At 72.0% G+C, this 55,951-nt stretch carries 50 protein-coding genes and 2 pseudogenes (2 of these 52 cut by a window edge); 20 read left to right on the top strand and 32 right to left on the bottom strand.

What is annotated here, in order from left to right; genetic code table 11:
- The 3 genes from ACQEVZ_RS03340 to ACQEVZ_RS03330 all read left to right on the top strand — a co-directional run.
- Positions 1-455, top strand: the 3' portion of a protein-coding gene (locus ACQEVZ_RS03340; protein ID WP_433376599.1) for an IS4 family transposase. 796 nt of this gene lie to the left of the window's left edge; 455 of the gene's 1,251 nt are visible here — the last part of the coding sequence; its start codon lies off the left edge, out of view; it ends in the stop codon at positions 453-455.
- Between the two features lie 281 nt (positions 456-736).
- Positions 737-1,291 carry a DUF6230 family protein gene (locus ACQEVZ_RS03335; RefSeq protein ID WP_433361111.1) on the top strand — a complete coding sequence of 185 codons (555 nt, stop codon included), beginning with the start codon at positions 737-739 and terminating at the stop codon, positions 1,289-1,291.
- Position 1,292: 1 nt separating this feature from the next.
- The gene (locus ACQEVZ_RS03330) at positions 1,293-1,718 is read left to right on the top strand and encodes a DUF6114 domain-containing protein (protein WP_433361108.1); all 426 of its coding nucleotides are present in this window, start codon (positions 1,293-1,295) and stop codon (positions 1,716-1,718) included.
- Between the two features lie 27 nt (positions 1,719-1,745).
- On the opposite strand, the gene ACQEVZ_RS03325 is transcribed toward ACQEVZ_RS03330, so the two are convergent.
- Both ACQEVZ_RS03325 and ACQEVZ_RS03320 read right to left on the bottom strand, forming a co-directional pair.
- Positions 1,746-2,060, bottom strand: a complete 315-nt coding sequence (locus ACQEVZ_RS03325) for a hypothetical protein (RefSeq protein WP_433361105.1) — start codon at positions 2,058-2,060, stop codon at positions 1,746-1,748.
- Positions 2,061-2,536: 476 nt separating this feature from the next.
- Positions 2,537-3,775 carry an amidohydrolase family protein gene (locus tag ACQEVZ_RS03320; protein ID WP_433361100.1) on the bottom strand — a complete coding sequence of 413 codons (1,239 nt, stop codon included), beginning with the start codon at positions 3,773-3,775 and terminating at the stop codon, positions 2,537-2,539.
- Positions 3,776-3,987: 212 nt separating this feature from the next.
- Here ACQEVZ_RS03320 and ACQEVZ_RS03315 point away from each other — a divergent pair, with 212 nt between their 5' ends.
- Together ACQEVZ_RS03315 and ACQEVZ_RS03310 are read left to right on the top strand one after the other, a co-directional pair.
- Entirely contained in the window at positions 3,988-5,271 is a 1,284-nt protein-coding gene (locus ACQEVZ_RS03315; RefSeq protein ID WP_433361097.1) for a threonine/serine ThrE exporter family protein, read from the top strand.
- 180 nt (positions 5,272-5,451) lie between these two features.
- Positions 5,452-5,799: a hypothetical protein gene (locus ACQEVZ_RS03310; protein WP_433361094.1), complete on the top strand. Its 348-nt coding sequence runs from the start codon at positions 5,452-5,454 to the stop codon at positions 5,797-5,799.
- 60 nt (positions 5,800-5,859) lie between these two features.
- On the opposite strand, the gene ACQEVZ_RS03305 is transcribed toward ACQEVZ_RS03310, so the two are convergent.
- Genes ACQEVZ_RS03305 through ACQEVZ_RS03290 form a run of 4 tightly spaced genes read right to left on the bottom strand, consistent with a single transcriptional unit; the run spans position 5,860 to position 8,396 of the window.
- Entirely contained in the window at positions 5,860-6,270 is a 411-nt protein-coding gene (locus ACQEVZ_RS03305) for an arsenate reductase ArsC (RefSeq protein WP_433361091.1), read from the bottom strand.
- Between the two features lie 20 nt (positions 6,271-6,290).
- Positions 6,291-7,025 carry an MIP/aquaporin family protein gene (locus ACQEVZ_RS03300; protein WP_433361088.1) on the bottom strand — a complete coding sequence of 245 codons (735 nt, stop codon included), beginning with the start codon at positions 7,023-7,025 and terminating at the stop codon, positions 6,291-6,293.
- 20 nt (positions 7,026-7,045) lie between these two features.
- Positions 7,046-7,702, bottom strand: coding sequence for an arsenate reductase ArsC (locus ACQEVZ_RS03295; RefSeq protein ID WP_433361085.1), 657 nt, complete (start codon positions 7,700-7,702; stop codon positions 7,046-7,048).
- Entirely contained in the window at positions 7,695-8,396 is a 702-nt protein-coding gene (locus ACQEVZ_RS03290) for a helix-turn-helix domain-containing protein (RefSeq protein WP_433361080.1), read from the bottom strand. Before ACQEVZ_RS03290 ends, ACQEVZ_RS03295 begins: the two co-directional genes overlap by 8 nt.
- Before the next feature lie 467 nt (positions 8,397-8,863).
- Between ACQEVZ_RS03290 and ACQEVZ_RS03285 the strand changes: the two genes are divergently transcribed.
- Positions 8,864-9,151, top strand: a complete 288-nt coding sequence (locus ACQEVZ_RS03285) for a hypothetical protein (protein ID WP_433361077.1) — start codon at positions 8,864-8,866, stop codon at positions 9,149-9,151.
- A gap of 469 nt (positions 9,152-9,620) precedes the next feature.
- Here the strand turns inward: ACQEVZ_RS03285 and ACQEVZ_RS03280 are convergent, their stop codons facing one another.
- The 8 genes from ACQEVZ_RS03280 to ACQEVZ_RS03245 all read right to left on the bottom strand — a co-directional run bounded on the left by ACQEVZ_RS03280 (position 9,621) and on the right by ACQEVZ_RS03245 (position 15,488).
- Positions 9,621-9,926 (bottom strand): hypothetical protein, encoded by a 306-nt coding sequence (locus ACQEVZ_RS03280; protein ID WP_433361074.1) that lies wholly within the window; start codon positions 9,924-9,926, stop codon positions 9,621-9,623.
- 149 nt (positions 9,927-10,075) lie between these two features.
- A complete protein-coding gene (locus tag ACQEVZ_RS03275) occupies positions 10,076-11,434 on the bottom strand; it encodes an MFS transporter (protein WP_433361071.1) in 1,359 nt (452 codons plus the stop codon).
- Positions 11,434-12,840, bottom strand: coding sequence for an NAD(P)-binding domain-containing protein (locus ACQEVZ_RS03270; RefSeq protein ID WP_433361068.1), 1,407 nt, complete (start codon positions 12,838-12,840; stop codon positions 11,434-11,436). The genes ACQEVZ_RS03275 and ACQEVZ_RS03270 overlap by 1 nt, the downstream gene beginning before the upstream one ends.
- Before the next feature lie 72 nt (positions 12,841-12,912).
- On the bottom strand, positions 12,913-13,437 hold the full coding sequence (locus tag ACQEVZ_RS03265; RefSeq protein ID WP_433361065.1) for an N-acetyltransferase family protein: 525 nt from the start codon (positions 13,435-13,437) through the stop codon (positions 12,913-12,915).
- Positions 13,434-13,766 (bottom strand): ArsR/SmtB family transcription factor, encoded by a 333-nt coding sequence (locus ACQEVZ_RS03260; RefSeq protein WP_433361062.1) that lies wholly within the window; start codon positions 13,764-13,766, stop codon positions 13,434-13,436. The genes ACQEVZ_RS03265 and ACQEVZ_RS03260 overlap by 4 nt, the downstream gene beginning before the upstream one ends.
- 27 nt (positions 13,767-13,793) lie before the next feature.
- The gene (locus ACQEVZ_RS03255; protein ID WP_433361059.1) at positions 13,794-15,026 is read right to left on the bottom strand and encodes a M28 family metallopeptidase; all 1,233 of its coding nucleotides are present in this window, start codon (positions 15,024-15,026) and stop codon (positions 13,794-13,796) included.
- A complete protein-coding gene (locus ACQEVZ_RS03250; RefSeq protein WP_433361056.1) occupies positions 15,023-15,280 on the bottom strand; it encodes a hypothetical protein in 258 nt (85 codons plus the stop codon). Before ACQEVZ_RS03250 ends, ACQEVZ_RS03255 begins: the two co-directional genes overlap by 4 nt.
- Positions 15,281-15,341: 61 nt before the next feature.
- Positions 15,342-15,488 carry a hypothetical protein gene (locus tag ACQEVZ_RS03245; protein WP_433361053.1) on the bottom strand — a complete coding sequence of 49 codons (147 nt, stop codon included), beginning with the start codon at positions 15,486-15,488 and terminating at the stop codon, positions 15,342-15,344.
- A 91-nt stretch (positions 15,489-15,579) separates the two neighbouring features.
- Here ACQEVZ_RS03245 and ACQEVZ_RS03240 point away from each other — a divergent pair, with 91 nt between their 5' ends.
- Positions 15,580-15,957, top strand: a complete 378-nt coding sequence (locus ACQEVZ_RS03240) for an ArsR/SmtB family transcription factor (protein WP_433361050.1) — start codon at positions 15,580-15,582, stop codon at positions 15,955-15,957.
- Here ACQEVZ_RS03240 and ACQEVZ_RS03235 read toward each other — a convergent pair.
- Positions 15,954-16,757: a class I SAM-dependent methyltransferase gene (locus ACQEVZ_RS03235; RefSeq protein WP_433361047.1), complete on the bottom strand. Its 804-nt coding sequence runs from the start codon at positions 16,755-16,757 to the stop codon at positions 15,954-15,956. The two genes, ACQEVZ_RS03240 and ACQEVZ_RS03235, sit on opposite strands and share 4 nt — an antisense overlap.
- Positions 16,758-16,977: 220 nt before the next feature.
- On the opposite strand from ACQEVZ_RS03235, the gene ACQEVZ_RS03230 reads away from it, so the two are divergent.
- The 4 genes from ACQEVZ_RS03230 (at position 16,978) to ACQEVZ_RS03215 (ending at position 23,928) form a co-directional block, all read left to right on the top strand.
- Complete coding sequence (locus ACQEVZ_RS03230; RefSeq protein WP_433361044.1) at positions 16,978-21,462, top strand: polymorphic toxin-type HINT domain-containing protein; 4,485 nt, start codon at positions 16,978-16,980, stop codon at positions 21,460-21,462.
- A gap of 11 nt (positions 21,463-21,473) precedes the next feature.
- The gene (locus ACQEVZ_RS03225) at positions 21,474-22,154 is read left to right on the top strand and encodes an Imm52 family immunity protein (RefSeq protein WP_433361041.1); all 681 of its coding nucleotides are present in this window, start codon (positions 21,474-21,476) and stop codon (positions 22,152-22,154) included.
- Positions 22,155-22,537: 383 nt separating this feature from the next.
- The gene (gene cas5e / locus ACQEVZ_RS03220) at positions 22,538-23,314 is read left to right on the top strand and encodes a type I-E CRISPR-associated protein Cas5/CasD (protein WP_433361038.1); all 777 of its coding nucleotides are present in this window, start codon (positions 22,538-22,540) and stop codon (positions 23,312-23,314) included.
- On the top strand, positions 23,311-23,928 hold the full coding sequence (locus ACQEVZ_RS03215) for a type I-E CRISPR-associated protein Cas6/Cse3/CasE (RefSeq protein ID WP_433361035.1): 618 nt from the start codon (positions 23,311-23,313) through the stop codon (positions 23,926-23,928). The genes cas5e and ACQEVZ_RS03215 overlap by 4 nt, the downstream gene beginning before the upstream one ends.
- 173 nt (positions 23,929-24,101) lie before the next feature.
- Here ACQEVZ_RS03215 and ACQEVZ_RS03210 read toward each other — a convergent pair whose 3' ends face one another.
- The 3 genes from ACQEVZ_RS03210 to ACQEVZ_RS03200 form a co-directional block, all read right to left on the bottom strand.
- Entirely contained in the window at positions 24,102-25,517 is a 1,416-nt protein-coding gene (locus ACQEVZ_RS03210) for a tyrosine-type recombinase/integrase (RefSeq protein WP_433361032.1), read from the bottom strand.
- A 283-nt stretch (positions 25,518-25,800) separates the two neighbouring features.
- Positions 25,801-26,451: a response regulator transcription factor gene (locus ACQEVZ_RS03205; RefSeq protein ID WP_344505476.1), complete on the bottom strand. Its 651-nt coding sequence runs from the start codon at positions 26,449-26,451 to the stop codon at positions 25,801-25,803.
- Positions 26,448-27,725 carry a sensor histidine kinase gene (locus ACQEVZ_RS03200; protein WP_433361029.1) on the bottom strand — a complete coding sequence of 426 codons (1,278 nt, stop codon included), beginning with the start codon at positions 27,723-27,725 and terminating at the stop codon, positions 26,448-26,450. The genes ACQEVZ_RS03205 and ACQEVZ_RS03200 overlap by 4 nt, the downstream gene beginning before the upstream one ends.
- A 110-nt stretch (positions 27,726-27,835) precedes the next feature.
- Here ACQEVZ_RS03200 and ACQEVZ_RS03195 point away from each other — a divergent pair, with 110 nt between their 5' ends.
- On the top strand, positions 27,836-28,354 hold the full coding sequence (locus ACQEVZ_RS03195) for a hypothetical protein (RefSeq protein WP_433361026.1): 519 nt from the start codon (positions 27,836-27,838) through the stop codon (positions 28,352-28,354).
- Positions 28,351-29,439, top strand: a complete 1,089-nt coding sequence (locus ACQEVZ_RS03190; RefSeq protein ID WP_433361023.1) for a peptidoglycan-binding protein — start codon at positions 28,351-28,353, stop codon at positions 29,437-29,439. Before ACQEVZ_RS03195 ends, ACQEVZ_RS03190 begins: the two co-directional genes overlap by 4 nt.
- Before the next feature lie 149 nt (positions 29,440-29,588).
- Here the strand turns inward: ACQEVZ_RS03190 and ACQEVZ_RS03185 are convergent.
- Positions 29,589-30,782: pseudogene (locus ACQEVZ_RS03185) on the bottom strand (RNA-guided endonuclease InsQ/TnpB family protein); the annotation flags it as partial.
- A 32-nt stretch (positions 30,783-30,814) separates the two neighbouring features.
- On the opposite strand from ACQEVZ_RS03185, the gene ACQEVZ_RS03180 reads away from it, so the two are divergent.
- On the top strand, positions 30,815-31,510 hold the full coding sequence (locus tag ACQEVZ_RS03180) for an ABC transporter ATP-binding protein (protein ID WP_433361020.1): 696 nt from the start codon (positions 30,815-30,817) through the stop codon (positions 31,508-31,510).
- The gene (locus ACQEVZ_RS03175) at positions 31,507-32,694 is read left to right on the top strand and encodes an ABC transporter permease (protein WP_433361017.1); all 1,188 of its coding nucleotides are present in this window, start codon (positions 31,507-31,509) and stop codon (positions 32,692-32,694) included. Before ACQEVZ_RS03180 ends, ACQEVZ_RS03175 begins: the two co-directional genes overlap by 4 nt.
- Before the next feature lie 96 nt (positions 32,695-32,790).
- Here the strand turns inward: ACQEVZ_RS03175 and ACQEVZ_RS03170 are convergent.
- The 4 genes and pseudogenes from ACQEVZ_RS03170 to ACQEVZ_RS03155 form a co-directional block, all read right to left on the bottom strand.
- Positions 32,791-33,111, bottom strand: a pseudogene (locus ACQEVZ_RS03170) (DUF664 domain-containing protein); the annotation flags it as partial.
- 302 nt (positions 33,112-33,413) lie between these two features.
- Entirely contained in the window at positions 33,414-35,900 is a 2,487-nt protein-coding gene (locus ACQEVZ_RS03165; protein ID WP_433361014.1) for an FtsX-like permease family protein, read from the bottom strand.
- Positions 35,897-36,622: an ABC transporter ATP-binding protein gene (locus ACQEVZ_RS03160; RefSeq protein WP_433361011.1), complete on the bottom strand. Its 726-nt coding sequence runs from the start codon at positions 36,620-36,622 to the stop codon at positions 35,897-35,899. The genes ACQEVZ_RS03165 and ACQEVZ_RS03160 overlap by 4 nt, the downstream gene beginning before the upstream one ends.
- Positions 36,619-37,197, bottom strand: a complete 579-nt coding sequence (locus tag ACQEVZ_RS03155) for a PadR family transcriptional regulator (protein WP_433361008.1) — start codon at positions 37,195-37,197, stop codon at positions 36,619-36,621. Before ACQEVZ_RS03155 ends, ACQEVZ_RS03160 begins: the two co-directional genes overlap by 4 nt.
- A 109-nt stretch (positions 37,198-37,306) precedes the next feature.
- On the opposite strand from ACQEVZ_RS03155, the gene ACQEVZ_RS03150 reads away from it, so the two are divergent.
- Positions 37,307-37,630: a hypothetical protein gene (locus ACQEVZ_RS03150; protein ID WP_344505465.1), complete on the top strand. Its 324-nt coding sequence runs from the start codon at positions 37,307-37,309 to the stop codon at positions 37,628-37,630.
- Between the two features lie 38 nt (positions 37,631-37,668).
- Positions 37,669-39,051, top strand: coding sequence for an AAA family ATPase (locus ACQEVZ_RS03145; RefSeq protein ID WP_433361004.1), 1,383 nt, complete (start codon positions 37,669-37,671; stop codon positions 39,049-39,051).
- A 67-nt stretch (positions 39,052-39,118) separates the two neighbouring features.
- On the opposite strand, the gene ACQEVZ_RS03140 is transcribed toward ACQEVZ_RS03145, so the two are convergent.
- Positions 39,119-40,945, bottom strand: coding sequence for an AMP-dependent synthetase/ligase (locus ACQEVZ_RS03140; RefSeq protein WP_433361001.1), 1,827 nt, complete (start codon positions 40,943-40,945; stop codon positions 39,119-39,121).
- A 99-nt stretch (positions 40,946-41,044) separates the two neighbouring features.
- Positions 41,045-42,217, bottom strand: a complete 1,173-nt coding sequence (locus ACQEVZ_RS03135) for a TetR/AcrR family transcriptional regulator (protein ID WP_433360998.1) — start codon at positions 42,215-42,217, stop codon at positions 41,045-41,047.
- 104 nt (positions 42,218-42,321) lie between these two features.
- Between ACQEVZ_RS03135 and ACQEVZ_RS03130 the strand changes: the two genes are divergently transcribed.
- The 3 genes from ACQEVZ_RS03130 (at position 42,322) to ACQEVZ_RS03120 (ending at position 48,171) form a co-directional block, all read left to right on the top strand.
- Entirely contained in the window at positions 42,322-43,533 is a 1,212-nt protein-coding gene (locus tag ACQEVZ_RS03130; protein ID WP_433360995.1) for an acetyl-CoA C-acetyltransferase, read from the top strand.
- Between the two features lie 12 nt (positions 43,534-43,545).
- The gene (locus tag ACQEVZ_RS03125; RefSeq protein WP_433360992.1) at positions 43,546-45,660 is read left to right on the top strand and encodes a 3-hydroxyacyl-CoA dehydrogenase NAD-binding domain-containing protein; all 2,115 of its coding nucleotides are present in this window, start codon (positions 43,546-43,548) and stop codon (positions 45,658-45,660) included.
- A gap of 147 nt (positions 45,661-45,807) precedes the next feature.
- Positions 45,808-48,171: a caspase, EACC1-associated type gene (locus ACQEVZ_RS03120; RefSeq protein ID WP_433360989.1), complete on the top strand. Its 2,364-nt coding sequence runs from the start codon at positions 45,808-45,810 to the stop codon at positions 48,169-48,171.
- A gap of 23 nt (positions 48,172-48,194) precedes the next feature.
- On the opposite strand, the gene ACQEVZ_RS03115 is transcribed toward ACQEVZ_RS03120, so the two are convergent.
- The 7 genes from ACQEVZ_RS03115 to ACQEVZ_RS03085 all read right to left on the bottom strand — a co-directional run.
- Positions 48,195-48,836, bottom strand: coding sequence for a hypothetical protein (locus ACQEVZ_RS03115; protein WP_433360986.1), 642 nt, complete (start codon positions 48,834-48,836; stop codon positions 48,195-48,197).
- 10 nt (positions 48,837-48,846) lie between these two features.
- Positions 48,847-50,799: a GMC family oxidoreductase gene (locus ACQEVZ_RS03110; RefSeq protein ID WP_433360983.1), complete on the bottom strand. Its 1,953-nt coding sequence runs from the start codon at positions 50,797-50,799 to the stop codon at positions 48,847-48,849.
- The gene (locus ACQEVZ_RS03105; protein WP_433360980.1) at positions 50,799-51,512 is read right to left on the bottom strand and encodes an ABC transporter ATP-binding protein; all 714 of its coding nucleotides are present in this window, start codon (positions 51,510-51,512) and stop codon (positions 50,799-50,801) included. The genes ACQEVZ_RS03110 and ACQEVZ_RS03105 overlap by 1 nt, the downstream gene beginning before the upstream one ends.
- A complete protein-coding gene (locus tag ACQEVZ_RS03100; RefSeq protein ID WP_433360977.1) occupies positions 51,509-52,300 on the bottom strand; it encodes an ABC transporter ATP-binding protein in 792 nt (263 codons plus the stop codon). The genes ACQEVZ_RS03105 and ACQEVZ_RS03100 overlap by 4 nt, the downstream gene beginning before the upstream one ends.
- Entirely contained in the window at positions 52,297-54,216 is a 1,920-nt protein-coding gene (locus tag ACQEVZ_RS03095) for an ABC transporter permease (protein WP_433360974.1), read from the bottom strand. Before ACQEVZ_RS03095 ends, ACQEVZ_RS03100 begins: the two co-directional genes overlap by 4 nt.
- Positions 54,217-54,223: 7 nt before the next feature.
- A complete protein-coding gene (locus tag ACQEVZ_RS03090; RefSeq protein ID WP_433360970.1) occupies positions 54,224-55,453 on the bottom strand; it encodes an ABC transporter substrate-binding protein in 1,230 nt (409 codons plus the stop codon).
- Between the two features lie 178 nt (positions 55,454-55,631).
- A protein-coding gene (locus tag ACQEVZ_RS03085; RefSeq protein WP_433360967.1) for an acyl-CoA dehydrogenase family protein crosses the window boundary here: on the bottom strand, positions 55,632-55,951 show its end. 856 nt of this gene lie beyond the right edge of the window; 320 of the gene's 1,176 nt are visible here — the last part of the coding sequence; its start codon lies off the right edge, out of view; the stop codon is at positions 55,632-55,634.

Below are 55,951 nucleotides of genomic sequence, written 5' to 3'. Positions count from 1 at the left end.
GCCTGACCGCGGCCCGCCGGGCCCGGCTCGCCGAAGACGCCACCGCCGGCCGGGACATCCCACCCGCACTGGCACGACACGTCCGGGTGGTCGAGTACACGGTCCCGGACCGCAATCCCGACGGCGACCTGATTGTCGTGATCACCACCGTCACCGACCCCCACGACATCCCCGCCGTCGAACTGGCCGAGGCGTATCACCAGCGCTGGGAGGAGGAATCCGCCCTCGACGAGATCAAAACCGACCTGCGAGGGCCCGGCGGAATCCTCCGGTCGAAGACCCCGGACCTGGTCGAACAACAACTCTGGGGCCTCCTGCTGGCCCACTACGCCATCCGCGCGCTGCTGCTGGAGGCCGCCGACCCCGCCGGCTACGACCCCGACCGGATGTCATTCGTCAAAGGCCTCCGAGTCGTGCGCCGCCAGGTCACCGACCAGGCGGCTATCACCCCCTGAACACCTTTCCGCAGCCCTCGGCGACGCGCTCGACGAAATCCGGGCCCAACCCAACCCACCACGCCGCGAACGGACCTGCCCCCGCGTCATCAAACGCGCCCGGCACAACTCCTACCGCGTCAAACGACCAACCGACCGGACCACCCGCCACCCCGGACCACCAACACCACTACTGGCCTGCCCCGACGGCCTTATCTGAACGGCATTGCGCCATGACCCAGGCCGAAGATCAGGAAGAACAGCCGCAGGGAAAGACCCGCTGGCGCCGATTCGCATTGACGATGGGCATTTCGACGGCGGTTACCGCCGGGCTCGTGGTGCTCACCGGTCAAGGCGTCATCGCCGCGTCCTTCTCGGTGTCCGGGCTGCCGTTCGTGGTGACCGCGGACGAGCTGCAGGGCACGGGCTTCGAGCAGTACGCGGTGCTCGACACGATGGAGCCCGGCAGCCCCAACGAGGGCGACACCGGGGGTCAGCTGATCCTCATCGTCTCGGCGGTCGACAACGCCAAGCTGACCAACCTGTGCCAGAGCATCAACCTGGGCGGCACGAATCTGAAGCTGACCGCCGGCGACGCCCAGCACCCCGTGACCGCCACCAAGCTCATCGTCGACTCCGACCTCATCTCCGGCGACGCCAGCTTCACCTCGATCGACATCGGCCAGGACGCCAGCACGCTGACCCGCGTGCCCGGCGCCACCGGCGGGATCGGCATCTTCGGCCAGCAGGCCGAGACCGTGCGCATCCAGCACCTGCGGCAGAACAACTACGCCACCACGGCCGCCACCTTCATCCTGCCCAACCTGCACATGAGCTTCAGCGACGAGGGCTGCTGAGTTGCGCCGCTCCTTCCGCCGCTGGCGACGCAGCCGCCCCTTCTGGGGCGGCCTGTTCATCGTCGTCGCCGCCGTCGAGATCTTCCTGACGGTCAAGGCCCCGCTGCCGGTGGTGGTGCACATCGGCATGCAGGGCCTGGCCGGCTACCTCGTGCCCATCATCATGCTGCTGTGCGGGGTCCTGCTCTGGTTCAGCCCGGAGAACCGCACCTTCTACTCGATCCTGGCCCTGCTCATGGCCCTCGCCTCCTGGGTCACGTCCAACCTCGGCGGCTTCCTGATCGGCCTGCTCCTCGGCCTGCTCGGCGGCTCTCTCGCCTTCTCCTGGCAGCCGGTACCGCCGAGAAAGCCCGACCCGGACGCCATACCTGCCGAGTCCCGGCACGAGAACGACACACCGCTGGAGGCCGAACGCGCCGAACCGTAGCCGGCCAGTTCGATCGCCGGCTGCGACCTACCGGTGGTCCAGTTGGTACTGCACCACCGGCGGCATGAGACAGCACGATGCCGCAAACGCGTGGCCCGGCTGCGTCGACGACACCAACCAGCCCAGGCCGCGCACTTCGAACAGCCGACCTGGCTCCGCCCGGCCACCGACAACGAGATCGACCGCGATCCCGCCTGACGCGGCGATTCCCGCCAGCTCGACGGCCGCGTCGCGCAACGACATCCCCGCGTCCTCCGCCAACCGCACAGCAAAGATCAAGCTCGCGTGGCGAACCGGCCAGCCGCTGTCCCCGGCGAGCCGGTCAACGGCGAACGACCACACCGTCACACCGGGCGCAGCGGCCGGCCCGCCGAGATCGTCCGGCGATGCCCCACGCACCCGTGCCGGTAACCCTACCGTGACTGGGACCAGGCACGGGCGGCGTCCGGCACCTGCGGGTGCTGTGCTGCTCGCCGACTGCGCGGAGCTGCTGCCGTGACCGGCCAGGCCGCGATCCGGCCCATCGACGGTAGCCAGATCACCCCTGCGCCGGGGTCCTCGCCCGGGTGGCCGGCACCGTGCACACGCTGACGCAGGCGGTCGCGTCCGTGACGTATCTGCCGACCAACCCTCATCCTCGCTGTACGCGTCCACGACCGCCTCAGCGACCAACGCCTCCAACTTCACCCGGCGCAGAGAATCCACCGCGGCACAGTAGCCGAACCCCAACCATCCGGCAGCCGACCATCCATCGCATGCCGGACGCCGCTCGTCAGCTGGCAGCTGTCCGCCCGGTTCGGCCGCATGCGCAGAGCAGGTCAGGCAAGCAGGTTCTTGTGAATGTGTCCGTTCTTGATGACGACACAGAGGTTCTCCTCCGGGTTCTGGACCACCTCGATGTGTTCGGTCGGGTCACCGTCGAAGATCAGCAAATCCGCCCAGGCGCCTTCCTCGATGACGCCTAGCTTCGCTTCGTTGTATGGGTTCCGCCGGCCGCTGAGCGCGAACAACTCGCAGTTGCTCGACGTCGCGATTCTCAGGGTTTCTCTGGCGCCGAACACCTCGGCGAACCTCGCCAGCATGTCCAGCTGCATGGTGGTCGCGTCGGGTTGGAAGAGTAGGTCAGTACCGAATGCGACCTTCGTGCCGTGGTTCACGGCCCACCTGGCGACCCTGTCCCAGTGGCTCGTCGGCTCGGCCTTGGTTTCCTGCTCTGGCGTCAACGGGTTGTCTCCGGGCTGGAACGGCTGCAGACTCAGCCACACGCGACGGGCGGCCATGAGCGCGACGGTGTCTTCGTCCAGCAGATGGCCGTGCTCGATGGACAGGACGCCGGTGTCGATTGCCCGGCGGACGCCCTTCACGGTGTAGACGTGCGCGGCGACATAGGTGCCCCAGTCGCTGGCGACCTGCACGGCGGCACGGATCTCATCAGGCGTGAACTGCAGCGTGTCTATCGGGTCGGAAGCAGAAATGACACCACCCCCGAGGGCGAGCTTGATCTGACTCGCACCCGCCTTGAGTTGTGCGCGAACCGCAGCAATGACCTCGGATACCCCATTCGCCACAGTGAACGCGCCGATCTCCTCGTACCGGGACGGGGTACCGCCGATCTCCACCGGGCGCCCGTATGGCGGGCCGAAATCGCCGTGACCGCCGGTTTGAGAGATGAGGGCGCCGCTGGGATATACGCGTGGGCCTGGGATCACCCCCTTGTCGATCGCAGCCTTGAGGCCGAACGTCGGCCCTCCCGTGTCCCGGACTGCTGTGAATCCGCGCAGCAGTGTTCGATTCGCCTCGGCGACGGCCGCGGCATACATCAGTCCGGTGTCGGTGCCGACCATCGTGTCCATGGTGTTCGGGGCGAATACCATGTGCCAGTGGGCGTCGGTCAGACCGGGTGTGAGTACCCGGCCACCACCGTCGATCACCTTGGCGCCAGTCGGCGCGGCGACCGGTCGCGATGAGATCTGTGCGATCTTGCTACCGGCGATGAGCACATGACCTTGGCGTATCTCACCGCGCGTGCCGTCGAAGATGTGGACGCCGGTGATCAAGACCGTAGCGTTATCGGCCACTGCATGTCCTCCCCCTGCCACGACAGTTGGCTGTTGACGGCTTGCTGGGCGTCCCAGGCCCTAGAGTCCAGTTCAACGGGCGCGACCGGAATGGCGCACGAGTTGCTGGCACACCTCCGACGATGACCTCAGCGAAAAGGGGAGCCGTGCCTAATCCTACTGAGAGCGGCCACGCCGAGCATGGCCCGGACGTGGTGCGCTCGGCGGTGGAGCTTGCGTCTCGCGTCGGGTCGGTTCTGCTGTCGAGCGGTGCGGCGGCGTCGGAAGTCGCGCAGGCCATGCTGGACGTGGCGGGCGCCGCCGGAGTCGACCAGGTCAGCGTCGATGTCAACTACACCGCCTTGCTCATCACCCATCACCCTTCCGATGGCGCCCCCTACGTCCACGTCGAAACCATCCCCGGGCGCACCTTCAACTACGGCCGGCAGACCGACATGCTTCGGGTCGTGGAACGGTTCGCCAGCGGTGAACTCACGCTTGACGACGCGCACCGGGAATCCGCCCGCGCCGGTGACTCGCCCGGACGATTCCCCTGGTGGCTGAGCCGAGCGGCTGCCGGCGCCGCTGGCGCCAGCGCCGCCGGCATCTTTGGCGGGGATTGGCTCGTTATGGTGATCGCGTTCGCGGCGAACGTCCTGCTCGACTACCTGTTCGCCCTGCTCGGTCGGCACCAGTGGCCAATCTTCTTCCGGCAGGTGATCGCCGGATTCCTCGGCGTGTGCAGCGCTCTCCTTCTGCACGCGATCGAGCCTGACAGCGACCCGTCGATCGTCGTCATCGCTGTAATCATCGTGATGCTGGCCGGGATGACGACGACGGGCGGTGTGCAAGATGCGATCACCGGCTGGTACCTGACCGGGGTCGGACGCATGTTCGAGGCGATCACCAACACCATCGGCCTCATTGTCGGCGTCGCGGCCGGCCTGCTCCTCGCCCACCGCGTCGACGTCGACCTCGCGATCCGCAGCGACATCTCAATGAAGGCGCTGCAACTGTGGGCCATGCTCGTCGCGGCCGCGTTTGTCGCCATCGCTTTCAGCGTCGTCGCGCAAAACCCACCACGGGTGATTCTGCCAACCGCATTGCTGTCCTCAGCCGCCTACGCCGTGGACACGACGGCCACGCGCGCCGGCTACGGGGCGGTCTGGTCAGCAGCAGCAGCAGCGTTCGTAGCCGGCGCGGTCAGCGTCTTCTACGGACAGTGGCTCCGCGCCCCAGCAACCGCACTGGCAACATGCGCCATCCTGGCGATGCTTCCCGGCGTCCAGCTCTACCAGGGCATGCTTGACGCCCCCCGGCAGCTCGGCTCGCTCCTCACCGCCGGTGGCACCGCGCTCGCACTCGGCGGCGGCATCATCCTCGGCGAATACCTGGCAACCCTGCTATCCCGCGCCCTGCACCTGCCCACAAGTCGCTTCTACACCCCACTCTTCGCGGACCCAGCGAGCTTGCAGGCGAGCAGGCAAGAAACCTGACGCCGTACAGGCCGCCTACATGTACGTCGGCTGCCACCGACACGCTGAGGTCACCCCGTACGGTGCGCAGATCAACTTCGACGTGCTCGGGTACGACTCGGAGCGGCTGCGGCTATTGGAGAGGGTCGCCTTCTTGCCGAACGGGTCCAGGAGCACACCCGCACCCACCATCACTTCGGCTTGCTGGGCCGCCTGCCGTGGCGGCGAAGGCTGAAGGAGGCGGATGTCCGACCTCACGAGACCTCGCTGAACGAGTTCCTGGACGTTGACAGCGAGCGGCGCGAGTCCGAGCTCGTGAACGGTGTGCCCGGCACATACGCGGAATGGCCGCGGGAGCTGCTGCTGCGGTGGCGCCGGGCGCTCGCCCAGCTGCGTCTCGTCCGGTCGGTGACGCGGCAGCAGGGCAAGGAGCCGCCGATGCTGGCGGCCGAGTTGGCGTGGGTTGACGATCGGTGGTTCGAGCTCACGATCGACGGCGACTCCGGGACTGCGTTCTTCCTTCAGACGCCGGGGCCCGCGCGCAGGTGAGCTGCGTCCGTCATCGGCCGACCGCCGATGACGGACTCCATTGTCGTACCGCTGGCGTCGTCAGTGCGTGTTGACGGGCAGTTCGGTGAGCAGTTGTTCGACGCGGGCCTTGATTTCGTCGCGGATGGGACGGACGGCTTCGATGCCTTGGCCGGCGGGGTCGTCGAGTTTCCAGTCGAGGTAGCGCTTGCCGGGGAAGACGGGGCAGACGTCGCCGCAGCCCATGGTGATGAGGACGTCGGAGGATTCGGCGGTTTCGTAGTCGAGTTTGCGTGGGGTGTTGGCGGTGATGTCGATGCCGACCTCGCGCATGGCTTCGACGGCGACGGGGTTGACCTGGTCGGCGGGTTCGCTGCCGGCGGAGCGGACTTCGACGGTGTCGCCGGCGAGGTGGCACAGCCAGCCGGCGGCCATCTGGGAGCGGCCGGCGTTGTGGACGCACACGAACAGGACGGTGGGCTTGTCGCTCATCTGCTGGTTCCTCCGAGGGTTCAGGAGCGGACGGACCGGTCGTCGGGGTGGGCGACGACGACGTCACCGGCAGCGCTGCCGACGGACGGGTAGAGCGCGAGGAGCAGCCCGACGCCCACGACGAGGCCGATGAGTTGGGCGGCGATGAACCCCGGTACGGATGCGAAGGCGATGCCGGCGAAGGTGTCGGTGAACGCGCGCCCGATCGTCACGGCCGGGTTGGCGAACGACGTGGACGACGTGAACCAGTAGGCGGCGCCGATGTACGCGCCGACCGCCGCGGGTGCCGCAGCCGTCCGGCCGGACCGGGCGAGGGCGAAGATGAGCAGCAGCAGGCCGGCGGTGGCGACGATCTCACCGAGCCACAGGTCGCCGCCGCTGCGGTCCTTGTCGGCGAAGTCGACTGCGGGCAGCCTGAACATCAGGTCCGCCAGTACCGCCCCGGCGATCGCCCCGGCGACCTGGGCCACGACATAGCCGGCAAGGTCCCGGCCGGAGAGCCCGGTGCCGGTGCGGCGGCCCAGGAACCAGTCCGCGGCGGACACAACGGGGTTGAAGTGAGCGCCGGAGACGGGGCCGAAGGTCAGGATGAGCGCGCCGAGCGCGAAGGCGGTGGCGACGGAGTTCTCCAGCAGTTGCAGGCCGATGTCGTCGCTGAGCCGGGTGGCCATGATGCCGGAGCCGACGACGGCGGTGACGAGCAGTGCGGTGCCGAGGAACTCGGCGAGCAGCCGCCGCCACAAGGTGGGGTTCACGAGCTTAGGGTCCTGTCTGGTCAGGCGGGGATGGCGAGCTGGTCGAGCAGGGCGCGGACGCGGCGTTCGAGCTCGTCGCGGATCGGGCGGACGGCGGTCACGTCGAGGCCGGCGGGGTCGTCGACGTCCCAGTTCTCGTAGCGGGTGCCGGGGAAGACGGGGCAGGCGTCGCCGCAGCCCATGGTGACCACGACGGTGGCGGCGCGGACGATCTCGTCGGTCCACGGCTTCGGGTACTCGCCGGTGATGTCGATCCCGCGCTCGGCCATCGCTGCCACGGCAGCCGGGTTGATCTCTCGCCCGGGCTCTGAACCGCCGGACCAGGCGACCGCGCGGTCGCCGGCGAGGTGGGTGAAGAACCCGAGGGCCATCTGGGAGCGGCCGGCGTTGTGAGTACACAGGAACAGCACGACGGTTTTGCCGTCGTGGTGGTGGCCTTCGACGCGGGCGAGGGCGTGCAGGCGCTGGCGGGTGAAGCGTTCGGCGAGCAGCGGCAGGAAGTTCGGCACGCTGGACAGGGTGGCGAACTGCTCGTAGCTGGTGTGCAGGAACCGTTCGATGGTCTCGGCGCCGTAGGTGCCGTCGAACTCCCGGGCAAGGCGGGTCGCGGCGGTGCGCAGCGCGAGCTGCTGGTCGACGGACAGGTCCGGGTGGTAGTAGGCGGTCGCGTCAGTCATGGCGGGCTCCGGAGCGTTGCGTGGGTGCGGAGTGCACGGCGGGGGCGAGGCGGTCGATCCGTGCAGCGAGGTCGGTGAAGGCGGCCTCGAACGCGGCGTCGGTGTCCGCGGGTGCAGGGACCGACCAATGCAGCCGGGGCCGGACGCCAGCGGTGAGGTCCTCGTGGGCGTTGTCGCAGACGGCGACGACCAGATCGGCGTCGGTGACCACGTCGGCGACGTGGGCGGTGCCGGTCGCGTCGATGATCAGGCCGTGGCGGCGGGCGACGGCGACGGCGCGGGGGTGGACCCTGTCCGCGGGCTGGGTTCCCGCCGACGCCGCCGGGATGTCGGCCCGGTCCGCCCAGAGGGCGGCGGCCAGCTGCGAGCGGGCCGAGTTGTGTGTGCAGACGAACACGACCCGCGGCACGTCGCGCAGGGGCGGTGGCGTGAGGGAGGCGAGTGCGTCGGGTTCGAGGCGCAGGTAGGTGCGGCGGCGGTCGCCTTCGGAGCGGGTCCGAGCGAGCAGGCCGGCGTCCTGCAGGACCTTGACGTGGTGGGCGACGAGGTTCGTCGGCAGGTCCAGGGCGCGGGCGATCTCGCCGGGCGAGGCGTCGCCGAGGGTGAGCGTGTCGACGATGGCCAGGCGCGCCGGGTCACCGAGGGCGGCGTGGATCCGGGCGCGCCGCTGCACCGAAGAAAGCTCAGTGTTCATTGACTCAATGATGAGTGAGGTATTGGGATTCGGTCAAATGAACAGCAGGTGCCGACCTGCGCCGCTGCCCGTGGAAGTGGCTGCGGCGCGGTCATAGCATCAGCGGTATGAGGTCGCCCGTGCCGGACCGGATCGATGCCTACCTCGACGCGGCGACGGATGGGCTGCCGGCTGGACGGCGGGCACGGGCGGCGATCCGTGCAGAGCTGGCCGATGGTCTGGCTTGCGTGGTCGACGCGCGCATCGCGCGCGGCGCCGCGCCGCGCCGGAGGCGACCGCAGCGGCCGTGGCCGAGTTCGGCCCGCCCGCCGTGCTCGCCCGCGCGTTCGCCCGGGAGTTGCTCGCCGAGTCGGCTCACCGCACGGGCGTGTGCCCGCTCGTCGGCGGCCCGTTCGTCGGGGCGCTCTGGGTCCTCGTCGCGCCGGATACGGGGTCGTTGTGGCCGGATCGCGTCCAGGTGGCGCTGAATGCCGCCCCGCCTACCCGTTATCCTCGCCCTCGTCGTCCCGGCCGCGGTCGTCACGGTCGCCGTCGGCGGCCGCTTCGGGCGTCACCTACGGCTGCCGGGTCACACCGCCGCGCAGGTCGCGATCGGCGGCTGTGTCGCCGGCGACGTCCTGCTCCTGGCTGCGCTGCTGAACTCCGCTCACGTCGGGTGGGCGGCCTCGGCCGCTGGCGCGGCGAGTGCGGCGCGGCTCGTCGCGGCGGCGCTGGCCGGTCGCCGGCTGGTGCGGCTGCGCGCGGCTGCGAACTGATCCCGGCCGTGAACCGGCGCAGCGCCCACGGGATCACCACGACTGCGACGGTGGCGGGCGGCAGCCAGTAGGCCATGTGGCAGCCGGTCCCACAGCGGGAGCTGCGGGCCGTTGTCGACGTAGAACCGGTCGGCAGCGCCGCGAACGAGCCGCCCATCCCGACCTCATGCCGCGCCGGCCGGCCGTGGCCGAACCCACCGCCGTCAGCCCCGCTACGACGTGCAGCACCAGGATCCCGACGAACGCCGGCCCCGCATTCGGGATCTCCAATCCGAGCACCCGCATGGTCACCATCTCACGGAGGTAACACCGCTACATGTAGCTGCATTACTACTGCTGACCGGCGCGGCAAGTAGGGGTATTCCGCAACCAGCTCACCCGCCGCATCGGCCGCGATCAGATCGTTACCGCCAGCCCCTGCGACGCCGCCTGAACGTTCACGCCGGCCGCCGCGCCGAACCTGGTCAGCTCAGCGGACCTCGGCGTCGCCCCGGTCCGCGCGGATCGCATCACCCGGGCCGCCTCGCGTCGCCGCCGCACGCAGTGCGGCACGGATCTGCTCACCGGTCGGTGGGCGCAGCACACACGCGGCCGGGCCGTGCGGGTCGGCGCCGGTGACGTCACGCCCGTCGACGAGCACTGACGGCGACGGGTAGTCCCCGACCCGCTCGAGCACCGTCACCGGCAGGCCGGCCTCCACCAGGCACGCGCGCAACAGGTCCCGCGTGGCGTTCAGGTTCGGGCAGTCCGGCACCGCGCGCAGCTCCACGATCACCCCACAAGTGTCAACCCTGTACCAACAAGATCGCCCAACTCGCCGCCATCCAGGCGGCGCTGGAACAGCTCGTCGCCACCTGCAGCCCTGCCCCGACCGGCTTTGCCCGCTTCTCGAACCCCTCGACTCAACCCCGCCAGACTGACAACCTACGGTTGTCCCGGCACGTTCGACTCTTCTGGTTGTCGAATGGACGCCGTGTCGTTCCAGCAGTTCCTCGAGCACGCGCTGGCTAAGCGGTCGTCAGTGGCCCTGCCGGCGTGAGCGGCTGGTGAAGGACTGCCGGCGCGGGCGAGGATGCCGGCGACTGCGGCCAGGGACGCCCCGCCGATCGTGACCAGGACCGGCGTGTAGCCGCTGGCGGTGGTGTACAGGGCGGCGGCGCCGAGCGGTGCGCCGGCCTTGGCGAGCGCGACCGGAGTGTTGAGCGTACCGGCGATGCTGGCGTAGGCGGTGGTGCCGTACCGGTCGGCGAGCAGGCTCGGGGTGGCGAGGCTGGCCACGCCGAACCCGATGCCGAACCCTGTCACGGCGACGACGGCACCGAGGCGGGTACCGCCGATGAACGGCAGGCTGATCGCGGCGGCGGCCTGGACGGCGAAGATGCCGGCGACGACGGTGTGCAGCGGGAAGCGGCGCCGTGTGGCGGTGAGCAGCAGCCGGCCGGTGACGGACAGCACGCCGAGGAGCCCGGCGACGGTGGCGGCGAACGTGGCCGGGTGGCCGACGGTGACGAGGAACCCGACGAGGTGCACGGTCATGGCGCTCATCGCGGCGCCGTGGGCGACGAACGCCACGGCGAGGCACCAGAACCGTGTGTCGCGGACCGACGCGCGTACCTCGGCGCGCCGGGTCGCGGGCGTCGACCGGTGCACGGTTGCGCCATGCGAGGGGCGGCGGATGACCATCGCGTGCAACGGCACCGCGACGGCGGTGTAGAGCAACGCGAGGACGAGCAGGGTGGTCCGCCAGCCGTACCGATCCTCAAGCAGACCGGTGAGGGGCATGAAGATGGTGCTGGCGAACCCGGCCACGACGATCATGCCGAGGAGCGCTCTGGTACGCCGGGCCGGGTCGAACCAGGCGACGATGACGGCGGTCGCCGGTTCGTACAGCGCCATGGCCATCGCGGCGCCGAGTGCGGCGAACACGGCGTACAGCTGCCACAGCGCCTGGACCTGGGACCAGGCGATGAGCAGCAGCGCCCCGGCGGCCGAACCCGCGGTCATGAGCGCGCGGCCGCCGTGCCGGTCCAGCCACCGCCCGACCGGCATCGCCATCGCGGCGGAGGCGAGCAGGGCCGTGGTCAGCGCGCCGGTCACGGCGGCCGTGGAGGTGTGCAGGTCGGCCGCGATGGGGTGCAGCAGGACGGGGAACGTGTAGTAGAGGCAGCCGTAGCCGGCGGTCTGGGTGGCGGCGAAGACCGCGACGATCCGCCAGCCGTGAAACCCCCGACGACCGCCGCCAGTGTCAGAGGCAGCGGGCGCCGGGGTGCGGGTGACAGTCATCAGCCGCAGCAGCCGCTTTGCTGGTCGGACTGCCCGGTCGCCGTGATCAGGGTCAGCGGGGTGGACAGCAGGCCGCCCGAGATACCCGTGGCCAGGCCACGCCCGGCCGGCACAAGAGCCGGGTTCTCTGCGGGGGCGCCGCAGCAGCCGCCGCTGCCCTCGATCGTGGTGGCCTCGAGCGGGGCGTTGCTGTTGCAGACACCGGTCTCCGGCAGGTCCAACTGGACGTCGCGGGCCGCGGTCCAGTCCCCCGCGAGGGCAGCGACAACCGAGCGGGCCTGCTCATAGCCCGTGGCGAGCAGGAACGTGGGCGCCCGGCCGTAGGACTTCACGCCGACGGCGTAGTACCCGGGCTCGGGGTGGGTGAGCTCGTCGACGCCGTGCGGCGGCACGGTGCCGCACGAGTGCTCGTTCGGGTCGATCAGCGGCGCCAACGACCGGGTCGAGCCGAGCACCGGGTCGAGGTCCAGCCGCAGCTCGGAGATGAAGCCGTGGTCAGGCCGGAACCCGGTGGCGGCAACGATCCGGTCGGCGGTGATGTCGCTCGTACCGTCGGACAGCCGCACCCGGTCGCCTTCCACAGCGACCGCCTGGACCGAGAACCCGGCCACGAGCTCGACGGTGCCTGCGTCGACGTGTTCGCGCAGCCGGGAGCCGATCGCGCCGCGGGCGGGCAGCGCGTCGGCCGCGCCGCCACCGTAGGTGCGGGCCGGGTCCTGCGCACGGATCGCCCAGGCCACGCTCGTGCCTGGTTCCTGTCCGGCGAGTTCGGCGAGGGACAGCAGCGTGTTCGCTGCGGAGTGCCCGGCTCCGACGACCACCGTGCGCCTGCCGGCGAACCGGTCCCGGTCGGTGCCGAGGACGTCCGGCAGCGCCTGCTCGACGAACCCGGCCGCCGCCCGCTCGCCCCGCGCCGGGATGCCGGAGGCGCCGAGGACGTTCGGGGTGGTCCAGGTGCCGGAGGCGTCGATGACGGCACGGGCGAGGATGTCGTCGCCGTCGGTGAGCCGGACCAGGAACGGTGCCTGGTCGCGGCCGGCGGTGCGGATCCGGTCGAGGCCGAGGCGCGTGACGGCCTCGACCCGGGCGCCGTAGCGGACGTGCGGCTTGAGGGCGGGCAGGTCGGCGAGGGGTTGGAGGTAGTCGTCGGTGAGCTGGGCGCCGGTGGGCAGGAGCTCAGGGTCGGGTTCGATCCAGCCGGCGTCGAGCAGGAGGCGGCGGGCGGCGGCGTCGACGTTGTACCGCCACGGGGAGAACAGCCGCACGTGCCCCCACTGCCGCACGGCGGCGCCCGGGCCGTCGCCGGCTTCCAGGACGAGGAACGGCAGGTCCCGTTCGGCGAGATGGGCGGCGGCGGCGAGACCGACGGGTCCGCCCCCGATGACGACAACTGGCAACGTGTTCACGGTATGGCTCCTGTCTTGAGAAATGTCGAAATATGTGGGCGCAGTCCGGCGCTGCCGGATATGCGAGAGGGGTCAGGTGATGTGCGGGCTGCGGCGTTCGATGAATGCCACGTCGCGCCAGCGGTTGCCTTGTGGCGCGTGCCGGGCGACGCGTTCCCGGACGCCGACGGTGCGGAACCCGGCGGCGTGGTGCAGGGCGAGGCTGGCGGTGTTCTCCGGGAAGACCCCGGACTGGATGGTCCAGATCCCGGCCGCCTCGGTGGAGGCGATGAGCGCTTGGAGCAGCGCCCGCCCGACGCCGCGGCCTTGTGCGGCCGGGTCGACGTACACGGAGTGCTCGACCACACCTTCGTACACCGCCCGCGCCGAGACGCGGGAGACCGCGACCCAGCCGAGCACCGTGCCGGTGCCGTCGACGGCGACGAACCGGTGCTCGGGGAGCTTGCCCGCGTCGAAGGTGGCCCAGTCGGGGGCGGTGGGCTCGAAGCTGGCGTTGCCGCCGTCGATGCCGGCCTGGTAGATCGCCAGCACGTGGTCTGCGTCGCCGGCGGTCATCGCCCGGATCGCCACCGTCGCGCGGGCGGGCGCGGTGGTCATGCGCAGTCTCCGATCGGGGTGGGCGCCGGTCGGCCCATGACGACGTCGGCGGCGGACGGGAAGCAGCCGATGCAGGCTTGGTTGATGCGGTAGTGCCGGGCGTTGCCGACCGCCTCGACGAGGACGAACCGGACCTCGGTGAGGATCTTCAGGTGCTGCGAGACCGTCGACTGTGCCAGGCCGACCGCCTTGACGAGGTCGCCGACGCTCATCGGCCGTCCCTGCCGCGCCAGGTACTCCACGATCTGCACCCGTGACGGGTCCGCGAGGGCCCGGAACCACGACGCGTACGTCTCCGCGGTTGCCCGGTCGAGCAGTTCGGTCACCATCCACCACCGTTATCGTTTATCGCCGATCTACGATGAAACTGTAGTCGACGGTGTGCCGATGAGCCATCCCGTCGCAGCCGCGAGCCTGGCCACCGCGGTGAGCGTGGCCGTTTCGACGCGGTCGGCGGTGTCAGCCGGGCTGTGGTAACCGGCCATCCCAGCCCCGATGCCAACGGCGGCGAGTCCCGCGGCGGCGTAGCGGCGGTTGTCCGAGGCGACCGGCCCGGCCGCGAGGGGCAGCCCGGTGTGCCGGCCGGCCTGGTCGAGCGCCGCCAGGAGCCCGTGCGCCGGCCCGCCGGCCTCGACCGCGGCGGCGTCGTTGAGGTGTCCCGCACCGTCCACGTTGACGACAAGGGGCGCCGCCCCGGCCTGGCGCAGTTGCGCGGCGTGGTGGGCGGAGCCGAGCGCGCCGGCCTCCTCGCCGTCCAGCAGCGCCACCGACAGCCCGATGCCGTCCGGCAGGGCCGCCGCGAGCACTCGGGCGGCCTCGAGGACGACGGCGACGCCGCTGCCGTTGTCGGCCGCGGCCGGCTGCCGCAGCCCCGGATGGTCGCCGACCCCGTCGTAGTGCGCGGTCAGCAGCAGGTCCGGCCGCCCGGCCGCGGCGGCGCGCCAGCGAGCGTGGACGTTGACGGCCGGGACGTCCAAGCGGCGGATCGGCGTGTTCGCCGCGAACCAGCCATCGGCCCCAACGGCCGCGTGCGTATCGGTGTCCAGGGTGAGGATCGGCAATGGACCGGGGTTCGGCCCGGCGAGCATCGTGTACTGCCAACCGTCCGCGTCCACGCCCCGCCCGAGCAGCAGCCCGAGCGCGCCGTGCGCGTGACCGTAGGCGTCGAACAGGGTCATCCCCGCCGGGACCAGCAGCCACCGGCCGGTCGGGTCGCCCGCTCCGGCGACGGCGAGGTCGCCGCGGCGGACCAGCGGCTGGTCGGCCGATGCCAGGTGCACGGCCACGTCACGGCCGAAGGCAAGGTGACGGGTCGCGGTGCCGTCGTGCCACTGGACGGTCGGCACGGTGTAGACCTCGGGCACGTGCGGGACGGTGAACGGCTCGAACGTCACCGCCGCCCCGAGATCGTCGAGGTGCTGCGCGAGCCAGGCGCGGGCGGCGGCTCCGCCGGCCGTGCCGACCCGCCGCCCGGCGAACGGACCGTCGGCCAGGGTGGCGACGGTCGCGGTCATCCGCTCACCGGACACCGCCTCCAGGAGTTCGCCGAGCGCGTCGAGCGCGGAGGCCGGCAGGCCGGTGGTGCTCATCCGCAGCAGCCCGTGCCAGAAGCGACCGCTCCGGTCTTCGCCGCCGTGCCGCAGCAGGCACCCTCGGTCTCCGCCTCGGCCGTCGTGCCGCAGCACGGACCGCTCGCAGCAGCCGGCTCGGCCGCTTCGGGCAGGGTGAGAGTGGCCCGCGGCGGGTTCCCGCAACAGCCGCTGGTCCCCGCCACCGTGAGCGCCGCCGCCGGGTCGCCGGCGAAACCACCCTGGGCGGGGGGCTGGGTCTGAATGTCGGACATGGTCATGCTCCTTCAACGATCGATGGACGTGCTCGACGGACGGGGGTGAGCGGGGAGGTGCTCAGCGCAGCGGAACCCGGGAGCGGGCCTGCGCGACGGTGTGCTCGTGACGGCGGCGGGCGCGCTCATCGGCGGTGGTGACCTCGGCGCAGCTGTCGCAGAACCGCACACCCGACGGCCGCATGGCGCGGCGGCGAAACCTGAACATGATCGTAGCTCCCTGTTTGGACACTGGTCGAACTAGACGTTTGTCGAATCAGAGAGTTGCACGCTGTTTCGAGATCTGTCAACCTAGAGGCATGTCAAAGCAAGCCGGGCTGCTCACCCTCACCGACCTCAACGCCGCCGACGCCCCGTGCTGCCCGCCGATCGCACAGCACCGCATCCCCGCCGAGACCGCGGCCGTCCTCGCCCCCGCGTTCAAGGCCCTCGGCGACCCGGTCCGGCTCCAGCTCATGTCGATGATCGCCTCGGCGGACGGCGGGGAGATCTGCGTATGCGACCTCACCCCAGCGTTCGAGCTCTCCGGCCCGACGATCTCCCACCACCTGAAAACCCTGCGCGAAGCGGGACTCGTCGCCGCCGAACGGCGCGGCACCTGGGTCTACTACCGGGCCCGTCCCGGCATCATGCGCCAGCTCGCCGCCCTGCTCACGGTTGCTGAACCGACCGCCTAGGAGGCGGGCCCACGCTCGATCCACGCCGTCGACGCGGCCCGCCCGCCGGTCCCGCCGTACGCGACACCGCCCACCACGAACCCGAGCGCCCGGACGTCGTCGGCGGCGTCGGCACGGTCCGTCCCGCCGGCCGGGGCGTACCTGCTCACCAGCAGCCGCCCACCCGGCTCGACCAATACGTCCAAGGCGTGACGGAGCAGACCTGCCCGATGCGCCGGCGGCACCAGCTCCAACAACACGTGGACGTACGTGAACCGCCGGCCGCCGGCAGGCACGTAGTCGATGGCGTTGCCGACCTCGATCCGGTCCGCCCACTGCGGCAGGCGGTCTCGCGCCGCCGCGACCAGATTCGCGCCGAGATCCACCCCGTACGGCTCGACACGCAGCCCCCGCTCGGCCGCCCACCGATACACCGACTCCATCAACAGCCCGTTGGCGCAGCCGACGTCCAGGAAGGTCCCGTCCCGGTCGACGCCGTCCAGGATCATCTCCCGGTTGCCGCGCCAGTCCTCCGCCGTCCCGCCGAACCCGGAACCCGCCTGCGGAGTCTCCCCACGCAGGTACGCGGCCTCCATCAGCCGGATCCCGCCCGCGTACCAGTCGGCGTCCTGCATCGAGGCGAACGCCGCCGCCGCGTCGCGCACCGCCCGCGCCTCCAACGGCCAGCCCTGCCGCTGCAACGCGTCGGCAAGGACGTCCGGCGCCTCGATGACGAGATCGACCGTCGCGTGCGGACGGCTGCCCGTGTACCGGTCGCCGGTGAGCCACCCATAGTAACAACCTGATTGAGTCCTCTTCATCAATATCGATGCCCGCCGAACCGCCGCGGGTTCACACGGGGAAGAGTGACTGATGAGGTTTCACGCGTAGCGGCGCGTTCAAGCCCGCCTGATCGCCTTTCGTAACACCGCGCGTCTGCGTGCGGTGTTCGCTGCCGCGTGCGCTTCTCGCGTGCGATGCCGTTCTTCGGCCGCCGTCATGGCGGTGTTCTGTGCTGCCCTCTCGTTGACGGGGATACCTGTGAAACTGCTGCAGAAATTGTCGCCGGGCGCCTCCCTGGTCCGGAAGGTCCTGGTCGTGGTCGCCCTCGTGGCGCTGGTCGGGTCGACGACCGCGCGTGCGGTGCCGGCGCCGGACACGCCGCCGTTGACGAACACGTCGGGGACAGGTGCGCCGCCGGGGATGCCGGATGTGGCGTGGCCGTTGTGGCCGGAGTGGAGCGTCTGGGACGGCTTCTCCAACTACGACTACACGAACAGGCACACCAGTTTCAACGACTGGACGCCGAGCTCGAAGGACGGCGCGCAGGCTCGTGAGGACCGGTGCCGGGTCGGCAACGTGCTGCATCAGGGCGGCCCGAACGTGCGGGCGCTGGCGGCGCAGGCCCTTGCCGGCACGGACGCGCAGCGGCGGGCGGCGCTGGCCGGTGGCAGTGCGTTTGAGTCGCCGCTGGGTGTGGCGGCGCAGCAGGACTGGGACGCCTCGCCGCCGCCGGCGGGGTTCGAGACGGCGCAGCAGGAGCGGTGGCTGTCGGAGATCAACCCGATCAGCTACCAGGTCCAGGTGCCTGGCTTCGACGATGCGTTCCGGGCGTTCATCCGGGCCGGTGACCAGCGCACGTACGACGCGCTGAACGCCGATGTCGTGCCGCGGGCGGGGCAGGCGGCGAAGGACCGGGTGACCGCGCTGGTCGCGGAGCAGGGGCAGTCGGACCAGTACTTCGCGGCGTTCCGGACGTTCGAGGACGAGCTGTCGGCGCTGTTCGGCGGTGGCGACATCGTGCCCCTGACGGACATCGCCAACGGCATGTCGGCCGACGACGCGCGGATGTTCCTGCAGTACGGCGGGTTCGCCAAGGCGGCGCCGGCGCCGGGTTCGCAGGAGTTCCGTCTCGAGGTCGAGGCGATGAAGATCCGCTGGGCGAACTGCGACTTCAACAACCCGGCCGACCCGTACCGGGTGCTGACGGGCATCGTGTCGGCGGCGCAGGCAGAGTGGCAGGCGGAGCTGGCCGGGCAGAAGCCGCAGCGCGACGCGATTGTGGCCGCCGAGGCGCAGGCGTGGAAGGACCTGTGGACCGCGTCGCACGCGATGGTGGAGGCGGTCGGACAGGCGTGGGTCGCGGAGAGGCTGCTGGCGTACCAGAAGGACATGGGGCCGGGCTGGACGCCGACGGCGAAGTTCAACAGCACGCTGAAGCTCACCCGCGACACGATCGCCCAGCAGCTGACGATCGCGCAGCAGGCCGCCACGTCGGCACACAACCAGGTCACCGCAGTGGACACGGCGCAGACGCAGGCCGCGCAGGTCGCGGCGGCGGGAAACCTGCCACGTGGCCGGGGCCTGGCGTACGCGCTGCAGTCCGCGCAGGTGACGAAGGCTTCCGCGGCCGCGGTCGACGCGACCGTCGCGGCGATCAACACCGCGGTACAGACGTCCAACGCGACCGCCGCGACCAGCGAGGCGATGTTCCAGCGGGCGTGCGCGGAAATGAACGCCGTACAGGCCTACTACCAGCGGGCCGCCGCGCAGGAGGCGGCCGCGCAGGCGCACGACGCCGCCCTGGCCGCGCAGGCCCAGGCCGATCTGGCGGCGCAGCACGCGGCGACGGCCAAGACCGCCCGGGCCACCGCCGAGCAGCAGGAGCTGGCCGCGAAGAACGCCGCCGCCGACGCGCACGCCAAGCGGCTCGTCGCCGAGGCCGAACGGCAGAACGCCGCGAACTTCCGCGCGGTCGCCGACACCGAACGGGCCAAGGCCGCCGCCGCCGAGGCCACCGCCCAGCAGCAGCTGGCGATCGCCAATTCCAAGCGCGACGACGCCGACACCTCCGCCGCCACCGCGGCCCAGAAACGCCTCGACGCCCAGGCCGCCGAGACCCGGGCGGTGACGTCGCGGACCGATGCGGTCAATGCCGAACAGCGCCGGGACGCGCTGGTCGCCAAGGCGGAGGCCGCCGAGGCCCGAGCGGCCGCGACGGAAGGCAGCGAGGACGCGGTCGAGGCACGCAACGCGGCGACCGCCGCCCGTGCGGCCGCGAACGAGGCCACCACGGCCGCGCAGCACGCCCGCGACGCGGCGGACGTCGCGACCGCCGCCGCCACCGCGGCCCGTGCAGCCGCGACCGAGGCCGACGCCGCGGCGTCCCGTGCCGAGGCGGCAGCTCGCGCGGCCAAGGCCGACCTCGACGCCGCCACCGCGGCGGCGGCCAAGGCCCATTCGGCGGCCGCCGACGCGATCGCGGCGTCGAATCTGGCCGCCGCCAACGTCGAGGAGGCCGAACGGCAGGCCACCCTGGCCCTCGCCCTGGCCGCGCAGGCCAGCGCGAACACCGTGGCCGCCCGGGCCGACGCGGACGCGGCGCGCGTCAACAGCAGCAAGGCGGTCGGCGCCGCATTTGCGTCGCTGCAGTCCGCATTCGCCGCCCGCGATGCGGCGCTGCTCGTCGCTGCGCCTGCGGACGATGCGATCGCCCTGGGCGCGCCGTACCAGCAGATCGACTCCTCCGCCGGTATGGCGGTCCTTGTCGGTCAGTCTGCGAAGACGCTCGCCGAACAGCAGGCGGCTGTCGCGCAGGTCCGCGCTGACGAGGCGGCCGAGGCGGCCGAGGCCGCACAGGCCGCGGCAGACCGGGCCGAGGCGGACGTCAAGCTCTCCGCGGAGGCCGCCGCGGCCGCCGCCATCGACGCCGTTGCGGCCGCCCAGTCGCTGCAACAGGCCCGGCTGTCCGCCGCGGCTGCTGCCATCGACGCCGCGGCCGCGGCACAGGCGGACGCAAACGCCGCGCAGTACAAGGCTCAGGCGGTGCAGGATTCGGCTGCGGCCGATGCCGCAGCGAATGCTGCTCGATCCGATGCCGACGCCGCCCTGGCGGCCGCCTCGGCGGCCGAACGCGACGCGGCCGCGGCCCGGTTGGCGGCCAATGCGGCGGAGTACGCCGCCGGTCAGGCCCAGGCCTCAGCCCAGCAGGCCGAGGCCGATGCCACCGCCGCCGAACAGGCTGCCGCCAACGCGGCTGCCGCCGCGGAACAGGCCGAGAGTGCGGCGATGCTGGCCGAGATCGAGGCCGACAACAACGCCATGGCGGTCGCGGCAAGCGAGAACGGTCCGGCCGGCGAGGCCGGACTGCTGGTCGTGCCCAACATCACCGACACCGTCACCAGCAACGGTGACTGTCAGATCCCCTACGACAACGTCCACGTCTGCGATCTCAAGGTCGATCACCACCTCACCGGCACTGTGATCTACCTGGCCCGGACCTGCCCCGTCACCGGTGACACGACATGTCCTGAGGCATACAAGATTGACTATCTTGCTGCGAAGGACGTCAACGAGCACGAGCAGCGAACGGTCCGTATCCAGCTGCAGCCGATCGAGGAGGCGCTCCTCAAATCTCTGGCGTACGGCATGATCAGCGACTTCGTCGGCTGCGCGCGGGGAAAGGTCACTGACTGCGCCTGGGTCGCCGGGACGCTGCTCGCGCCCGCCGCGCTCAAACTCGTTGCCCGCAGTGTGGTCGCGCTCCGAGTGGCCATGCGAACCGGTGTCGGCATCAGGGAGGCATACGTCGCGCTGCGCGCCTCCGAGATCGAGGCGGCGGCCCTCGCGCGGCTCGAGGCCGACCTCGCAGAGGACCTGCTCGCGCGATGCACCACCGCGCCAGTCCCGCACAGTTTCGCCGCGGACACGCGGGTTGTCATGTCCGACGGCAGCCGCAAGCGGATCGACCAGGTGCGGGTCGGTGACCACGTCCGCACGATCGACCCCAACAACGGGCGCCCGGTCGTCGGCGTCGTTGCCCAGGTGTTCCGTCATCGCGACTCGGCACTCGCCGATGTGAGCGTCCGGGACGGGCGCGGCCGGACCAGGGTCATCCACACCACCCCGCACCACCCGTTCTGGGATGACGCCCGCGGCGCGTGGGTCGAGGCCCAGGATCTCGCCGCCAGGAGCCGGCTGCGCACCGAGGACGGCAGCAGGGCAACCGTCAGGTCGGTCCGCTCGTTCACCGGTGCCCGGGACATGTACGACCTCGGCATCGAAGGGGTGCATGCCTACTTCGTGCAGGCCGGATCGGTCGCGGTGCTCGCGCACAACGCCGGGAGCTGCTGGGTCGACCTCACAGGTCCGGGCGTGTGGACCGCGATCAATGAAACCATGTCGGCGAGGTCCGCGGCGTACGAGTTCCGCATGACGGGCGGCGTGCCGAGAAATATCGGCTACGTGCTCGACAACGTGAAGTTCGACGGATACCGGGCCGGTGTTCTGATCGACGCCAAGGGCTACGGGTACACCTCATTCATCGTGAACGGCGAGTTCATCGAGGCGGAGTGGTACACCGGCGCCGATGACCTTGTGAAGCAGGCGAGGCGGCAGCTCAATGCGGCGCAGGGCACGGGCAGTTCGATCTACTGGCCCGTCGCGGAGGAGGAGACGGCGATAGCGATACGTAACCTCTTCGCGAGGGAGGGTATCGTCGGAATCGATGTCGTGTTCGTTCCGTAAGGACGTGTGACGTGGCGGACTCGTTCTACCTGGGCGCCTACTGGGGTCCGAGGGCCGAATCAGTGGGCAGCTGCGCCGAAAGGCTTGCCGACTGCATCGGCCGGCTCGGTGCCGCACACCCGGTCCTTTCGGCGTGGCACCGCAAGGGTAGGAGCGTGTCCGCCGCGTCGGCACAGCCGATCGACACGGGTCGGGACGCTCTGGAGGTCCTGTTGTCCGAGGGGCGTGACCGGACGGACATCGGCGGTGAGGTGATCGAAGAGCTCGGCTTCCACGCCGCGCTGTGGAATCGTGGCGCGGCGGTCTCCCTCCGCACGCTGTGCGGCGCGGTGCCCGCCGCCCCGTTCGTCTCGAACTCCTGTGTACTGGGGCCGTTCAGCCCGTCGGACACCGCGGCGGTGCTGTTCGAACCGGCGGTGGCGCGCGGGATACTCATGGCGCTGGTCGAAGCATGGGATCCCCAATGGGCGGCTTTCACGAGCAACGCGATGCGGGAAAGCCAGCATCCCTCTCCCGGTCGACCCGTTGCGGGTTGGCTGACGTACGTGGCGGGTGACAAGGACCTTCATTCGCCGCCGCCGGGGGTCATCGTCGAGAAGGTCGCCGAAGGAACGCTCATCACGGCGGCGAGCGATCCACGACAGGTGTCCGGCCCTCAGATCGCCGCGGTTGCGCACTGTCTCGCCACCTGATTGAGCAGTTGTCAGCTGCTCACTGGGGAGGATCACTCCGGCGGCATCGCCGCCATGGGTGACCGCGGCCACCCCCGGTTGCCGACGGTGCGCCAGCTGTTTAGACGATGCCGACATCGACCGAGGGGCCCGGAGTCGTCGGCTGTCACGACTGCCCTGGTGGGCGTCGACGATTACGGCAGAAACATCGATGGTGGCAAATCACGGCCCGTTGTGACGCAAACCGGTGCACGATAGCCGACCGGTCGCTTCGTGTGCGCTATCTGCAATTTGGAACATTCGGGACCAGCTACCTCGGAAGGCTCGTTTCAGTTTCACGGCGGTTGTACTCGACCAGGCTCGTCGCCGAATTTTGTCGGTGGTGCCGGGCATACTGTCCGACCGTGACCGCACTGTGGGCTAAGTGGGATGGGCGGAGCGCGCCATACCCTGTGGCGGCGCATGCCTTGGATACCGCTGCGGTCGCGTTGGTGCTGTACCGCGACGTGCTCAGCACCCCGATCCGGGACCTCCTTGCCTGGGCGTTGCACTGTGCTGCTGAGACTGCGGACCGCGCCCTGCACATGGCCGTCCGGATCGACCAGCCGGGCCGGACCCTGCTCGACTACCACACCGTCAACCCGCCCCCGACCAGCCAATACGCGTGGCTCTCCGAAGCAGACCAGGCCAAACTGGCAACGATCGCGATGGGCAACGGCAGACCGTGGACCATCAAAGGCCAGCAGCAAACACTGCAGACGTGGCGCACCTACCTCACCGGAGCCGTGTTCACCTGGTTCCTGCACGGCGACCCGGCATACCTGCGGCATCTTGCAGATGCACTCATCGAGCCGTACTGGCCGCTCAGCCTTGGCCGGAAAGCCTGCCTGCCAGACCAGCCGCTCGTACTCGGCATCAGCCCGGACGAGCTCAACGACAGCGCCACCCGCACGCCCGCGACCGGCGCGGCCAGCTCCAGAGTCCTGCACCTCTTTCACAACTCGGTCGACCCCCGCGACGCAGTGCAACTGCGGGGCCGGACCGTAACCCACGCCGACCTGCCGCTCGGCCCGCACCCGCACGACCGTTACGGCTACCAAACCCGGACGGTGACCCGCGTCGAGCCGCCGACCGTGACCCGCGACGAACTGCTGACCTGGGCAAAGGAGAACCTCTCATGACCGCGATCGTCACCGCCCAGCCGACGCCGACCCTGGCCGCTGTCCCACTGAACCATCCGGCCCTCATCAGGCATGTCCGCGACTGGGGCGACCGCGACCAGATCCACAAAGCGGTCATGACCCTCTTCCGACCTGATCTGCCCGGACCACAGGACCAGCGCCGCGGCACCGCCGGCATCCTGTACCGCGTCGAGCACCGGCCGCATCCGCGAATCCTTCTGCAGGCCGCGACACCACTGGCCCGCACCGACTACGGCATCCGTGTCACCGACCTCACCGGCCTAATGGCCAACCTGCAACCAGGTAGACGCGTGCACCTCCGAGTCGACATCAATGCGGTCCGTTGCGAGTCCCGCACCGGCCGACGTCTGGCCGTCCCCGACAGCGAGCTTCAAGGCTGGCTCACCGCACGGCTCGAATCGGGCTTGAACAACGTTGAGATCCTCGATGCGCCGGTGACTGTTAGCCGCGCCGGCAACCATCCGCTCCGCGTCGCCCACATCGCGGCCACGGCGACCGTGCACGATTCGTCCGCTCTAACGGAATTGATCAACAATGGCGTAGGGCGTGGCAAAGCCTACGGTTGCGGCCTGCTCACCGTCCTGCCGGCCTAGTGAAGAAAAATGGTCGAGTGGATCTCTAACGGCCCAGGTCAACAAGTGTCCCCCCGCGCACGCGGGGGTCATCCCGTCGTTCTCGACTGTTCGATGCCGCATAAGCAGACGTGGCAGTCTGACTACCAAGGTGCGCTGGAATTCAGGTCCCTTGCACCGTGATCCGTCGACATTCAGGCGGCTGCTGCCGGCCTGCTGGCCTTCATCAGCTCGTACATCTCGCTGACCTTTGCCATCATCGCGGCCATGTCCGAGGCGTCCGGGGCCGTGGAGACGGGAGCCTGTGCTTCAGGCGCTGAGGCGATGCGACCGCGGATCGCTGCCAGCGCCTGCAGGGCTGCGTCGTCGCCGCCGGGCAGTGCGTGCAGGTACAGCTCCGTCGTCGAGATCGTGCCGTGGCCGAGTCGGTTTTTCACGACCACCAGATCGGCGCCGCCTGCGAGGAGCCAGGAGGCGTGCGCGTGGCGCATCCCGTGTGGCGTCACGTGGAAGTCGAGGTTCGCCGCCTTGAGCGCCCTCTTCCACGGGCCCTTACGGAACCAGTCGCCGGGGATGTGGCCGTCGGTGTCGACCGTTCGGGCGGCGCGCGGTGCATCCTTGCCGGCCGCTCGCCGGGACGCGCGATACGCCGCAACGGCATTCCGGCAGTGCTGGCACCGGCACCGGCCGGCGCCGTACGCGGTTGCCGTTCCGTGCTTGTAGACGCGGCCCTTCTCATTGGGCTCCGTCAGGCCGAGGGTGTCCGGGTCAGGCAGGACCTCAGGCAGCGTCCGGCGCCTGGCTTCGCGGACCTGGGGCATCTCCAACAGCAGGTCGTCCGGCTCCAGCCCCAGCGTGGAGATGCGGTCCTTGAGCTTGTCGAGCAGATGGTCGGCGAGCCGCAGCTGCCGCCATTCCTTGTCCTTCGGGTACTCCTTGACCACGAACCGCACGCCGCCGGGCCGGTCCTTGGCCTTGAGCTGGACCACGGCCCGCGACACGGTCAGCATCCCCGTGGCGAAGTCGATGTCCTTGGGCCGGAGCTCGGTCAGCTCGCCCCAGCGGAGGCCGGACTCGATGTCGGTCTCGACGAGCAGTCGAAGCGTGTCGTCTTCGAGCCCGAGGTAGATGCGGTCGAACTGCTCGGTCGTGATGATCCGGCGCGTCTTCTTCGCCACCGGCGGCGTCTTCACGCCCTTACCGGGGTGAAGGAACGTGATCTGGTCATTGAACGCGGTGGTGAATATTGCGTCGAAGATGACTTTGCACTGTCGTATGGTCGGGGGGTTCACGCAGTACTTCGTCTGCAGCGTCGAGATCCACTCCCGCGTGTGTGTCGGCAGGACGTCGACCATGCGCATCTTGCCCAGCTCGGGCAGGAGGTACTTGTTGATCAGGCAGGTGTAGTTCTCGCGGGTCGTCGCCTCGATGACGTGGTTGGGGAACCATTCCGCGGTGACGTATCGCGCGAGCTTCTGCCTGCCGCGCTTTGGATCGCCGATCTTTCCGGCGGCGATGTCGGTCTCAGCCTTCTGCCAAGCCTTGTTCGCCTGCTTCTTGTTCGTGAACGTACCCGCGGACCGTTCGCGACCCTGGTGGTCCCGGTGCATCGCCGTGTACTGGAGACCACCCTGCCGCTCCCGCGTCTTCAGCCAGCCCACCCCGCGCCTCCAAGATCAACAGTCCGCAAATGGTCCGCGACCCGTGCGCATTCCGGCGCACTTCAGCGAACCTCGGCGACATGATGATCAAGCGCCTGACCAGCACTTTAGCCAAGATCGACGCATGTTGAAAGAGGGCGTTCGAACGCCGGATCTTGCCTACGAACGAAGAGGACGGAGGTTCGAATACCTCCGAGGACGCCACACAAAGGCGCAGGCAATTGTCGGGTGGTCAGGCGGCGCCGGTGCGGTGGGCGTAGATGACGGCGTGGATGCGGTCGCGGAGGCCGAGCTTGGCGAGGATGCGGCTGACGTGGGTCTTGACGGTGCCTTCGGAGATGGTGAGGCGGGTGGCGATCTCCTGGTTGGACATGCCCTCGGCGATCAGGTGCAGGACGTCGCGTTCGCGGGCGGTCAGGACGTCGATGGGGACGAGGTCGGACGGGCGGGGGTCGGTGGAGACGAAGTGCTGGACCAGGCGGCGGGTGACGGTCGGGGCGGCGACGTTGTGGCCGCCGGCGACGGCGCGGACCGCCTGCGTCAGTTCGGTGTCGAGGGCGTCCTTCAGCAGGAAGCCGGCGGCGCCCGCGCGGAGGCCCGCGTAGACGTACTCGTCGAGGTCGAACGTGGTCAGGATGATCACGTGGGGCGGGGCGGACGGGGGGAGGGCGGTCCGGAGGCGGCGGGTGGCCTCGATGCCGTCGACGCCGGGCATGCGGACGTCCATCAGGATCACGTCGGGGGACACCGACGCGGCGACCAACAGGGCCTGCAGTCCGTCCGCGGCCTCGCCGACCACGACCAGGTCGTCGGTGCCGTCGAGGATCATGCGGAAGCCGGCACGGACGAGGGACTGGTCGTCGGCGAGCAGGACGCGGATCATGCGACGAGCGCCAGGGGCAGGAACGCCGACACCTCGAAGCCGCCGTCCGGCGCAGGGCCGGCGGCCAGGACGCCGTTGAGAGCGGTGACCCGTTCCGTGATGCCCCGCAGGCCGTTGCCGGGCGTCAGGGGTGCAATGAGGCGGCCGTCGTCGCAGACGAGGATCCGCAGGCCGGAGGGGTCGAAGGTGAGTTCCACCGTACAGGAGGCGCCCGGCGTGGCGTGTTTGAGCGTGTTCGTCAGCGCCTCCTGGACGATCCGGTAGGCCGCCAGTTCGATCACGGCGGGCAGGGTCGCCGGGGCGCCGGCCACGCTGAAGGTGACCGGCACGCCGCTGGCTCGGACCCGGTCGATCAGCTCGGGGAGCGTGGCGAGGCCGGGCTGCGGGGACAGGGAAGCCGGCGCGCGGACCAGGTTGAGCAGGCGGCGCATCTCGGCGAGGGAGGCGCGGCCGGTGGTGACGATCGTGGTGAGCGCGGCGTCGGAGCGGTCGGGGGAGCGGTGCAGCTGAGCCTTGGCGCCCTGGGCCTGCACGACCATCACCGACAGGCCGTGCGCGACGACGTCGTGCAGCTCGCGGGTGATGCGGCCGCGTTCGGAGGCGACGGCGAGGGCGGTGCGCTGCTCCTGTTCGCGTTCCAGGTCGTCGGCGCGGGCCTGCAGGACCGCGACGTGCAGCCGCCGGGTGCGGGCGCTGTCGGCGACGGCCCAGGTGGCGGCGAGCAGCAGGGCGGGCACCGCGGCGGACTGCAGCGCGCGCACCAGCATGTGCAGTGCGTCGCCGTGGGTGGCGGCGTAGAAGGCCTTCGACGCCCGGCCGAGGTAGTCGGCCACGGACGTCAGCGGGCTGGCGGGGTCCGGCACGAGGCCGACCCCCTGCGCCAGCGCGCCGGACAGCAGCAGCGCCTCGGTCGCGACCAGGGTCGCCAGGACCGTCTGGCGACGGTGGTCCGAGCTGGTCAGGGCGTACATCGTGATCAAAACCGCGACGTCGGTCGGCGGCGACTTGAGGACCGGGTCGAGGAGGTGCACCTCGGCCGCGCAGATCGCCAGGATCGTCGCGGTGAGGGGCCAGCGGTGCCGCAGGACGATCGCGACCGCCGACGGGATCGCGGCGAGGCTCCACCAGAGCGTGTGCAGCCGCCAGGCGGCGACGGTGCCGAACGTGGCGAGCACCTTGAAGTCCGGCTCACCGAACAGCAGGAGCGCGTCGCTCCACAGCAACGTGGCGGCGACCAGCACGGCGATGAGCGACGCGTCCAGCAGGCGTTGCATCGTCCGAGCGTACGTGCGTCGCGCCGGTTGCGGATCTGTCGCACGACAGACCCCGAAGATCGGTCTGCGGCCAGACGCGGGTGATGCCGGTGAGCGGCGACCGTGAGCACATGACATCGAGACCGTTCCTGGCGCTGGTGCTGGTGGCGCTCCTGGCCGGCTGCTCACCGGCGGCCGAGCAGCAGGACCCCAGCGTGATCAATACCCAGCAGGCCCTCGACGTGGGCCGCCGCATCTCCCAGTGCGCCCGCGATCACGGGTACCCCGACATGGCGGACCCGGTGATGGAAGGTGACCGCCTCGCCTGGCCGGGCGACGGCCGCGACGTCAAGGAGCAGCTGCGGACGCTCAGCGAGCAGGTCCCCGAGTGCAAGGCGATCATGGACGAGATGGCGGCGCTCGGCACGCCCCGCTCCGCCGAGCCGCCCAGCGCCGCGGACATGGAGAAGCTCAAGGCGTTCGCCAAGTGCATGCGGGAGCACGGCATCGACGGCTTCCCCGACCCGAAGGCGGACGGCACGTTCCCGCTCGTCGGCACGCCGCTGGAGAACGAAGGCAAGAGCGAGCGGGTCCTGGCCGCCTTGGACGCCTGCAAGAGCATCTACGACAAGAAGATCGCGGTCTCATGAGGGTACGAGTGGTTGCGGCCGGCAGCGCGGTGCTCGCGGCGGGCGTGGCCGGCTGGGCGATGGCCCGCCCGCAGAAGCCCGAATCCGTCGCGGCGCCCCAGGTTCGCACGACGACGGCACCGGTGACCCGCGGCGACGTCGCCACCCGCGTCCAGGTCGCCGGCGTGCTGGGCTTCGACGGCGCGTACACCGTCGTGAACCAGCTGCCGGGCGGCGTCGTCACCGCCGTGCCGGCGCCCGGGACCGCCGTCGTCCGCGGCGCCGACCTCTACACGGTGGCCGGTGTCCCGGCGACGCTGCTCTACGGTGCCGTGCCGGCGTACCGGGAGCTGGCCGCAGGCATGAGCGACGGCGTCGACGTGCTCCAGCTGGAGCAGAACCTGGTCGCCCTCGGCATGGACCCGGGCCACGGGATCACCGTCGACCGGCATTTCAGCGACGCCACCGCGACCGCGGTCCGGCGCTGGCAGGCGGCCCGCGGCCTGCCCGTCGCGCAGCGCACCGGCCGGCTGCCGCTCGGGCAGGTCGCGTTCCTGCCCGGCGCGGTGCGGGTCGGCGCGGCCCTCGTCCAGGTCGGCGCGTCCGCCGGGCCGGGCGAGCCGATGCTGTCGGCGACGACGACCGCCCGCGTGGTCCGCGTCGCGCTGAGCGCCGGCCGGCAGGGCACCGTCCACGCCGGCGATCCGGTCACCGTCAACGTGCCCGGACTGGACGCCCCCGTCCCGGGCACCGTCCGCGAGGTCGGCACCGTCGCGATCGCGCCCGAGCCGGGCAACAACGGCCCGCCCGGACCGGCCACCGTGTCGATGGTGGTGACCGTGACCATGCCGTCCGGCGCGCCCGCGCTCGACCAGGCGCCCGTCCAGGTGTCGATCACCGGGTCGCAGCGCAGGAACGTGCTGCGGGTCCCGGTCACCGCCCTGCTCGCCGCCGCCGACGGCGGCTACCAGGTCGCGGTCGTCGACGGGTCCGGCCGGCGCCTGATCACGGTCACGACCGGGCTCTTCGACGAGAACGCCAGCATGGTCGAGATCACCGGCGGCGAGCTCACCGAAGGCATGCGCGTCGAGGTGCCGGTCACTTGACATCTTCCCCGTACCTGACGGCGGGGGATTCCAGCGGTCGCCCGCTGGGTTTCCTGCTTCACCGACGACTGCCCCGTCCGAGAGGACTCTCGTTGAGGTCTTACACCGCCTCCACAGGCGATCACGGAGAGCCCCTCCGCGAGGATGTTGCGGGCCGCGTTGACGTCCCGGTCGTGCACGGCGCCGCACCGGCACGTCCACGACCTGACGTTCAGCGGCATCCGCTTAGCGCGCGCACCACAGGTCGAGCACAGTTTGGACGACGGGAACCAGCGGCCCACCACGACCAGATTCCGGCCGTGCCAGTCAGCCTTGTATTCGAGCATGGTGCGGAACTGCCGCCAGGCCGCGTCGCTGATGGCGCGGGCCAGGCTGTGGTTGGTAACGATGTTGCGTACGGTCAGGTCCTCGATCACGATCGTTTGGTTCTCACGAACGAGCCGAGTGCTCAGTTTGTGCAGGTGATCCCTGCGCCGGTCGGTGATCCGGGCGTGCACGCGGGCCACCTTGAGCCGAGCCTTGGCCCGGTTCGCGGAGCCCTTCTCCTTGCGGGCGAGCGCGCGTTGGGCGCGGGCGAGCGCCGCGCGGTCCCGGCGCTCGTGCTTCGGGTTGGTGATCTTCTCACCGGTGGACAGGGTGAGCAGGCTGTCCAGGCCGGCGTCGACACCGACCGCACCCGTGACCAGGGTCAGCTCGATCCTGTCGTCGCAGAGCAGGGACACGAACCAGCGGCCCGCGCTGTCCTGGGACACGGTGACCGTGGACGGAGATGCACCTTGTGGGAGGGGACGCGACCACACGATGTCCAGGGGTTCGGCCATCTTGGCCAGGGTGAGCCGACCGTCACGCCAGCGGAAAGCACTGGTGGTGTACTCCGCCGACCGACGCGACCGCTTCTTGCTCTTGAACGTCGGATACCTGGCCCGCTTGGCGAAGAAGTTTGTGAACGCCACCTGCAGATGGCGCAGCGCCTGCTGCAGAGGGACCGAGGACACCTCGTTGAGGAACGCCAGTTCCTCGGTCTTCTTCCAGCCGGTGAGCAGCGCGCTGGTGGCGTTGTAGTTGACCCGCTCCTGCCGCAGCTTCCACGCCTCGGAGCGGGCCTGCAACGCCATGTTGTACACCAGCCGGACACAACCGAACGTCCGAGCAAGCTCAGCGGCCTGCTCCGGAGTCGGGTAGAAGCGGTACTTGAACGCCCGCTTCACAGTCCTGGACAAGGCTCGCAAGTTAGCACACCAAGCAGTAGACGTTGCGGCGACGCGACGGGTGGACGCCGATCCGGGCTGGCTGTGGATTGGCTCCTCCTGCCCTGCTCCGCAAGTGATCCGTTTCCTCCCCATGGCTCAAGCCGGGGGTTTCACGGAGGTTTCCGATGACCGATGCCGTTCTGGCTCTGGTACAGGCAGCGCGCACGTACCCCGGCACCCCGCCCGTCGAGTCGTTGCGGGGCGTGGACCTGACCGTCGCCGCCGGGGAGATGGTCGCCGTGGTCGGACCGTCGGGGTCCGGCAAGACCACGCTGCTGAACCTCGCCGCCGGGCTGGACCGGCCGACGAGCGGCTCGGTGCGCCTCGCGGGGCACGCCGTGGAGGACCTGACGGACGGGCACCTGTCCGGCCTGCGGGCGCACACGCTCGGCGTCGTGTTCCAGCAGTTCTTCCTGATGGACCACCGGTCCGCGGTCGACAACGTGGCCGACGGGCTGCTGTACCGCGGCGTGCGCGCGTCGTCGCGACGGCGGGCGGCGGCCGACGCCCTCGACCGGGTCGGCCTCGCGCACCGCGTCGACCACCCGGCAGGCAAGCTGTCCGGCGGCGAACGGCAGCGCGTCGCCATCGCCCGCGCGCTCGTCGGCCGTCCCGCGCTGGTCCTCGCCGACGAGCCCACCGGCAACCTCGACAGCAGGACCGGCGGGCAGATCCTCGTGCTGCTGCGGCAACTGCACGCGGACGGCGTGACGCTGCTCGTCATCACCCACGACGCCGTCGTCGCGGAGGCCTGCCCGCGCCGGGTCGACCTCCGCGACGGCCGGATCGTCGCCGACACGCTGACTGGACGGTCCGGATGAGATCCCGTGTACGCGCCGCCGACCTGCTCCCGCTGGCGAGCATCGGCATGCGCAGCCGCCCCCTGCGCGCCGCACTGTCCACATTGGGCATCGCGATCGGCGTCGCCGCCATCGTCGGGGTCCTCGGCATCACCCGCTCCAGCCAGGCCGACCTCCTCGCCCGCATCGACCACCTGGGCACCAACCTGCTCACGGTCGCCAACGGCACCCGCATCGGCGGCGACGAGGCGAAGCTGCCCACGTCCTCGGCGACCGGCGCCGCCCGGACCGACGGCGTGCTGAAGGTGACGGCGACCGCGGGCGTGCCGCGCCTGCAGGTGTTCCGCACCGACATGGTGCCCGCCTACCGCGGCGGCGGCGTCGAGGTCCGCGCCACCGAACCGTCGCTGCTGGACACGCTCGACGGTCACCTGGCCACCGGCGTCTTCCTCAACGACGCCACCGCCCGGTATCCCGTCGTGGTCCTGGGCCACGACGCGGCGACGGCGCTCGGCATCGCCCAGGTCGACGCCGGCACGCGCGTCTGGCTGGGCGAGCACTGGTTCACCGTCGCGGGGGTGCTGCGCCCGTTCGAGCTCGCCCCCGAGATCGACCGGGCCGCGCTGATCGGCCTGCCGGTGGCTGCGTCGTACTTCGGCTACGACGGCCACCCGACGCGCCTGTACGTCCGCGCGGACACCGCCCGGACGGTCCCGGTCGCGGGGATGCTGGCCCGGGCCGTCAACCCCGGCGAACCGAACAGCGTCAACGTGAGCCGCCCCTCCGACGCCCTGGCGTCCCGGCTGCTGGTAGCGGACTCCATCACGTCCCTGCTGCTCGGCCTCGGCGCGGTGGCCCTGCTCGTCGGCGGCGTCGGCGTCGCCAACGTCATGGTCATCTCGGTCCTGGAGCGTCGCACCGAGATCGGCCTGCGCCGCGCCCTGGGCGCCGCCCGCCGCCACATCACCGTCCAGTTCATGACCGAGTCCCTCCTGCTGTCCCTGCTGGGCGGCCTCACCGGCGTCATCCTCGGCGCGGCCGTCACCCACGCCGTCGCCGCATACCGCGGCTGGCACCCGCTCGTGCCGCTGTCGGCGGTCGGCGGCGGCTTCGCCGCGACGCTGCTGATCGGCGTGGTCGCGGGCGTCTACCCGGCGGTCAGAGCCGCCCGCCTCAACCCGACGGACGCGCTGCGGACCGCGTGAGCTGCTCGCGGAGGATGTCGCCGTGGCCGGCGCGGCGGCGAGGTCCTCGATCAGCAGCAGGTAGACGAACCGGAGGCTGACGTCGCCGGCGACGGGATGGGGTCTGGTGTCGTCGAGCTCGAAGCCGGCGGCGATCGCGCGGGAGCGCTCGCTCGCCCGCTCGAACTCGGCGATCACGTCCGCCAGGGTCTCGTCGCCGGCGACGACGAAGCTGCTGTCGCCGCCGGCGGCGGGCCCGTCGCACTCGGCCGCGTCCAGGCCGAGCAGCACCCGCTGGAACCAGATGCGTTCGGCGGTCGCGGCGTGCTTGACCAGCCCGATCGGCGTCGTCAGCGACGCCACCAGTCGCTGCCGCGCCTGGGCCTCGGTCAGCCCTCGCGTGGTGTCGATGAGCGCCTGCCGGGCGCGGTCGAGCATGTGCTCCAGCAGGAGCCGTTCGGGCCCGGCGGTCACCGTGGGCATCGTCCACATAGGTCGTCCATCCTGACCGGCTGCATGCCGTGGCATCGGGTCGGATCGTCGGGCCGGCGTCAGAAGGTCCTCAGCGACGCTTCGAGACCGGTCCCGGCTGGCCGACCCCGGTGCGGAGGGTGCCCCGAGCGCGGCCACCCTCGCCGCCGCTCGCCACCAGGGCCACCGCCTCGCCGTCACCGCCGCCCGCCTCGTCGGCACCCTCACCGCCGCCCGCTAGAACGCGTCGGAGGCGGGCCGGCGGAGCGTCAGTCGAGTGCCTGGCGGGACAGGGCCGGGGCCTCCTTCCCCGCCAGGAGCCAGCCGCCGGCGTACGCGACCGCCGGCAGCCCGACCAGGATCGTCGCGAGCGCGACCGACGGCGGGTGGCCCAGCCAGTGCAGCGCCCGGTGGTGCCAGGAGAGCAGCGCCAGGTAGGCGCCGGCCGTGCCGAGCAGCGCGCCGAGCAGGGCGAGCGCCCCGGCGGTCGCGGCGGTCAGCGCCCGGCGGGTGCGGCGCGGCGCGCCCGTCGCGGTCAGGGTGCGCAGGTCGCGGGCGGTCTCGCTGCGGATCAGGCCGACCGTCACGGCGAGCACGCCGAGCGCGACCGCGATCCCGATGGCGGTCGCGAACAGCGCCACCCGGGCCACGTCCGCGCCCGTCGGGCGGGTCTCCACGGTGAGCCCGGACCGCTCGGCGGTCTCCTCGGCCCGGTCGATCTGAGCCTGGGTCAGCGGGCCCGGGGCACGGACCAGCCAGCCGCCCGCGACCGCCTGCAACCGCAGCGTGGCCATGGCGTGGGCGGTAATCAGCGAGCCGGGCAGCGACGGGTACGCCGGCAGGTCCGCGTGCTGCACCTTCGGGCGCCAGTCGGGCTGGTGGCTGGGGAACAGGTTGTACCCGTCGTAGCCGGCCCGGAAGGTGACGATGTCGGTGTCGGCGGCGATGCTCGACGGGTCGATCCCGTAGTGGCGCAGCACCTCCGGCGTCGCCACGAACAGCGGGTCGGCCTCGGAGCTGCTGTACTGGGTCCTAGTGCGGCCGCCGACGGTCTCGTGGTGGGGGATGCCCATCTGCGACACCGGACGCCCGCCGCCGGAGTCGCCGGCCAGCGGCCCGTCCGGGTCCATCGCCGCCTGGAGCGGGAGCACCGACGTGGCGTGCAGCGCGGCGGCGATCACGTCGACCTGCTGCCGGGCGGCGGCCTGCTGTTCCGGTGTCGTCGCCGGTACGGGTCCGTCGAGGCCGGACGGCCCGAGCCACACGACGAGCTGGTCGGCCGGCAGGTTGCCGCCGGCCGGCGCGGCCGCCTTGGCGACGGACACGGCGGCGGAGAGCGCGAGGGCGGCCGCGATGCCGACGGCGAGGGTGATCGCGGCGACCGCGGCGCTGGAGCGGGCCCGGTAGCGGGCCAGGTCGCGCAGCGCCAGCCGGGGCGCCAGCGGGGCGAACCGCGCCAGCCGGCCGGCGGCGGCCACGCCCAGCGGGGCGAGCAGGAGCAGGCCGGTGGCGACGCCGAGGACGCCGCCGATGAGGTACGGAGGCTCCTCGTGGTGCGACGTGAAGAGCGCGCCGAGCCCGGCGGCTAGGAGCGCCAGGCCGGCCAGCGCGAAGCGGTGCGCCGGCCGGGGCGGCACCGGGCGCGCCGACAGCGCGGCCACGACCGGGACGCGGGCGGCGGCCCGGCCCGGCCACCAGGCGGCACCGACGGTGGTGAGGACCGCCAGCAGCAGCATGGCGGCGAACGCGGGCCAGGGCAGGTCGAAGCGGTCGATGCGGCGCCCGATCAGCGGCTCCAGCCGGGGGCTGAAGGCGGTCCATCCGGCGAGCCCGGCCGCCGCGCCGACGAGCGCGCCGGTCGCGCCGGCGACGGCGCCGTTGGCCACCAGCACGAGCCGGATGTGCCGGTGGCTCGCGCCGATCGCGCCGAGCATGCCGAGCGCCCGCATCCGCCGCTGGGCCATCACGGTGAACCCGGCCACGGCGAGCAGGCCCACGAACAGCAGGCCGATGGTGGCGAGCACGAGGACCGTGACCGTGCCCGGATCCGTCTGCGTGCCGCGGAACTGGGCCGACATCCCGTCCGGCTTGCGGGCGTCGCGGAACTGCTGCTCGGTGGAGCGGATCAGCACGGCGGTCTGCGCGTCGGCGCCGGCCTGGCCGGGCGCGACGAGCGCGAAGTGGTCGAGCAGGTTGAGCGGGTTCTCGACCAGGCCGACCACCGTGCGGCGCCGGCCGCCCTGGTCCCAGGTGCCGTCGAGGCGCAGGTCGAACGTCTTGGCCACCCGCGGGGTCACCGCGACCTCGTCCGTGCCCTGCGGGTAGCGGCCGGCGGTGAGGCGCAGCATCGAGCGTCCGTAGGGACCGTTCGGGTCCTGGGCGCGCAGGTCGTACGCGGTGGCCGAGCCGGGCACCGGGATCTTCTGATGGTTGATGACCTCGATGGTGCCGAACGAGGTCCGCAGCGTGGCGAGGTCCGCGTCGGCCTGCGCCCCGGTGCTGCCGATCGTGGCCAGGCGGTTGGCGGTGCCGAACGTCGCGGCCTGCGGATCGCCGGCGGAGCCGGCGTAGCCGAGCCCGGCCGTGGTCGCGGCGACGGCGATCGCCAGCAGCACCAGGACGAGCGACTGCTGCCGCCACTCCCGGCGGAACAGCCGCCACGCCCAGCGCGCGACCGCTCTGCGCGCCGGCATGCCGCCGTGGCCCTTGCCCAGCGTCGGCGGCGGCCTCTCCACGACGGCGCTCATCGGGCTCATCGGGCCGCCTCGTCGGCCAGCAGGGACTCGGGCCCGGGGCGCGGCGCCGTCCGGTCGACGATGCGCCCGTCGCGGATGAACACGACCCGGTCCGCCCACGAGGCGAGCTGCGCGTCGTGGGTCACGATGACCGCGGCCAGCCCGCGCTTGCAGGCGGCCAGCATCATCCGCATGACCGTCTCGCCGTTGGCCGAGTCGAGGGCGCCGGTGGGCTCGTCGGCGAGCAGCAGCCGCCGGTCGCCGACGACGGCCCGCGCGATCGCGACCCGCTGCCGCTCCCCACCGGACAGCTGGTCGGGGAAGCGGGCCGCCCGGTCGGCGAGCCCCAGGTCGTCGAGCGCCCGCTGGCCGGCGGCGCGGGCCTTGCCTGCCGGGACGCCGTCGAGCTCGAGCGGCAGCGCCACGTTCTCGGCCGCGGTCAGGCCGGGCAGCAGGTTGAAGTCCTGGAAGACGTACCCGATGGCGCGCCGCCGCAGCCGGCTCCTGTCGTCGCGCGACATCCCGCCCAGTGACTGCCCCGCCACGTGCACCTCGCCGCTCGTCGGCGACTCCAGCGCCCCGGCGATCGTGAGCAGCGTGCTCTTGCCCGAGCCGCTGGGCCCCATCACCGCGACCATCTTGCCGGCCTCGACCGTCAGCGACACCTCGCGCAGGGCGTGGACCTCGTCGCTGCCGTCGAGGTACGTCTTCGACACGCCGTCCAGGCGCAGCACGTCGCTCATCGACGGGCCCCCGTCCGGCGCCGGATCAGCGGTGTCGCGGGCCGCTCCCTGGCCGGCTCGAGCGCGGCGCGCTTCAGCCGGCCGTCGGCGGTGTCCAGCCACTGCACGACCGAGTCGAGCCGGTACAGCTCGGCGTCCACGACGAGCGCGAGCCCGAGGTCGAGGTCGGCCTCCTCCTCCTTGAGCCGGGTCCACTGCTGCATCAGCTCGACCAGGTACCGCCGGTGCGTCTGGATGACCTCGTGCACGTCGACGCCCGGCAGGCGGACCGCGACGAGCACCTTGATGACCAGCTCGTCGCGCGGCGGCGACTCCAGGTTGGGCGGGGTGCGCAACCACCCGGCGAGCTCCTCCGCCCCGTCGTCGGTGATCCGGAACCCCCGCTGCGGCCCGGGCTCGGCGTCGCCGTCGGACTCCACGAGACCGTCCCGCTCCAGCCGCTGCAGGGTCGTGTAGACCTGCCCGACGTTGAGCGGCCACACCTCACCGGTGCGCGCCTCGAACTCCTCGCGCAGCTGCAGCCCGTACTTCGGACCCTCGCTGAGCAGCGCCAGCAGCGCGTGCCGGATGCTCATCGGACCGACTTCCTCGATATCATGCCCAGTATAATACTCAGTATACTGACCTTGTCGAGGATCTCGATGTCCCGTGTTTCGGATCATCCTGGTGGGGAACATCTGGTACATGCAGCCAGGTGCGTCAGCGGGAGACGAGATCGTCGTTGACACCCAGCCGTTCCTGCGGGTGGGTGTGGGCATGCCGGTCGTCGACGAGGCCGGGGAGCAGATCGGCGTCGTGGCGGCGGTGCAGGGACCGGGGACCGACATCCGCCCCGACACGATCGCCGGGATCGCCGAGCACCTGATGGGCACCGGGTACGCGCGCATCGACGGCACCGGATTCCTGTCCAACGACGTCTACGCCGCCGGCAACCAGATCAGCGGGGTGACCGACGACGTCGTCGAGCTGCACGTCGGCCGCGAGGAACTGCACCGCGCCACGAGCTGAACGCCCCGCCGCGGCACCCCGTGGGGGAGAATGCGGCGGTGGATGAACGCGCGGGGGACTTCGTCACGGCATTCAAGGCGTTCCTGGAGGAGGTCGTCAGCGACCACCGGGAGCGGCAGGACACCGACGGGCAGCTCGTCCCGGTCCTGACCGATCACCTCGGCAACGACCCACGGCGGCTGCCCGTCGTCACCGAGGAGGTCGCAGGGCACCAGTTCGTCGACCTCGACATCGCGCTCGACGAGGTGCAGCGCCGCGGCGGGCGGCACGCGCTCATCGGGATCGGCGGCGGTGAGCAGCGCCGGCACCAGTCGCTGAGCGAGATCCTGCAGCACGCCGGGCGGTATGGCCAGTTCGGCGTGGCCGCCGTCGACTACGCCAGCGTCGCCACCGGGCCGGACACGGCGCGCCAGGCGGTGTCGTTCGGGCTGCGGCTGCTCATGTACGACGGAGCGCCCGTCGCCGTCCTGCAACGCTCGCCCGACATGCGCATCGGCCAGCCGATGGCCCGGATGGAGGTCGTCACCCCGGCCGAGGGCGTCGCGGCCCGCCTGATCGAAGAGGTCGGCGCCCTGATGCTGCGGCGGTCGGTGCTGCGCGGGCAGGTGCTGTCGCTGGGCGGCTCGGCGTACGAGCGCGGCGTCGGCCAGATCTCGTTCCACCGCCGCCCCGACGTCACCGAGGCCGACATCATCCTCCCCGACGGCGTGCTCGCCCGCGTCCACCGGCACGTCGCCGGCATCGCCGAGCACCGCGACCGCCTGCGTGCCGCCGGCCAGCACCTCAAGCGCGGCCTGCTGCTCTACGGCCCGCCCGGCACCGGCAAGACCCACACCGTCCGGTACCTGCTGTCCGCCCTGCCGGACGTCACCGTCGTCCTGCTGGCCGGCCCGGCGATCGCGTTCGTCGCCGAGGCCGCCAGGATGGCCCGCGCGCTGCAACCGGCGCTCGTCGTCCTGGAGGACTGCGACCTGGTCGCCGAGAGCCGCGAGCTGCACCACGGCCCGCAGCCGCTGCTGTTCACCGTCCTGGAGACCCTCGACGGCCTCGGCGACGACGCCGACGTCGCGTTCCTGCTCACCACCAACCGCATCAACGTCCTCGAACCCGCCCTCGCCCAGCGCCCCGGCCGCGTCGACCTGGCGGTGGAGATCCCGTTGCCCGACGAGGCCTCCCGTCGCCGCCTGCTGCGCCTGTACGCCCGGAACCTCCCCTTCACGGAGCCCGCGCTCGACCGGGCGGCCGCCGCCGCGGCGGGCGTCACCGCCTCGTTCGCCAAGGAACTCCTCCGCCGCGCCGTCCTCATCGCCGCCGAGGAAGGCACCCACCCCACCGACACCCACCTCGCCACGGCCCTCGACGAGATGCTCTCCCAGGCCGAGTCCGTCACCCGCTCCCTCCTCGGCACCCCGGCGTCCTGACCCGGGAGGCCCGGCAGCTCTTCGGCGAGCTGCCGGGCCTCGTCGCCGCCGGGGTGCTCGGCCCGGCTCAGGCGTACATCTCCTCGATGACGGTGGCGTGCTTGGAGGAGACGATGCGGCGGCGGAGTTTCAGGGACGGGGTGAGTTCGCCGGTCTCGGGGGTCCAGGAGGACGGCATGATGCGGAAGGTCTTGATCTGCTCGGGGCGGGACAGGCGCTCGTTGACCGAGGCGACCACCGCCGACACGGCCGCGTGGACGGCCGGGTCGGCGGCGAGCGCGGCGAGGTCGACGTCCGCGAGGCCCTGTGACGTGGCCCAGACGGGGGCGACCTCCTCGTCGAGGACGATGAGCGCGGTGATGTACGGGCGTCGGTCGCCGATCGTGACGGCCTGGCCGATCAGCGGGCTGACGCGCAGCAGGTTCTCGATCTGTGCGGGGGAGATGTTCTTCCCGCTGGACGTGATGATGAGCTCCTTCTTGCGGTCGGTGATGGTGAGGAACCCGTCCGCGTCGACGGCGCCGACGTCGCCGGTGGAGAGCCAGCCGTCGGTGTCCACGATGGACTGTGTGGAGCCGTCGGCGTCGAGGTACCCGAGGCAGACCAGCGGGCCGCGGACCTGGATCTCGCCGTCGTCGAGCAGGCGCACCTCCATGCCGGCGTTGGCCCGGCCGACGGTGCCGGGGCGGAAGGTCGTGGGGGTGTTGATGGTCGTGGTGCCGGTCGTCTCCGTCATGCCCCACACCTCGAGCACGTCGACGCCGAGGCCGGCCAGGAACACCAGCACGTCCACGGGGATCGGCGCGGCGCCGCTGCCGGCCCAGCGCATCTCGTCGAGGCCGAGCAGGGCGCGCATCGGTGCCAGTACCTTGGCATCCAAGGCGGCGAGCTGCGCTGCCTGGTCCTCGGCCAGGACCTTCCCGTCGGCCCGGGCGTGGAAGCTCTCCCGGGCCAGGCCGCTGGCGGTCTCGAACGCGGCCCGGACCGCCGGGTCGGCGGTGGCCAGCTGGGCCTGCACGCCGGCGGCCATCTTCTCCCAGACGCGGGGGACGCCGAAGAACGAGTGCGGCCGGACCGCGCGGAGCGCGGCGACGAGCTGCTTGCCGTCGGTGACGATCGTGGCGTGCCCGACGCGGTAGAGCAGGTTGTAGATGCCCAGGACGCGTTCGGCGATGTGCGCGAGCGGCAGGTACGCGAGGGTGCGCGGGTGGTCGGGCACCTCCACCGCCCCTTCCAGGACCCCGCACTGGTAGACGACGTTGCGGTGCGACAGCAGGACGCCCTTGGGGTCGCCGGTGGTGCCGGAGGTGTAGAGCAGCGTCACGGGCTGCTCGGTGCGCACCTGCCGCCACGCCTCCTCGAACACCGTCGGGTCGGCGGCGTGCAGCGCGGCCCCGTCGGAGGCCACTGTGGACAGTGCCGTCGTCCCCGCCTGTACTGCGTCCTCCTCGACGACGATGACGTGCTCGACGGCGGGGAGGTCGCCGAGGACGGCCTCCCAGCGTTGCAGCTCGGGCAGGCCGTTGACCACGAGGATCTTCGCGCCGCTGTGCTGGGCGATGTACCGCAGCTGCTCGGCGCTGAGGGTGGCGTAGGCGGTGCAGGGGACGGCGCCGAGATGCACGGCGGCCAGGTCGGCGACCCAGTGCTCGATGCGGCTCGGCAGGCTCATGATCATGCGGTCGCCGGGGGAGAGGCCGAGGGCGCTCAGCCCCCGGGCCACGGCGGCGACCCGGTCACGCAGCTCCAGCCAGGTGACGGAGTCATCGGTGTTGAAGGTGCTCAGCGCCACCAGGTCGGGGTGTTCGGTGGCGTTGCGGTGCAGTAGTGCGGGAATGCTCGTGCCGGCGGCGATGTCCGCGCAGCGCGTCGCGAGGTCCAGGTTGGCGGTCACGGACTCAGCCTCCTCGGCCGACGGATCAGCTCTGGAGGGACTGTAACTCCCGATTAACTTATTGGGAAGAGATCCGACGTCAGGCGCGTGGACCGTGATTCAGGCGTGCAAAGCCGCCAGTGTGAGACCGGCCGTCTGCGAGGAGTAGCCGGGGGTGCGGTCGAAGCCGCCCAGGCGGCCGATGTCGGTGACCACGTTGAGCGCCGCGTGCACGAGGACCCGCGCGTCGGCGACCGGCAGCTCCGGCCGGACCGCGCCGACGAGCCGCACCCACTCCTCGACGTGCAGGCGCTGCGCCCCGCGCAGCTGGTGCCGGTCGGCGTCGGGCAGGTTGTTGTTCTCGGCCAGGTAGACCGCGACCAGGTCGCTCTGCCCGAATGCGAAGTCGACATACGCCGCCACGACCCGCCGCAGCGCGTCGGCGGGGTCGCTCGCCTCCGCGATCGCCGTGCTCGTTGCGCCGGTGAGCCGGTCCGTGGCCCGGTAGTAGGCGGCCGCGAGCAGGTCGGCCTTGCTGGGGAAGTACCGGTAGACGCTGGACGCCTGCATGCCCGCCGCGCGGCCGATGTCCTCGACGGAGACGGCGTGGAAGCCGTGCCGGTGGAAGAGCCGGATCGCCTCGATGAGCAGCAGCTCGCGGCGCGACGCGGGCTTGATCACCGCGGGTGCGTCCACGCCGCCCGCCGGCAGCTGCGGCGGGTCGGCGCGCAGCAGGGTCCACGCGACCCGGGTCAGCAGCCGTGCGGTGTCGGTGCCGGTGGCCGCCACGCGGTGCGTGGTGACGCTGCCGAACGCGCTGAGCGCCGCGTTGACCAGCAGCTCCGCCTGGCCCGCGGCCAGCTCTGGCCGAGTGGCGCGCAGCGGCCCGGCGAGGCGGCCGACCAGCTCGGTGAGGCCCGCGCCGAACTCGCGGCGGTGCTCTCCGGTGAGGTACCGCCGCTCCCACTGGTACAGCCCGGCGGCGCGGCGCCTGGCCACGGCGATCCCGGCGACCGCGGCGAGCAGCTCGTCCAGGGTGCCCTTGGTGGTGGCGGCGAGCAGCGCGTTGACGACGTCCCGGGTGGCGTGCACGAGGATCGCGTACTTGTTCGGGAAGTGCCGGTAGACCGCGGGTCCGCTGATGCCGACGACCGCGGCGATCTCGTCGACGGACACCCCGTGGTAGCCCCGCTCGCAGAACAGCTCGGCGCCGGCCAGGGCGATGCGGTCCTTGCGGTCCTTCGGCCGCTTCGCCGGCGTGGCGGGCTCCGCGCTGTTCGCTGCTGTTCGCACACGGTACAGGTTAACGCCGCCACGACAACGCTTGACAACTGAGCGCACCGGCACAGAAAGTTAGGCGGGATTCGCATCCGGGAGCGTTTAGGCGAGGAGTGGTCATGGCATCCGAGGCGTACATCTACGACGCGCTGCGCACGCCGCGCGGCCGCGGCAAGCCCACCGGAGCGCTGCACTCGGTGAAGCCGGTGTCGCTCATCAGCGGCCTGATCGAGGAGGCGCTGCGCCGCGCGCCGGGCCTGGACCCGGCCCGCATCGACGACGTCGTGCTCGGCGTCGTGTCACCGCTCGGCGACCAGGGCGCCGACATCGCCAAGACCGCCGCCCTCACCGCCGGGCTGCCCGACACGGTCGCCGGCGTGCAGCTCAACCGGTTCTGCGCCTCCGGCCTCGAAGCCGTGAACGTCGCCGCGCAGAAGGTCCGCTCCGGCTGGGAGGACCTCGTCCTCGCCGGCGGGGTCGAGTCGATGTCGCGGGTGCCGATGGGCTCCGACGGCGGCGCGTGGGCCCTCGACCCGGAGACCAACTACGACACCGGCTTCGTGCCGCAGGGCATCGGCGCCGACCTGATCGCCACCCTCGACGGGTACAGCCGCGAGGACGTCGACCGCTACGCGCTGCAGTCGCAGACCAGGGCCGCGAAGGCCTGGGCCAACGGCTACTTCGCCCGGTCCGTCGTGCCGGTGCTGGACCGCAACGGCCTCGTCGTCCTCGACCGCGACGAGCACCTGCGAGCGTCCACACTGGAGGGTCTCGGGCAGCTGCCGGCGTCGTTCGCGATGATCGGTGAGATGGGCGGCTTCGACGCGGTGGCGTTGCAGCGGTACCACTGGGTCGAGCGGATCGAGCACGTGCACACCGCCGGCAACTCCTCCGGCATCGTCGACGGCGCGTCGCTCGTCGTCATCGGCAACGAGGCGGTCGGCGCCGCCGCCGGCCTGACGCCGCGCGCCCGCATCGTCGCCACCGCCGTCAGCGGCGCCGACCCGACCATCATGCTCACCGGCCCGGCACCCGCCGCCCGCAAGGCCCTCGCGAAGGCGGGCCTCGGCGTCGACGACCTGGATCTCGTCGAGATCAACGAGGCGTTCGCGGCCGTGGTACTGCGGTTCGTCGCCGACCTGGGACTCAGCATGGACATCGTCAACGTCAACGGGGGCGCCATCGCCATGGGTCACCCGCTCGGCGCGACCGGCGCCATGATCCTCGGCACCCTCACCGACGAGCTGGAGCGGCGCGGCGGCCGCTACGGCCTCGCCACGCTCTGCGTCGGCGGCGGCATGGGCATCGCAACCGTCATCGAACGCCTGTAGGGGGACACAGACATGGCTGACACCATCCGCTGGGAGCGCGGCGAGGACGGGATCGTCCTGCTGACCCTCGACCACCCGGGACGCTCCGCGAACGTGATGAACGACGAGTTCGGCGAGAGCCTCGTCGCCACCGTGGACCGGCTGGAACGGGAGCGCGACGACATCACCGGCGTCGTGCTGACCTCCGCCAAGCAGACGTTCTTCGCCGGCGGCGACCTCGAGTCGCTGGTGCGGGTCAACGACGCCGCGGCGCTCGACGCCGACACGCGCCGGCTCAAGCAGGCGCTGCGCCGCCTCGAGACGCTCGGCCGGCCCGTCGTCGCCGCGATCAACGGCTCCGCGCTCGGCGGCGGCCTGGAGATCGCGCTCGCCTGCCACCACCGCATCGTCGCCGACGACGCCCGCATCGAGATCGGCTTCCCCGAGGTGACGCTCGGGCTGCTGCCCGGCGCCGGCGGGGTCGTGCGCAGCGTCCGGCTCCTCGGCATCGCGGACGCGCTCACCAACTGGCTGGTCCGCGGCCAGCGGCACCGGCCTTCCGCCGCCCTCGAACACGGCCTGGTGCACGAGGTCGCGCCCCGCGACGAGCTGCTCTCCCGGGCCAAGGCGTGGATCGTCGCGAACCCCGGCGCGGTCCAGCCGTACGACGTGAAGGGCTACCGCATCCCCGGCGGCACACCGTCGACACCCGCGCTCGCGGCCCAGCTGCCGGCGTTTCCGGCGACCCTGCGCAAGCAGCTGAAAGGCGCGCCCTACCCGGCGCCGCGCAACATCCTCGCCGCCGCCGTCGAGGGCGCCCAGGTCGACCTGGAGACGGCGTTCACCATCGAGGGCCGGTACTTCATCGAGCTCGCCACCGGCCAGATCGCCAAGAACATGATCCAGGCGCTGTTCTTCGACGTGCAGGCCGCCAACGCGCGCGGCGCCGCGGCACAGAAGTTCGGCAGGGTCGCGGTCCTCGGTGCGGGGATGATGGGCGCGGCGATCGCGTACGTGTGCGCGAAGGCCGGCATGCAGGTACTGCTCAAGGACGTCACCGTCGAGGCCGCCACCCGCGGCAAGGAGTACTCGGCCCGGGTCCTGGCGAAGAAACCGTTCCTGCCCGCCGAGGAGATCCTGGGCCGGATCACGCCGACCGCGGACCCGGCGGACCTCGCCGGGTGCGACCTGGTCATCGAAGCCGTGTTCGAGGACCCGGGCCTGAAGCACAAGGTGTTCGCCGAGGTCCAGGACGTCGTCGCGCCGGACGCGCTGCTGTGCTCCAACACCTCGACGCTGCCGATCTCGCTGCTCGCCGAGGGGGTGACCCGCCGGGAGGACTTCGTCGGGCTGCACTTCTTCTCGCCCGTGGACAAGATGCCGCTCGTCGAGGTCATCCGCGGCAGCGCCACCTCCGCCGCCGCCGTCGACCGGGCGCTGGGGGTCGTCCGGCAGCTGAAGAAGACGCCGATCGTCGTCAACGACAGCCGCGGGTTCTTCACCAGCCGGGTCATCGGGACGTTCACCAACGAGGGCGTCTCGATGCTCGCCGAGGGCATCCCGGCCGCCACCATCGAGCAGGCCAGCTCGCAGGCCGGATACCCGGCGCCGGTCCTCGCGCTGATGGACGAGCTGACCCTCACCCTGCCCCAGAAGATCCGCCAGGAGACCGCGGCCGCGGTCGTCGCCGCCGGCGGCACCTGGACCCCGCACGCCGCCGACGCCGTCATCGACCACCTGATCGCCGCCGGCCGCCCCGGCCGCTCCGGCGGCGCCGGCTTCTACGACTACGCCGGCGGCAAGCGCACCGGCCTCTGGCCCGGGCTGCGGGACGCATTCGGCGGCACCAACCTCGACGTCCCCTTCGCCGACCTCATCGAGCGGATGCTGTTCGTCGAGACCCTGGAGACCATCCGCTGCCTCGAGGAGGGCGTCCTCACCTCCGCCGTCGACGCCAACGTCGGCTCCATCCTCGGCATCGGCTACCCGGCCTGGACCGGCGGTGTCCTGCAGTACGCCAACCAGTACCAGGGCGGCCTGCCCGGCTTCGTGGCCCGCGCGTCGGAACTCGCCGCCCGCTACGGCGCCCGCTTCGAGCCGCCCCAGCTCCTGCTCGACAAGGCCGCCCGCGGCGAACGCTTCGAGTGACCGCCGCGAGGGTGCGGGCGTCCAGGCCCGCACCCTCTGCCGCGCCGCCCCTTTCCGGTGAGTGATAGAACGGACGGTGACGCGGAGGAGGGCAGTTGGTGATCGACGTGCACCGTGGTGTCGGGCGGCTGAGCGACGAGGTCCGGCGTGCGCGGCCGAACACCCGCGCCTGAACTGCCCCCTGGACCGAGGTTCGCCCTGGTCATCGCCACCGCGACGTATGCCGATCCCGCGCTGAGCCAGCTGCGCGCGCCGGCCCACGACGCGGCCGGGCTCGCCGAGGTCCTCGCCGACCCCGCCATCGGCGCGTTCGCGGTGACGTCGCTCATCGACCGGACCGCGCACGACATCCGCGTCGAGGTGGAGGGCTTCCTCGCCGGCCGGGACCCCGACGACCTGCTCGTCGTGTACCTGTCCTGCCACGGCGTCCGGGACCGGCGCGGACGGCTGTACTTCGCGGCGACCGACTCCAGGACCACCCACCTCGGCTCCACCGGCGTCGAGTCGAGGTGGCTGCTCGAACAGCTCGACGAGTGCCGGGCCCGCCAGGTCGTCATCCTCGACTGCTGCTTCAGCGGCGCGTTCTCCGACGGGGCGAAGGGCGAGCCGGAGGTGAACCTCGAACGGCACCTCATCGGCAGCGGCGGCCGCGGCCGTGCGGTGCTCACCGCGTCCCGGGCCGGCGAGTACTCGTTCGAGGGCGAGGTGCTGCCGGGCGCGCTCGTCGCCGGGTCGGTGTTCACCACCGGCATGATCGAGGGCCTGCGGTCGGGCGACGCGGACACCGACCGGGACGGCTACATCTCCGTCGACGACGCCTACACCTACGCGTTCGACCACGTCCGCAGGCAGCGGGCGGCGCAGACACCGCAGCGGTGGATCTACGGCGGCGAGGGCAAGATCTGGCTCGCCCGCAGCCGCGCCGGCGCGGTGATCAATCCGGTGCCGCTCCCGGCCTCGCTGCGCACCGCCCTCGACAGCCCGCACCCCGAGGTCCGGCTCGGTGCCGTGACGACCCTCGGGCAGTGGCTCGGCGGCCAGCCGGGCCGCGCGGTGACCGCCAGGCGCGTACTGGAAGAGCTGGCCGGCCAGGAGATCCCGCCGGTCGTCGCGGCGGCGCGGGCACTGCTGTCGGCGCACCCGGCCGACGCCGGCCCCGACGAACCGCCGGCGCCGCAGGGCGGCATCCTCGACCTGCGCAGCGTGAACGCCGCCCGCGCCGAGGCGGAGCAGATCGTCGGCGCCGCCCAGCAGGAGTACGACGAGATCATCGCCGAGGCGAAGGCCCAGGTCGAGGCGGCCACCGTCGCCAGGGCGAAGGCGGAGCAGGACGCGGTCCTCGCCGTGCTCGCCGCGGAGCAGGCGGAGCAGCGGCTGCGGGCCGCCGAGCAGGCCGCCGAGGAGGCGAAGGCCGAGGCCGCCGCGATCGGGGCAGAGGTGGCACACCTGCGGGCGCTGCGCACGGCGGCCGAGCACGACGCGGCGAAGCGGCTGGAGGTGACGCAGCGGCGGCACCAGGAGCTGACCCACAGCCCGGTGGGCAACCGCGCCGCGGCAGGCCGGATCCTCGGCGACGACCTCGACGGCCCGCTCCCGTCCGTGCCCTTCCCGCGTCCCGCCTGGACGCCGGCCGGGCTGGACCTGCCGCCGCCGGGCCTCGCCGCCGACGGCCGCGGCGACGACCCTGCGGCGGTGGACGAGTACCTCAACCGCGCCTACACGGCCCTCGCCAACGGATCGGCGCGCATCCCCGACCCGCCGGAGTTCCCGTCGGTGCGGCGCGGATACCACCCCGGTGTCGTCGACGTCTACGTCCACCTGCTCCGCGCGACGGCCGCGCTGCGTGCCGCCGAGACGCAGGCCATGACGTCGGCGATGTTCGGCACCATGGTCCGCCGGACGCAGCGCCTGGGCGCCCGCCTGCGCGCCGCGGTGCACCAGCTGGCCGACCAGGAACAGGACCCGGACCGGTTGGCGGAGCTGCTGCACCTGGACCACCTCGCCGGCCGGATCCGCCGGTCGGACGAGATCCTGCTCGCCCTCGCCGGCGTGGACCCGGTCCGCCGCCGTCACGAACCGGCGCCCGTGGCGGACGTGCTGCGCAGCGCGCAGTCCGAGATCGAGTACTTCAGCCGCGTCCGCTACATCGCGGTCGACCGGACCCAGCGCATCGCCGCCTTCGCGGTCTTCGACGTGGTCCACCTGATCGCCGAGCTCCTCGACAACGCCACGATCTACTCACCGCCCAACTCGATGGTCGACGTGACCGCTCGCAAGGTCGGCGACCGCCTGCGCATCACCGTCGAGGACGACGGGATCGGGATCTCACCCGGCAATCTCGTCGAGCTCAACGACCAGCTCGCCCGCCCCGGCACACCCAACGACTTGAGGGTCGGGCTCTACGCGGTGAGCTGCCTGGCGGCCCGGCACGGCATCGCGGTCCAGCTGTCACCCGCCCCCGGCGGCGGCGTCGTGGCGGAGGTGCGACTCCCGGCGCGGCTGCTGGTCTGACCCGTCCGCCGGTGCGCTGCACGTCAGGACGGGTCGTGTCCCAGCGTGATACGGACGTAGGTGTACTCGTCGAGGAGCTTGGCGAGCGAGACCGACGGGCGGCCGAGGAACGTGGGAAGCGACGCGTCGTCGGCGCCGGTCGCGGCGACCAGCGCCGCCGCCCAGGCGCGGCCCAGGGTCAGGTGGCGGGTGAAGGCCGCGCCGTCGCGGGCGCCGTGCAGCGTGACCGCGATCGCTGCGTCCCAGGGCATCACGGTGTCGGGGCGCAGCGCGTACAGGGCCTTGGCGGCGGCGGTCGGGCCGAGCGTGCGGCGGGGACCGGCCGGCACGGCGGACAGGGTGGCGTACGCCGTGCCGAGCGCGGTCAGGTCGGCGTCCGAGGCCAGGCGCAGCGGGCCGGCCGGCAGGGTCACGCCGGACGCGGCCCACCAGCCGGCGATCCCGGCGTCGAACAGATCCGGCTCGCCGTCGCGCGGGTACCGGATGCGGCACCCCCACGAGTTGAGCCAGCGGTGCAGCAGCCGCCGGTGCTCGGGCCGCGACAGGTCAGGGCCCGGCGCGGTCCGCGCGACGAAGTCGAGCCAGGTCCGGTCGGCGTTGGCGTACCCGTTGAAGACCGCGACGGAGTGGGCGAGCCGCTCCACGGTCGGGGTCGGCAGCGTCACGCCGCCGATCCTAGTTGCGGAGCGTCGCGGCGAGGCGGCGGGCGTTCATGTGGGCGATCGCCTCGACGGAGATCATCGGGTTGACGCCGGACGACGTCGGGAAGCAGGACGCGTCGGCCACGACGAGGTTCGGGACCTCCCACGTCGCGCCGTCGGGGTCCGTGGCCGACGTGGCCCTGGAGCCGCCCATGCGGGCCGCGCCCATGATGTGCAGCGCCGCCATCGACAGCTCGCCGGGCGCGGTGCCGAGGCCGCCGGTGTACGCGATGAAGTCGTCGATTGAGCCCTTGCCGCGCTCCCACGTCAGGCCGCGCTGGTGGCCGGAGAAGACGGTCAGCGCGCCGGCGGCCTCCACGATGCGGGCCGCGCCGGCGATCCCGGCCCGCATGTGGGCGGCGTCGTACGCGGAGAGCCGGTAATGCACGACGGGCTCGCCGTCGCGGTCGACGGTGACGTGGCCGGCGTCGCGGTCGCGGGTGATGACGCCGACGCCGCTGAGGTGCGGCAGGGCGCGCATCTGGGCGAGGTGCGACCGCGCGCCGCGCCAGCTCATGAACGACACGGCGATCGCCGGGTTGGTGGCGGCCGTCTCGTAGATGACGCCGTGGCCGAGGCCGTCGAGGTCGGCGTGCTCGGTGGAGTACCGCGTCTGCATCCCGCCCTCCCACGGGCGGACCTCCTCGGCGAAGGTGCCCCAGACCCCGGTGGCCGGGTGCAGGTGCAGGTGCCGGCCGATGTTGGGGTTGGTGAGCCCCGAGCGGCGCAGCAGCGCCGGCGTCTGGATGCTGCCCGCGGCGGCGACGACCGCCCGGGCGCGCACGGTGACCGGGAAACCGTCGGCGGTGCGCCCGGTGACGCCGGTGGCGGCGCCGGCCGCGACGGTGACGGTCCGCACGTCGACGCCGACGAGCAGCCGCGCGCCGGACCGCTGCGCGTCGACGAGCCAGGTCTTCGCCACGGACTGCTTTGCGCCGATGCGGCAGCCGAGGCCGCACCGGCCGCACTCGATGCCGGTGTCGCAGCCGATGACGTTGCGCGGCATCTCCGCGACGTGCCAGCCGAGCTTGGTGAGCCCGGCCTGCATGAGGGCGTCGCGGGAGGAGATCGCGCCATGGTCGAGGTTCACGCCGAGGCGGGTCCACACCGCGTCGAGCGAGGCGTCGTACTCGTCGGTGGCGAACTGCGGCACGCCGTGCGACGCCCACTCGTCGCGTACACCGGCCGGGGTGCGGAACGATGTGGAGTAGTTGACGACGGTGCCGCCGCCGACGCCCTGGCCCTGCAGCAGGCTCAGCTGCCCCTCGGCGGTCGCGGCCGGGCCGGGCGCGTAGAGCCGGGACAGGCCGGACAGCTCGCCGCCGTCGAAGTCCCGGTCGTCGTGGTAGGCGCCCTTCTCCACGACGACGACGTCGAGCCCGGCGGCGGCGAGGACGGCGGCCGCGGTCCCGCCGCCCGCCCCGGATCCGACGACCACCACGTCGCAGTCCAGGACGGTCGGTCCGGCCGGACGGATCGGCCGCAGCGGTGGTTCCGCGGCGTCGGCTCGTGTACCGAGGGGGCCCGGATAACCGATCGCGTCCCACAGCGGCGAGTGCCCGGTCGGGCCGGGCGCCAGGTAGTAGGAGAGTGTCGCGGCGCCCTTGAGCGCCTGGAACAGCGCCCGCTTGCGGGCGTTGCCGGACCCGGCGAGCCCGAGCAGGATCGCCTCCCGCCGGGCCTGCGGCTGCCGGGAGAACGAGCGCAGCCCGCCGCCCCGCAGCGGCGCCGCCAGCGGCGAGTCCCACAGCGTCAGCAGCTGCAGGAACTGCCGGGTCTCGGCGGCGCGCGGGTTGCCCAGCACGAGACCGGCCATGATGTCGACGGCGCCGATCTCGCGCGCCGACGGGATGCCGTCGCCGTCGCCGGGCGCGAAGGTGTCGCAGATGCTCGCGAGCGCGGCGCGCTGCCGGGCGGTGAGTTCCATCAGGACTTCCCGATCGTAGAAGGTGACGCGCCGAAGTACGCCTCGGCGACGGTGTGCCGCTGCGCGCGCAGCCGGCGGGCGGATCCGGCGAGGACGGCGCGGCCGTGGTGGAGCACGACGGCCCGGTCGGCGACGGTCAGGGCGAGGTCGATGTGCTGCTCGACGAGCACGACGGCGACGCCGAGCCGGTCGGCGAGCGCGCGGACGGTCGGCAGGATCGCCTGCACCGCGATGGGGGACAGGCCCATGCTGAGCTCGTCGATGAGCAGGATCCGCGGCATGCTGACGAGGGCCTTGGCGATGGCGAGCGTCTGCTGCTCGCCGCCGGACAGCAGCCCGCACCGGCGGGACAGCAGCGGCTCCAGGGTGGGGAACAGCTCCAGCACCCGGCCGAGGTCGGCCCGCCGGGCGAGGGTCAGGTTCTCCCGGACGGTCAGGCCGTGGAACACGCCGCGGGTGTCGGGGACGAGGACGAGACCGGCGCGGGCGTTGCGTTCGACGCGCCGGTGCAGCGGCTTCCCGTACGCGGTGACGGTGCCCGCGGTCGGGGCGATGACGCCGGCGGCGGTGAGCAGCGTCGTGGTCTTGCCGGCGCCGTTGGGGCCGAGCAGCGCGACGACCTCGCCCTCGCCGACCTCGAGGTCGAGGTCCCGCACGGCGGGGACGCCCGCGTACCCGGCGGTGACGCCCGCCAGCTTCAGGACGGCGGTCATGAGGGCACCTCCTGAGGGGCGCCGGCGTCGGCCTCTGACGGGGCGCCGGCTTCGGCCGGGGCGCCGAGGTACGCGGTCCGCACGGCCGGGTCGGCGCGGACCTCGTGGGGCGTGCCGGCGGCGATGACGGCGCCGTAGTCCAGGACGTACACGCGGTCGCAGACGTCGAAGACGAGGTTCATGTCGTGGTCGATGAGCAGCACGCCGAGGCCCGCCGCCGCGATCGCCCGCACGTGCCCGCCGAACTCGGCGCTCTCGTCGGTGTCGAGCCCGGCGGCCGGCTCGTCGAGCAGGACCGCGCGGGTCCCGCCGGCGAGGGCGCGGGCCACCCCGACGATCTTCTGCCGGCCCAGGCTCAGCTCGCCGGGGCGCCGGTCCGCCACGAACTGCAGGCCGAACATCTCCAGCGCCGCGTCCACGCCGCCGGCACGGGCGGCCCGCCCGGTCAGGTCGCTCCACAGGTTGCGCAGCGGGCCCCGGGCGGCGGCGACGGCGACGTTCTGCCGGACGGTCAGGTCGCCGAAGAGCTCGCCCGCCTGCCAGGTGCGGGCCAGCCCGGCGCGGCGGCGGGCGTGCGGCGGGAGCCCGTCGAGGCGCCGCCCGTCGAGGGTGACGGTGCCGCGGGCGGCGGTGAAGCCGGTGACGGCGTCGACGAACGTGGTCTTGCCGGCGCCGTTCGGCCCGATCAGCCCGACCACCTCGCCGGCGCCGACGTGCAGGGTGACGTCGGTGTTGGCGAGGACGCCGCCGTACCGCACCGTGAGTCCGGTGGCTTCCAGGAGCGTCATGCCGCGACCTTCCGGCGGTGGAGGCTGCCGGCGATGCCGGAGGGGTTGAGCACCGCGGTGACGACGAGCGCGCACGCGGCGATGAGCGTGTAGTACCGGCCGAGGCCGAACGTCGTGTTGAGCAGCGTGTACAGCACCCCGAGCGGCGCGACGAGTCCGGCGATGACGGCGCCGCCGATCCGGGTGATGCCGCCGACGTAGGTCATGCACAGCACGCCGAGGCCGACGATGACGTTGAACGACTCCGCGGACAGCTGCGAGCGGCTGTACCCGATGAGGCAGCCGCCGACCCCGGCGAGGAACGCGGCGACGGCGAACCCGGCGAGCTTCGTGCGGGCCACGTCGATGCCGGCCGCGGCCGCCGCGCGCTCGTTGGCGCGCACCGCGAGGAACGCCTGCCCGGTCGTGCCGGCGAGCAGCCGCGCGACGGCGGCGGCGAGCACCCCGACCACGACGACGACCGTGCCGGCGAACGCGGTCGTCGTCAGGTCGGTGCCGCGCCGCACCTCGAGGTTCCAGCCGAGGAGGGTCGGCCCGTCGATGAGGTTGCCCTCGAACGGGGTCAGCGCCGGGTTGGCGAACACGAGCTGCTGGATGGCGATCGCGCCGGCGAGCGTGACCACCGCCAGCTGAGCGCCGCGGATCCGCAGCGCCGGCAGGCCGACGGCGACACCGACGAGCGTGGCGACGCCCGCCGACACGAGGATGGTGAGCGGGAAGGGCAGCCCCCAGGCGACGGTGGCCCTGGAGAGCACGAAGCCGCCGGTGCCGGCGAAGGCCATGGAGGCGAGGGAGATCTGCCCCAGGTAGCCGGTGAGCACGACCAGGGACAGGGCGATCAGCGCCATGATGATCGAGGTGACGACCCCGAAGCGCCAGCTGCCGGACGTGAGGGCGATCGCGGCGGCGGCCGCGCCCGTGAGCAGCAGGCCCGCCCGCAGCCGGCGCCGGGGCAACGCCACCGCCGGCATCCGGTCCGCGCCGGGCGCGCCGCGGGCGGGGATGCCCCGGCCGAGCACGACGAGCGCGACGACGACGAGCACGAACGGCACCGCGTCGCCGAGCCCGGCCTGCGCCCAGGCGGGCCAGCCGTCGACGGTGCTCGCCAGCAGCAGCAGCGACTGGAAGCAGCCGATGCCGATGCCGGCGAGCCCCGCGGTCATGACCGACGTGAGCCGGGCCAGCAGCGCCGCGGCGAGCCCGGGCAGGACGTAGAACATGTACCCGATCGGGTCGAGCCCGACGGTCGGCGCGGCGAGGACCGCGACCAGCGCCGTCGCGGCGCCGGTGCACAGCCACGCGACGGCGGCGAGCCGGTCCGGCGAGAGGCCGGTGAGCCGGGCGGCCCGCTCGTCCTCGGCGCAGGCCCGGGTCGCGACGCCCCAACGGGTCCGCCGGAAGTACACCGAGAACGCCACGGTCGCGGTCAACGCCACCGCGAGGAGGATCAGGTCGCTCACGTTGAGCCGCGTCCCGGCGACCCCGAGCGTCCGGTCGGTGAGCAGCGGCGCCGCGAGCGCACCGTCGGTCCGGAACCGTAGCGGCACCAGCGAGCCGATCGCGAGCATCAGCCCGACCGACGCCACCACCTGCGACAGCGGCGGCGCGCCGCGCAGCGGCCGGAACACCAGCCAGTGCGCGGCGAACGCCAGCGCCGCCGTGCTCAGCACCCCGAGCGCCACCGCCGTCCACGCTTCTCTTGCTGCGGTGCCCAACGGCACTGACCCGACCGGCAGGACCAGGGTGCCGCTGCGGCGCAGCTCGGCGACGACCCAGACGCCCCACAGCGCGAGCGATCCCTGCGCGAAGTTGAGGACCCCGGTGGCGACGTGCAGCGCCACGATGGACGTGGCGATGACGGCGTACACGGCGCCGGCGGCGAAGCCGAGCGTGAGGAAGAGCAGGACCTGATCCATAGTGCTGTTACACCGCGCCCGGGATCGCGGCGAGGACCTGCGGGACCGGCGTGATCCAGGTGTCCGTGACGGGCTTCGCCGAGCCGTCGGGCTGCACGACGTACAGCAGGATCTGCGTGGTGCAGTTCGGTGAGGTGGCGCTGCCGCAGTTGAGTCGCGGGCCGAGGAAGCTCGGGAAGTCCTTGAGGCCCTTGAGCGTCTTGAGCACGCCGGGGCCGGTCAGGTCGGTCTCGGCGGCGCCGGACATCGCCTTGGCGAAGTTCACCAGCAGCGCGAACTCGCCGACGGCGTAGTAGCCGCCGGTGCCGCCCTCGACGCCGTCGATGTACTTCGTGGCGAGGGACAGCTCCCGTTGCAGCTCGGCGGGCACGTACTTCGCCGCGACGGGCAGCCAGTTGGAGGAGTACAGCGCCCCGCCGGCGGCCTGCGCGGGGCCGGCCTTGATGTAGTCGGTGCAGGCGGCGGTGAAGATGTCGCCCTTGTACTGCAGCTGCCGCAGCGCCTTCACCAGCGCCGTGCACACGGCCTCGCTGGGGGAGGCGACGAGGCCGCCGACGTCGGGCTTGTCCTGGGCGATGGTGGAGGCGACGGCGGTGAAGTTGGGGTTGGTGGGGGAGAAGTAGATGCCCTTGGCGTTGATGCCGAGGGTCTTCGCCAGCACCGGCAGCAGGTTGTCGATGGTCTGGTGCGACGACGGGGTGTCGACGAGCGCGAGGGTGACCGACGTCTTCCCGGCGGTCTTGAACGCCTGCAGGGCGCCGACGAGGAACGACGCCTGCGGGGCGGCGAAGAACACCCGGTTCTCGGCCTTGGCGCCGGTGACGGAGTCGAACGGGATCATGCCGACGAGCGGGATCTGCGCGGCGGTCAGCGCGGGCAGGGTGGCGCTGGAGGACAGGTTGTAGCCGTCCATGACGGCGACGACCTTCTTCTCCACGAACGTGTTGGCGCACGACTGCGCCTTCTCCGGGGTGGTGTCGGTGTCGCAGTACACGACCTCGAGCGGGTGGCCGTTGATGCCGCCGAGCTCGGTGTTGATGTACTTGAGGGCGGCCTTGACGCCGGTGTCGGTGCCGGGCTGCGGGACCGGCCCGCCGTTCGGGTTGAGGAAGCCGACGGTGATCGGCGGCTTCGAGAAGCTGGGTGTGGCGCGCTGCGGTTCGGCGGTGTCCTCGGCGCAGGCGGTGGCGGTGACCATGACGAGGGCGGCGGCGGTAAGGGCTTTGATTCGGAGCATGGGAACTCCACTTCGATCACATGGTTGCCTCGAGGGGGCGGGCGGGGCCCGTGGGGCGTCGCGGCGCGCTTTCCCGGCGACGCCCGTGGGGCGCCGCCAGCAGTGCTGGCGACGCCCGTGGATCGCGTAGGAGGCACTGTAAGTCAGCGTTAACTTCTTGGGAAGTGTCCGCGCGGTCCTACTGTGAATCGCGGCTTACTTCATGCAGTCCGTAGGTCTTGGCGATGATGTCGCGCTGGATCTCGCTGGTGCCGCCGTACACCGTGGAGACGATCGACGAGCGGACCAGGCGCTCCATGTCGAACTCGGTGGCGTAGCCGTAGCCGCCCATCATCTGCATCGCGTCGAGCGTCACCCGGCGGGCGGTCTCGGTCGCCTTCAGCTTCGCCATCGAGGTCTCCCGCGGCAGCACCGTGTTGGGTGCGCGGTCGACCTGCGCGGCCGTCGCGTACACGAGCAGCCGGGCGCACTCGATCTCGGTGGCGAGGTCGGCGAGGC

Origin of the sequence: Dactylosporangium sp. CA-152071 (assembly GCF_050936335.1) — a bacterium.
Classification (GTDB): domain Bacteria; phylum Actinomycetota; class Actinomycetes; order Mycobacteriales; family Micromonosporaceae; genus Dactylosporangium; species Dactylosporangium maewongense.
This window is presented reverse-complemented; position numbering and strand designations above follow the sequence as displayed.

Excerpts from the sequence above, each read along its gene's own strand:
- ACQEVZ_RS03335 (WP_433361111.1), top strand. The coding sequence starts at position 737 with ATGGGCATTTCGACGGCGGTTACCGCCGGGCTCGTGGTGCTCACCGGT.
- ACQEVZ_RS03305 (WP_433361091.1), bottom strand. The coding sequence starts at position 6,270 with ATGAGCGACAAGCCCACCGTCCTGTTCGTGTGCGTCCACAACGCCGGC.
- ACQEVZ_RS03295 (WP_433361085.1), bottom strand. The coding sequence starts at position 7,702 with ATGACTGACGCGACCGCCTACTACCACCCGGACCTGTCCGTCGACCAG.
- ACQEVZ_RS03290 (WP_433361080.1), bottom strand. The coding sequence starts at position 8,396 with ATGAACACTGAGCTTTCTTCGGTGCAGCGGCGCGCCCGGATCCACGCC.
- ACQEVZ_RS03285 (WP_433361077.1), top strand. The coding sequence starts at position 8,864 with ATGCCGCCCCGCCTACCCGTTATCCTCGCCCTCGTCGTCCCGGCCGCG.
- ACQEVZ_RS03275 (WP_433361071.1), bottom strand. The coding sequence starts at position 11,434 with ATGACTGTCACCCGCACCCCGGCGCCCGCTGCCTCTGACACTGGCGGC.
- ACQEVZ_RS03265 (WP_433361065.1), bottom strand. The coding sequence starts at position 13,437 with ATGACCACCGCGCCCGCCCGCGCGACGGTGGCGATCCGGGCGATGACC.
- ACQEVZ_RS03260 (WP_433361062.1), bottom strand. The coding sequence starts at position 13,766 with ATGGTGACCGAACTGCTCGACCGGGCAACCGCGGAGACGTACGCGTCG.
- ACQEVZ_RS03255 (WP_433361059.1), bottom strand. The coding sequence starts at position 15,026 with ATGAGCACCACCGGCCTGCCGGCCTCCGCGCTCGACGCGCTCGGCGAA.
- ACQEVZ_RS03250 (WP_433361056.1), bottom strand. The coding sequence starts at position 15,280 with ATGTCCGACATTCAGACCCAGCCCCCCGCCCAGGGTGGTTTCGCCGGC.
- ACQEVZ_RS03245 (WP_433361053.1), bottom strand. The coding sequence starts at position 15,488 with ATGTTCAGGTTTCGCCGCCGCGCCATGCGGCCGTCGGGTGTGCGGTTC.
- ACQEVZ_RS03240 (WP_433361050.1), top strand. The coding sequence starts at position 15,580 with ATGTCAAAGCAAGCCGGGCTGCTCACCCTCACCGACCTCAACGCCGCC.
- ACQEVZ_RS03235 (WP_433361047.1), bottom strand. The coding sequence starts at position 16,757 with ATGAAGAGGACTCAATCAGGTTGTTACTATGGGTGGCTCACCGGCGAC.
- ACQEVZ_RS03215 (WP_433361035.1), top strand. The coding sequence starts at position 23,311 with ATGACCGCGATCGTCACCGCCCAGCCGACGCCGACCCTGGCCGCTGTC.
- ACQEVZ_RS03210 (WP_433361032.1), bottom strand. The coding sequence starts at position 25,517 with ATGCACCGGGACCACCAGGGTCGCGAACGGTCCGCGGGTACGTTCACG.
- ACQEVZ_RS03205 (WP_344505476.1), bottom strand. The coding sequence starts at position 26,451 with ATGATCCGCGTCCTGCTCGCCGACGACCAGTCCCTCGTCCGTGCCGGC.
- ACQEVZ_RS03200 (WP_433361029.1), bottom strand. The coding sequence starts at position 27,725 with ATGCAACGCCTGCTGGACGCGTCGCTCATCGCCGTGCTGGTCGCCGCC.
- ACQEVZ_RS03195 (WP_433361026.1), top strand. The coding sequence starts at position 27,836 with ATGACATCGAGACCGTTCCTGGCGCTGGTGCTGGTGGCGCTCCTGGCC.
- ACQEVZ_RS03190 (WP_433361023.1), top strand. The coding sequence starts at position 28,351 with ATGAGGGTACGAGTGGTTGCGGCCGGCAGCGCGGTGCTCGCGGCGGGC.
- ACQEVZ_RS03180 (WP_433361020.1), top strand. The coding sequence starts at position 30,815 with ATGACCGATGCCGTTCTGGCTCTGGTACAGGCAGCGCGCACGTACCCC.
- ACQEVZ_RS03175 (WP_433361017.1), top strand. The coding sequence starts at position 31,507 with ATGAGATCCCGTGTACGCGCCGCCGACCTGCTCCCGCTGGCGAGCATC.
- ACQEVZ_RS03165 (WP_433361014.1), bottom strand. The coding sequence starts at position 35,900 with ATGAGCCCGATGAGCGCCGTCGTGGAGAGGCCGCCGCCGACGCTGGGC.
- ACQEVZ_RS03160 (WP_433361011.1), bottom strand. The coding sequence starts at position 36,622 with ATGAGCGACGTGCTGCGCCTGGACGGCGTGTCGAAGACGTACCTCGAC.
- ACQEVZ_RS03155 (WP_433361008.1), bottom strand. The coding sequence starts at position 37,197 with ATGAGCATCCGGCACGCGCTGCTGGCGCTGCTCAGCGAGGGTCCGAAG.
- ACQEVZ_RS03150 (WP_344505465.1), top strand. The coding sequence starts at position 37,307 with ATGCAGCCAGGTGCGTCAGCGGGAGACGAGATCGTCGTTGACACCCAG.
- ACQEVZ_RS03130 (WP_433360995.1), top strand. The coding sequence starts at position 42,322 with ATGGCATCCGAGGCGTACATCTACGACGCGCTGCGCACGCCGCGCGGC.
- ACQEVZ_RS03125 (WP_433360992.1), top strand. The coding sequence starts at position 43,546 with ATGGCTGACACCATCCGCTGGGAGCGCGGCGAGGACGGGATCGTCCTG.
- ACQEVZ_RS03110 (WP_433360983.1), bottom strand. The coding sequence starts at position 50,799 with ATGGAACTCACCGCCCGGCAGCGCGCCGCGCTCGCGAGCATCTGCGAC.
- ACQEVZ_RS03105 (WP_433360980.1), bottom strand. The coding sequence starts at position 51,512 with ATGACCGCCGTCCTGAAGCTGGCGGGCGTCACCGCCGGGTACGCGGGC.
- ACQEVZ_RS03100 (WP_433360977.1), bottom strand. The coding sequence starts at position 52,300 with ATGACGCTCCTGGAAGCCACCGGACTCACGGTGCGGTACGGCGGCGTC.
- ACQEVZ_RS03095 (WP_433360974.1), bottom strand. The coding sequence starts at position 54,216 with ATGGATCAGGTCCTGCTCTTCCTCACGCTCGGCTTCGCCGCCGGCGCC.
- ACQEVZ_RS03090 (WP_433360970.1), bottom strand. The coding sequence starts at position 55,453 with ATGCTCCGAATCAAAGCCCTTACCGCCGCCGCCCTCGTCATGGTCACC.